General features: G+C 74.7%; 49 protein-coding genes and 1 riboswitch (2 of these 50 cut by a window edge). Of the genes, 27 read left to right on the forward strand and 22 right to left on the reverse strand.

Annotation, left to right across the window (positions count from 1 at the left end; genetic code table 11):
- Nucleotides 1-1,009, forward strand: partial view of an FAD-dependent monooxygenase gene (locus tag AB0F68_RS21820; RefSeq protein ID WP_357341332.1) — the 3' portion only. It extends 197 nt beyond the left edge of the window; 1,009 of the gene's 1,206 nt are visible here — the last part of the coding sequence; the start codon falls outside the window, past its left edge; its stop codon occupies nucleotides 1,007-1,009.
- A gap of 4 nt (nucleotides 1,010-1,013) precedes the next feature.
- Here AB0F68_RS21820 and AB0F68_RS21825 read toward each other — a convergent pair whose 3' ends face one another.
- Nucleotides 1,014-1,541, reverse strand: a complete 528-nt coding sequence (locus AB0F68_RS21825) for an SRPBCC family protein (RefSeq protein ID WP_357341337.1) — start codon at nucleotides 1,539-1,541, stop codon at nucleotides 1,014-1,016.
- Between the two features lie 2 nt (nucleotides 1,542-1,543).
- Entirely contained in the window at nucleotides 1,544-1,849 is a 306-nt protein-coding gene (locus tag AB0F68_RS21830) for a metalloregulator ArsR/SmtB family transcription factor (protein WP_357341339.1), read from the reverse strand.
- Nucleotides 1,850-1,936: 87 nt separating this feature from the next.
- Between AB0F68_RS21830 and AB0F68_RS21835 the strand changes: the two genes are divergently transcribed.
- A complete protein-coding gene (locus tag AB0F68_RS21835) occupies nucleotides 1,937-2,866 on the forward strand; it encodes an LLM class F420-dependent oxidoreductase (RefSeq protein ID WP_357341341.1) in 930 nt (309 codons plus the stop codon).
- Between the two features lie 72 nt (nucleotides 2,867-2,938).
- Here the strand turns inward: AB0F68_RS21835 and AB0F68_RS21840 are convergent, their stop codons facing one another.
- The gene (locus AB0F68_RS21840; RefSeq protein ID WP_357341343.1) at nucleotides 2,939-3,145 is read right to left on the reverse strand and encodes a hypothetical protein; all 207 of its coding nucleotides are present in this window, start codon (nucleotides 3,143-3,145) and stop codon (nucleotides 2,939-2,941) included.
- A gap of 97 nt (nucleotides 3,146-3,242) precedes the next feature.
- On the opposite strand from AB0F68_RS21840, the gene AB0F68_RS21845 reads away from it, so the two are divergent.
- On the forward strand, nucleotides 3,243-3,965 hold the full coding sequence (locus AB0F68_RS21845) for a hypothetical protein (RefSeq protein WP_357341346.1): 723 nt from the start codon (nucleotides 3,243-3,245) through the stop codon (nucleotides 3,963-3,965).
- On the forward strand, nucleotides 3,962-5,194 hold the full coding sequence (locus tag AB0F68_RS21850; RefSeq protein WP_357341349.1) for an FAD-binding protein: 1,233 nt from the start codon (nucleotides 3,962-3,964) through the stop codon (nucleotides 5,192-5,194). Before AB0F68_RS21845 ends, AB0F68_RS21850 begins: the two co-directional genes overlap by 4 nt.
- A gap of 29 nt (nucleotides 5,195-5,223) precedes the next feature.
- On the opposite strand, the gene AB0F68_RS21855 is transcribed toward AB0F68_RS21850, so the two are convergent.
- From AB0F68_RS21855 to AB0F68_RS21865, 3 genes are read right to left on the reverse strand one after another with little or no spacing between them, the layout of a single operon-like run.
- Complete coding sequence (locus tag AB0F68_RS21855) at nucleotides 5,224-6,366, reverse strand: site-2 protease family protein (protein ID WP_357341351.1); 1,143 nt, start codon at nucleotides 6,364-6,366, stop codon at nucleotides 5,224-5,226.
- A 51-nt stretch (nucleotides 6,367-6,417) separates the two neighbouring features.
- On the reverse strand, nucleotides 6,418-7,287 hold the full coding sequence (locus AB0F68_RS21860; protein WP_357341353.1) for an alpha/beta fold hydrolase: 870 nt from the start codon (nucleotides 7,285-7,287) through the stop codon (nucleotides 6,418-6,420).
- 39 nt (nucleotides 7,288-7,326) lie between these two features.
- The gene (locus AB0F68_RS21865) at nucleotides 7,327-8,067 is read right to left on the reverse strand and encodes a TetR/AcrR family transcriptional regulator C-terminal domain-containing protein (RefSeq protein WP_357341355.1); all 741 of its coding nucleotides are present in this window, start codon (nucleotides 8,065-8,067) and stop codon (nucleotides 7,327-7,329) included.
- 85 nt (nucleotides 8,068-8,152) lie between these two features.
- Between AB0F68_RS21865 and AB0F68_RS21870 the strand changes: the two genes are divergently transcribed.
- The 5 genes from AB0F68_RS21870 (at nucleotide 8,153) to AB0F68_RS21890 (ending at nucleotide 13,211) form a co-directional block, all read left to right on the forward strand.
- Nucleotides 8,153-9,604, forward strand: a complete 1,452-nt coding sequence (locus tag AB0F68_RS21870; protein WP_357341358.1) for an MFS transporter — start codon at nucleotides 8,153-8,155, stop codon at nucleotides 9,602-9,604.
- Between the two features lie 83 nt (nucleotides 9,605-9,687).
- Nucleotides 9,688-10,578, forward strand: coding sequence for an ABC transporter ATP-binding protein (locus tag AB0F68_RS21875; RefSeq protein WP_357341360.1), 891 nt, complete (start codon nucleotides 9,688-9,690; stop codon nucleotides 10,576-10,578).
- 30 nt (nucleotides 10,579-10,608) lie between these two features.
- On the forward strand, nucleotides 10,609-11,415 hold the full coding sequence (locus tag AB0F68_RS21880; protein WP_357341363.1) for an ABC transporter permease: 807 nt from the start codon (nucleotides 10,609-10,611) through the stop codon (nucleotides 11,413-11,415).
- 30 nt (nucleotides 11,416-11,445) lie between these two features.
- Nucleotides 11,446-12,591, forward strand: coding sequence for a sensor histidine kinase (locus AB0F68_RS21885; protein WP_357341376.1), 1,146 nt, complete (start codon nucleotides 11,446-11,448; stop codon nucleotides 12,589-12,591).
- The gene (locus tag AB0F68_RS21890) at nucleotides 12,588-13,211 is read left to right on the forward strand and encodes a response regulator transcription factor (RefSeq protein ID WP_357341378.1); all 624 of its coding nucleotides are present in this window, start codon (nucleotides 12,588-12,590) and stop codon (nucleotides 13,209-13,211) included. Before AB0F68_RS21885 ends, AB0F68_RS21890 begins: the two co-directional genes overlap by 4 nt.
- A gap of 6 nt (nucleotides 13,212-13,217) precedes the next feature.
- Here the strand turns inward: AB0F68_RS21890 and AB0F68_RS21895 are convergent, their stop codons facing one another.
- On the reverse strand, nucleotides 13,218-14,129 hold the full coding sequence (locus AB0F68_RS21895) for a L,D-transpeptidase family protein (protein ID WP_357341385.1): 912 nt from the start codon (nucleotides 14,127-14,129) through the stop codon (nucleotides 13,218-13,220).
- Nucleotides 14,130-14,211: 82 nt separating this feature from the next.
- On the reverse strand, nucleotides 14,212-15,657 hold the full coding sequence (locus AB0F68_RS21900; protein ID WP_357341387.1) for an alpha-amylase family protein: 1,446 nt from the start codon (nucleotides 15,655-15,657) through the stop codon (nucleotides 14,212-14,214).
- A 353-nt stretch (nucleotides 15,658-16,010) separates the two neighbouring features.
- On the opposite strand from AB0F68_RS21900, the gene AB0F68_RS21905 reads away from it, so the two are divergent.
- The 4 genes from AB0F68_RS21905 to AB0F68_RS21920 are packed head-to-tail and all read left to right on the forward strand — an operon-like array spanning nucleotide 16,011 to nucleotide 20,571.
- Nucleotides 16,011-17,579, forward strand: a complete 1,569-nt coding sequence (locus AB0F68_RS21905; protein ID WP_357341389.1) for a ferric reductase-like transmembrane domain-containing protein — start codon at nucleotides 16,011-16,013, stop codon at nucleotides 17,577-17,579.
- Nucleotides 17,576-19,042, forward strand: coding sequence for an NADH-ubiquinone oxidoreductase-F iron-sulfur binding region domain-containing protein (locus AB0F68_RS21910; protein ID WP_357341391.1), 1,467 nt, complete (start codon nucleotides 17,576-17,578; stop codon nucleotides 19,040-19,042). The genes AB0F68_RS21905 and AB0F68_RS21910 overlap by 4 nt, the downstream gene beginning before the upstream one ends.
- Nucleotides 19,043-19,063: 21 nt before the next feature.
- Nucleotides 19,064-19,654 (forward strand): redoxin domain-containing protein, encoded by a 591-nt coding sequence (locus AB0F68_RS21915; protein WP_357341393.1) that lies wholly within the window; start codon nucleotides 19,064-19,066, stop codon nucleotides 19,652-19,654.
- Complete coding sequence (locus AB0F68_RS21920; protein WP_357341395.1) at nucleotides 19,651-20,571, forward strand: cytochrome c biogenesis CcdA family protein; 921 nt, start codon at nucleotides 19,651-19,653, stop codon at nucleotides 20,569-20,571. The genes AB0F68_RS21915 and AB0F68_RS21920 overlap by 4 nt, the downstream gene beginning before the upstream one ends.
- On the opposite strand, the gene serS is transcribed toward AB0F68_RS21920, so the two are convergent.
- The 4 genes from serS to AB0F68_RS21940 form a co-directional block, all read right to left on the reverse strand.
- Entirely contained in the window at nucleotides 20,555-21,841 is a 1,287-nt protein-coding gene (serS, locus tag AB0F68_RS21925; RefSeq protein ID WP_357341398.1) for a serine--tRNA ligase, read from the reverse strand. The two genes, AB0F68_RS21920 and serS, sit on opposite strands and share 17 nt — an antisense overlap.
- A 93-nt stretch (nucleotides 21,842-21,934) precedes the next feature.
- Entirely contained in the window at nucleotides 21,935-23,005 is a 1,071-nt protein-coding gene (locus AB0F68_RS21930; protein ID WP_357341444.1) for a MerR family transcriptional regulator, read from the reverse strand.
- A gap of 47 nt (nucleotides 23,006-23,052) precedes the next feature.
- Nucleotides 23,053-24,228 carry a saccharopine dehydrogenase NADP-binding domain-containing protein gene (locus AB0F68_RS21935; protein ID WP_357341400.1) on the reverse strand — a complete coding sequence of 392 codons (1,176 nt, stop codon included), beginning with the start codon at nucleotides 24,226-24,228 and terminating at the stop codon, nucleotides 23,053-23,055.
- A 100-nt stretch (nucleotides 24,229-24,328) separates the two neighbouring features.
- Nucleotides 24,329-24,766, reverse strand: coding sequence for a hypothetical protein (locus AB0F68_RS21940; protein WP_357341402.1), 438 nt, complete (start codon nucleotides 24,764-24,766; stop codon nucleotides 24,329-24,331).
- Nucleotides 24,767-24,927: 161 nt separating this feature from the next.
- Between AB0F68_RS21940 and AB0F68_RS21945 the strand changes: the two genes are divergently transcribed.
- Nucleotides 24,928-27,864, forward strand: a complete 2,937-nt coding sequence (locus AB0F68_RS21945) for a LuxR C-terminal-related transcriptional regulator (RefSeq protein WP_357341404.1) — start codon at nucleotides 24,928-24,930, stop codon at nucleotides 27,862-27,864.
- A 7-nt stretch (nucleotides 27,865-27,871) separates the two neighbouring features.
- Here AB0F68_RS21945 and AB0F68_RS21950 read toward each other — a convergent pair whose 3' ends face one another.
- Nucleotides 27,872-28,423 (reverse strand): DsbA family protein, encoded by a 552-nt coding sequence (locus tag AB0F68_RS21950; RefSeq protein WP_357341405.1) that lies wholly within the window; start codon nucleotides 28,421-28,423, stop codon nucleotides 27,872-27,874.
- 149 nt (nucleotides 28,424-28,572) lie between these two features.
- On the reverse strand, nucleotides 28,573-29,250 hold the full coding sequence (locus AB0F68_RS21955; RefSeq protein ID WP_357341406.1) for a BON domain-containing protein: 678 nt from the start codon (nucleotides 29,248-29,250) through the stop codon (nucleotides 28,573-28,575).
- A gap of 315 nt (nucleotides 29,251-29,565) precedes the next feature.
- Between AB0F68_RS21955 and AB0F68_RS21960 the strand changes: the two genes are divergently transcribed.
- Nucleotides 29,566-32,277 carry a cellulose binding domain-containing protein gene (locus tag AB0F68_RS21960; RefSeq protein WP_357341407.1) on the forward strand — a complete coding sequence of 904 codons (2,712 nt, stop codon included), beginning with the start codon at nucleotides 29,566-29,568 and terminating at the stop codon, nucleotides 32,275-32,277.
- A 62-nt stretch (nucleotides 32,278-32,339) separates the two neighbouring features.
- Here AB0F68_RS21960 and AB0F68_RS21965 read toward each other — a convergent pair whose 3' ends face one another.
- Nucleotides 32,340-32,744, reverse strand: a complete 405-nt coding sequence (locus AB0F68_RS21965) for a hypothetical protein (RefSeq protein ID WP_357341408.1) — start codon at nucleotides 32,742-32,744, stop codon at nucleotides 32,340-32,342.
- Nucleotides 32,745-33,179: 435 nt separating this feature from the next.
- Between AB0F68_RS21965 and AB0F68_RS21970 the strand changes: the two genes are divergently transcribed.
- Both AB0F68_RS21970 and AB0F68_RS21975 read left to right on the forward strand, forming a co-directional pair.
- Nucleotides 33,180-33,539, forward strand: a complete 360-nt coding sequence (locus AB0F68_RS21970) for an STAS domain-containing protein (RefSeq protein ID WP_357341409.1) — start codon at nucleotides 33,180-33,182, stop codon at nucleotides 33,537-33,539.
- Nucleotides 33,540-33,718: 179 nt separating this feature from the next.
- A complete protein-coding gene (locus AB0F68_RS21975) occupies nucleotides 33,719-34,171 on the forward strand; it encodes an SRPBCC family protein (RefSeq protein WP_357341410.1) in 453 nt (150 codons plus the stop codon).
- 1 nt (nucleotide 34,172) lies between these two features.
- Here AB0F68_RS21975 and AB0F68_RS21980 read toward each other — a convergent pair whose 3' ends face one another.
- From AB0F68_RS21980 to AB0F68_RS22000, 5 genes are all read right to left on the reverse strand, one after another.
- Nucleotides 34,173-34,685, reverse strand: a complete 513-nt coding sequence (locus tag AB0F68_RS21980; RefSeq protein ID WP_357341411.1) for a hypothetical protein — start codon at nucleotides 34,683-34,685, stop codon at nucleotides 34,173-34,175.
- A 101-nt stretch (nucleotides 34,686-34,786) separates the two neighbouring features.
- Entirely contained in the window at nucleotides 34,787-35,854 is a 1,068-nt protein-coding gene (locus tag AB0F68_RS21985) for a hypothetical protein (RefSeq protein WP_357341412.1), read from the reverse strand.
- Between the two features lie 4 nt (nucleotides 35,855-35,858).
- A riboswitch (cyclic di-AMP (ydaO/yuaA leader) is annotated at nucleotides 35,859-35,989 on the reverse strand.
- A 143-nt stretch (nucleotides 35,990-36,132) separates the two neighbouring features.
- A complete protein-coding gene (locus tag AB0F68_RS21990) occupies nucleotides 36,133-37,047 on the reverse strand; it encodes a cation diffusion facilitator family transporter (protein WP_357341413.1) in 915 nt (304 codons plus the stop codon).
- Nucleotides 37,048-37,137: 90 nt separating this feature from the next.
- Entirely contained in the window at nucleotides 37,138-39,252 is a 2,115-nt protein-coding gene (locus AB0F68_RS21995) for an AAA family ATPase (protein WP_357341414.1), read from the reverse strand.
- 109 nt (nucleotides 39,253-39,361) lie between these two features.
- On the reverse strand, nucleotides 39,362-40,303 hold the full coding sequence (locus AB0F68_RS22000; protein ID WP_357341415.1) for an alpha/beta hydrolase: 942 nt from the start codon (nucleotides 40,301-40,303) through the stop codon (nucleotides 39,362-39,364).
- A 148-nt stretch (nucleotides 40,304-40,451) separates the two neighbouring features.
- Here AB0F68_RS22000 and AB0F68_RS22005 point away from each other — a divergent pair, with 148 nt between their 5' ends.
- On the forward strand, nucleotides 40,452-41,063 hold the full coding sequence (locus AB0F68_RS22005; RefSeq protein WP_357341416.1) for a carbonic anhydrase: 612 nt from the start codon (nucleotides 40,452-40,454) through the stop codon (nucleotides 41,061-41,063).
- A 64-nt stretch (nucleotides 41,064-41,127) separates the two neighbouring features.
- Here AB0F68_RS22005 and AB0F68_RS22010 read toward each other — a convergent pair whose 3' ends face one another.
- Complete coding sequence (locus AB0F68_RS22010) at nucleotides 41,128-41,457, reverse strand: hypothetical protein (protein ID WP_357341417.1); 330 nt, start codon at nucleotides 41,455-41,457, stop codon at nucleotides 41,128-41,130.
- 331 nt (nucleotides 41,458-41,788) lie between these two features.
- Between AB0F68_RS22010 and AB0F68_RS22015 the strand changes: the two genes are divergently transcribed.
- The 4 genes from AB0F68_RS22015 to AB0F68_RS22030 all read left to right on the forward strand — a co-directional run bounded on the left by AB0F68_RS22015 (nucleotide 41,789) and on the right by AB0F68_RS22030 (nucleotide 47,392).
- A complete protein-coding gene (locus tag AB0F68_RS22015; protein WP_357341418.1) occupies nucleotides 41,789-42,280 on the forward strand; it encodes a DUF3145 domain-containing protein in 492 nt (163 codons plus the stop codon).
- Between the two features lie 25 nt (nucleotides 42,281-42,305).
- Nucleotides 42,306-44,036 (forward strand): glycoside hydrolase family 3 protein, encoded by a 1,731-nt coding sequence (locus AB0F68_RS22020; RefSeq protein WP_357341419.1) that lies wholly within the window; start codon nucleotides 42,306-42,308, stop codon nucleotides 44,034-44,036.
- 96 nt (nucleotides 44,037-44,132) lie between these two features.
- Nucleotides 44,133-45,119, forward strand: coding sequence for a glycosyltransferase family 2 protein (locus AB0F68_RS22025; RefSeq protein WP_357341420.1), 987 nt, complete (start codon nucleotides 44,133-44,135; stop codon nucleotides 45,117-45,119).
- Complete coding sequence (locus AB0F68_RS22030) at nucleotides 45,116-47,392, forward strand: hypothetical protein (RefSeq protein WP_357341421.1); 2,277 nt, start codon at nucleotides 45,116-45,118, stop codon at nucleotides 47,390-47,392. The genes AB0F68_RS22025 and AB0F68_RS22030 overlap by 4 nt, the downstream gene beginning before the upstream one ends.
- A gap of 55 nt (nucleotides 47,393-47,447) precedes the next feature.
- On the opposite strand, the gene AB0F68_RS22035 is transcribed toward AB0F68_RS22030, so the two are convergent.
- On the reverse strand, nucleotides 47,448-50,144 hold the full coding sequence (locus AB0F68_RS22035) for a sugar-binding protein (protein ID WP_357341422.1): 2,697 nt from the start codon (nucleotides 50,142-50,144) through the stop codon (nucleotides 47,448-47,450).
- A gap of 419 nt (nucleotides 50,145-50,563) precedes the next feature.
- On the opposite strand from AB0F68_RS22035, the gene AB0F68_RS22040 reads away from it, so the two are divergent.
- From AB0F68_RS22040 to AB0F68_RS22060, 5 genes are all read left to right on the forward strand, one after another.
- On the forward strand, nucleotides 50,564-51,727 hold the full coding sequence (locus AB0F68_RS22040) for an ROK family protein (RefSeq protein WP_357341423.1): 1,164 nt from the start codon (nucleotides 50,564-50,566) through the stop codon (nucleotides 51,725-51,727).
- Between the two features lie 49 nt (nucleotides 51,728-51,776).
- On the forward strand, nucleotides 51,777-52,820 hold the full coding sequence (locus AB0F68_RS22045; protein ID WP_357341424.1) for an extracellular solute-binding protein: 1,044 nt from the start codon (nucleotides 51,777-51,779) through the stop codon (nucleotides 52,818-52,820).
- Between the two features lie 120 nt (nucleotides 52,821-52,940).
- Nucleotides 52,941-54,014, forward strand: a complete 1,074-nt coding sequence (locus AB0F68_RS22050) for an ABC transporter ATP-binding protein (RefSeq protein ID WP_357341425.1) — start codon at nucleotides 52,941-52,943, stop codon at nucleotides 54,012-54,014.
- Nucleotides 54,011-55,795, forward strand: a complete 1,785-nt coding sequence (locus AB0F68_RS22055) for an iron ABC transporter permease (protein ID WP_357341426.1) — start codon at nucleotides 54,011-54,013, stop codon at nucleotides 55,793-55,795. Before AB0F68_RS22050 ends, AB0F68_RS22055 begins: the two co-directional genes overlap by 4 nt.
- Nucleotides 55,792-56,567, forward strand: partial view of a creatininase family protein gene (locus AB0F68_RS22060; protein WP_357341427.1) — the 5' portion only. It continues 46 nt past the right edge of the window; the window shows 776 of its 822 coding nt (coding positions 1-776); its start codon is at nucleotides 55,792-55,794; the stop codon falls past the right edge of the window. Before AB0F68_RS22055 ends, AB0F68_RS22060 begins: the two co-directional genes overlap by 4 nt.

The following is a 56,567-nucleotide window of genomic DNA, read 5'->3' on the forward strand; positions in this document are numbered from 1 at the left end:
CACCGGGATGCGGCTGGCCCGCTTCGTGGACGCGTCCGGCGCGCAACTGGCCACCATGGACGCCGCGCTCTTCGGCGGCCGAGAGGGGGACGACGTCGAGCTGATGCGGGGCGACCTGGCCCGGCTGCTCGTCGACGCCACCGGCGACGTGGAATACCTCTTCGGCGACTCGATCGCCGCGCTGGAGCCGGCCACCGACGGGGTGGACGTGACCTTCGCCGGGGGCGGGCGCCGCCGCTTCGACCTGGTGATCGGCGCCGACGGGCTGCACTCGACGGTACGCCGGCTGGCGTTCGGCCCCGCCGCGACGCACCTGCGCCCGCTCGGGCACCACATCGCGATCTGCACCGTCCCGGCCGAGTTCGGCGAGGAGCGGGTCGAGCTGATGCACCCGGCGCCGGGCCGGACCGTCGGGGTCTACCGCACCGCCGGCGCGCCGCACGCCCGGGCGCTGTTCCTCTTCCCCTCGCCCGCCGAGGAGCCCGGCCACCGGGACCTGCCCGCCCAGCGGGCGGCGCTGGCCCGGGCGTTCGCCGGGGCCGGCTGGCGGGTGCCCGAGCTGCTCGCCGCCGCCGCCGACGCGCCGGACTTCTACTTCGCGCCGATGAGCCAGGCGCGGATGGACCACTGGTCCACCGGCCGCATCGGGCTCGTCGGCGACGCCGCCTACGGCCCCTCGCCGGCCTCCGGGCAGGGCACCAGCCTCGGGCTGGTCGGCGCGTACGTGCTGGCCGCCTCGCTGGCCGAGGCCGGCGGGGACCCGGTGGCCGGGTTCGCCGGGTACGAGCGGCGGATGCGCCCGTTCGTGACGGCGAACCAGCGGTTGGCCGAGGGCAATCTCAAGGGGATGGTGCTCTCCTCGACCGCGCAGATCCGCTTCCAGACGCTGATGCTGCGCCTCATGCCGCGCCTGCCCGGCCGGGAGCGGATGATCCGCCGGGTCACCGAGCCGATCCGGCGGGCGGCCACCGCGATCACCCTGCCGGACACCCCGGCGGCCGCGCGCTGACCCGTCAGTCCGTCAGGTGCTCGTCGTACGCGGCGCGCAGCTCGTCCCAGCCGAACTCCTTGGCCTCGGCGCCCCGGATCGGGCCGACCGGGTCGCCGTCGAGCAGGTGGCCGGCGACGTCGAGGCAGAGGTGCCAGCCGGCCGCCATGCTGGCGCCCAGCGCGCGGTCGTCGAAGCGGTGCCGCAGGGTCAGCCGGGTCCCGCTTTCCGTGCCGGCCAGCTCCCAGCGCAGCAGCCCGTCGCCCCAGGTGTATTCCAGCAGGGTGGGCGGCTCGGCGCGGCGCACGGTGGCCGGGGCCGGCCAGCTCCGGTCGCCGTCGATGGTGCTCAGCGTGACCGCCCCGGGCGTGCCCAGGTCGCGGTCGGCCAGGAAGGGGGCCCACTGGGCGAGCCGGTCCGGCTCGGTGAGCGCGGCCCACACCTTCGCCGGCGGATGCCGCAGGTCGCGGACGAAGACCAGGTCCCACCGGTCGCCGGCCGGTGCCCAGGCGACGTCGGCGAGCGGGCCGGGCCGGAAGCTGTCGCGGTCCATGATCACTCCTTGTCGAGGTGGCGTTCCAGGGCGTCGAGGTGGTCGGTCCACATCCGCCGGTACGGCCCGAGCCAGTCGTCCACGGCACGCAGCGGGCGGAGGTCGATCCGGTAGATCCGCTGCTGGGCGGCGGTGCGGCAGGTGACCAGGCCGGCCTCGCGCAGCACCTTGAGGTGCTTGGAGACGGCCGGTTGACTGAGGCCGAGCGCGTCCACGAGGTCGCCGACGCTGCTCTCCGCCCGGCGCAGCCGGTCGAGGATGCGGCGTCGGGTGGGCTCGGCCAGCACGGCGAAGGCGTCCCCGGACACACCTCGAATATGCCCCGCCGCGCATATGCCTGTCAAGGAATACGAGGCGCGGGCGCGGCGGGCCCGCCCGCTTCCTATGCTCGGTGCATGGAACTGCGGATCTTCACCGAACCTCAGCAGGGCGCCCGCTACGACCAGCTGCTCGCCGTGGCGCGCCGCGCGGAGGAGACGGGCTTCGGCGCCTTCTTCCGCTCCGACCACTACCTGAAGATGGGCTCGGTGAGCGGCGACCCGGGCCCGACCGACGCCTGGACCACCCTCGCCGGCCTGGCCCGGGACACCAAGACCATCCGGCTCGGCACCCTGATGACCGCGGCCACCTTCCGGCTCCCCGGGCCGCTCGCCATCACCGTCGCCCAGGTCGACCAGATGAGCGGCGGCCGGGTCGAGCTGGGCATCGGCGCCGGCTGGTACGCCGAGGAGCACACCGCGTACGGCGTCCCGTTCCCGCCGCTGGGGGAGCGGTTCGACCGGCTGGAGGAGCAGCTCGCGATCATCACTGGGCTCTGGGAGACGCCGGCCGGGTCGACCTTCGACTTCCCCGGCAAGTACTACCCGGTCAGCGACTCCCCGGCGCTGCCGAAGCCGGTCCAGCAGCCGCGCCCGCCGATCCTGCTCGGCGGCATGGGTCCGAAGCGGACGCCCCGCCTCGCGGCCCGCTACGCCGACGAGTTCAACCTGCCGTTCGCCTCGGTGGAGGACTCGGCGGCGCAGTTCCAGCGGGTGAAGGACGCCTGCACCGGGATCGACCGCGACCCGTCCACCATGACCTGGTCCAACGCGCTGGTGCTCTGCTGCGGCCGGGACGACGCCGAGGTGGCCCGGCGCGCCGCGGCGATCGGCCGGGAGCCCGCCGAGCTGCGGGAGAACGGCGCCGCCGGCACGCCCGCCGAGGTCGTCGACAAGCTCGGCCGGTACGCGGAGATCGGCAGCGAGCGGGTGTACCTCCAGCTGCTCGACCTGGCCGACCTGGACCACCTGGAGCTGGTCGCCGCCGAGGTGATGCGGCAGCTCTGAACGCGAGGACTCAGCGGGCCGGCCCGGGGCGCACCGTGTCCAGCCGGCCGTCCCGGTCGCTGTCCAGACAGGTCAGGTCCGGGACGCCGACCGGCCCCCGACGGTGCGGGGCGGCGGCCCCGGGTGGGGGATCGGGTCGGGCTCGGGCTCCGGGGTCGGCGGCGGCGCCGGGGCCGTGCCGTAGGCCCCGGTCGGCTCGGGACCCACGCCGGTCGGGTCGAGCTCCTCCTCCGACGGATGCACGTCGCCCCGGAGGGTCGGGTCGCGGTAGCTGCTCATGTCCACAGGGTGCCCTACCCGGTGGCGGGGCAACCACGACTTGCGCGATTGGCGGATGATGCACCCGGACACCGGCGCCGGGAACGGGGGGAACGACATGGAGCTGCACCGGAACCGAGGGGTCCTGCCGCTGGCCCTCGTCTGCGTGGCGGGCGGGGTGATGGTGCTCGCGGTCGCCGGTGACGGGCCGGTGCTGCGGATGCTGGTCGCCCTGGGGATCGTGGTGATCGGCGTCAAGGTGCTGGTCGGCGCGCTCCGGCCGTTCCGCTGCGTCCTCGGCCCCGAGGGGCTGGAGGTGCGCCGACCGGGCCTGCGCGGGACGTACCGCTGGGAGCAGTTCGCGGCGCTCGCCCTCGACGACGCGGGCCGGCTGGTCGGCGTGCCCGGGCCCGGGCTGCCGCTGGGCCTGCCGGTCACCGCCCGGCATCCGCGCGACGGCCGTCCCGCCGTGGAACTGCTCGACCTCACCCAGGTGCGGGAGAGCCCCGACGAGGTGACGGCGGCCCTGACCCGGTACGCGGGCGACCGGTTCACCGACGCCCGCAGCCGGCCGGCCGGCGCGGACCTCGACTTCACGATCGGGCTGCGCGGCTACGACGTCCCCGAGGTCGACCGGCTGGTGCACCGGGCCCGCGAGGCCCTCACCCGGGGCGGGACGGCGGAGCGGCGGGCCGCCCGGGCGGAGATCGAACAGGCCCGGGCCGCCGGACTGCCGGTGGCGCTGCGCGGGTACAACACCACGCAGGTGGAGGCGGCGCTGGACGCGCTCTGCGCCGCTCTCGCCGAGGACACCAGCACCGATCGGGAGGCCACCGCGTGACCGGCACCAACTGGGCGGGCAACGTCACCTGGTCGGCCCGGGCCCGGCACGAGCCGGCGACCGTGGACGAGCTGCGCCGGCTGGTGGCCGGCGCCGACCGGGTCCGGGCGGTGGGCACCGGACACTCGTTCAACCGGCTGGGCGACACCACCGGCGTACAGGTGTCGGTGGCCGGGCTCCCGCCGACCATCGCGCTCGACCGCGACCGCGACCGCGGCACCGTCACCGTCGCCGCCGGGCTGCGCTACGGCGACCTGGCCACCGCCCTGCACGCCGAGGGGTACGCGGTGGCGAACCTCGCCTCGCTGCCGCACATCTCGGTGGCCGGCGCGGTCGCCACCGCCACCCACGGTTCCGGACCGACCCACGGCAACCTGGCCACCGCCGTGGCCGCCCTGGAACTGGTCACCGCCGACGGTGACCTGCTGACCGTGGACCGGGCCGACCCCCGGTTCGCCGGGCTCGTGGTCCACCTCGGCGCGCTGGGCGTGGTCACCCGGCTCACCCTCGACGTGGTCCCCGCCTTCGAGGTGCGGCAGTACGTCCGGCTCGGCCTGCCCCGCGCGGCGCTGGACAGCGCCCTGGACGCGGCCTACAGCGTGAGCGTCTTCACCGGCTGGCGGTCGCCCCGCTTCGACCAGGTCTGGCTCAAGCAGCGGGCCGACCAGCCGCCGCCCCCGGCGGACTGGCTGGACACCCGCGCCTCCGACTCGCCCCGCCACCCGGTGCCCGGGATGCCGCCGGAGAACTGCACGGCCCAGCTCGGCGCGTCCGGGCCGTGGCACGAGCGGTTGCCGCACTTCCGGCTCGGCTTCACCCCGAGCAGCGGCGACGAACTCCAGTCCGAGTGGCACCTGGCCCGGTCCGACGCCGCTGCGGCGCTGGCCGCGCTCGACCCGGCGGCCGAGCGGATCGCCGCCGTGCTCCAGGTCTGCGAGCTGCGTACCGTGGCCGCCGACGGGTTGTGGCTGAGCCCGAACTACGAGCGGGACAGCCTGGCCGTCCACTTCACCTGGGTCGGCGACCCGGCGGCGGTGGCGCCGGTGCTGGCCGAGGTGGAGGAGCGGCTCGCCCCCTTCGACCCGCGCCCGCACTGGGGCAAGCTCTTCGCCCGTGACCCGGCCGCCGCCTACCCCCGCCACGACGACTTCCGCGCCCTGCTGCTTGAGTTCGACCCGGCCGGCAAGTTCCGCACCGCGCTCCTGGACCGCTACTTCCCCCGCCACTGACCTGCCGGCACTCCACCGCCGGGCGAGGGTCAGGAGCGCCCGGCGGTCGTCTGCTCGCGCATGCTGCCGCGCTGCACGGCGCGGCTGATGTCGCTGGGCGAGACGATCCCGACCAGCCGCTCGTCGGCCACCACGAGGGCTCGGCCGTCGGCGCACTGGCTGAGCCGGGGGAGCAGGTCGGTGAGCTGCTCGTCCGGGTTGGCGAGCACCAGCTCGTCGGCGCGGCAGGAGACCTCCGCGAGGGTGGTCGCCTCGCGCCGGTCGGCCGGGATGCCGCGGACCCGGTCGAGGGTCACCAGCCCGACCGGCCGCCCCTGGTCGGTCAGCGGCAGCGCCGAGTGCCGGTATGCGAAGAGGTAGTGGTCGACGAAGTCGGCGACGGTCATCTCCCCGGAGGCGGTCTGCGGCTGCGGGGTCATGACCTCGGAGACGCGGATGCCGCGCAGCGCGCTGCCCATCCGGGCCTGGCGCTCCTCCATGCCGGCGGCGCCGATCAGGAACCAGCCGATGAGCGCCAGCCAGAGCCCGCCCACGCCGCTGCCGGCCAGGAACTGCCAGAGCCCCAGCCCGATCAGCAGCGCGCCGAGGACCCAGCCGGCCCGGGCCGCCACGACGGAGGCCTTCGTCCGGTCCCCGGTGGCCTTCCACACCGCCGCCCGCAGCAGCCGGCCGCCGTCCAGCGGGGCGGCCGGCAGCACGTTGAAGATCGCCAGCAGCACGTTGATGCCGGCCAGCCAGGAGAGGGAGCCGAGCAGCAGGCCGTGCGCCCCGGCCAGGGCGAGCAGCACCGCTATCGCGCCGAAGAAGAGCCCGATGATCAGGCTGACCAGTGGTCCCACCCCGGCGATGCGCAGCTCGGCGCCCGGGTCGCGGGCCTCGCCCTTCAGCTCCGAGACGCCGCCGAAGAGCCAGAGCGTGATCCCCTCGACCTCGATGCCGTTGCGTTTGGCGACCACGGCGTGGGCCACCTCGTGGGCGAGGAGGCCGAGGAAGAAGACCACCGCCGCGGCCAGCCCGGCGGCGACATACGCCACGACCGAGTGGCCCGGATACGCGCGGGGGAACTGGCTGGCGGACAGCGCCCACGCGATCAGCAGGAAGATGACCAGGACGCTCCAGTTGACCCCGACGGGTACCCCCGCGATCCGGCCAAGCCGGAAGCTCGCCCTCATGGCCCCGTCATACCCCGCGCAGCCGGAGCCACACCAGGGCGGACCGCGCCGTCACTTGCCCTGCGTCGAGGGACCACGGCCGGGGGCCGTGCTGACGACGGTGGGCGAGTACTCGTTGGCCGCCTCCACGGCCCACTCCAGCGCGAAGTCCGCCTCCTCCTCCCAGCCGGGTTCGCCGCCCACGAAGTGGGACCGCCCCGGGAACTCCCGGTAGCTGGTGATCGCCGTCGAGCCCCGATAGAGGTTGGCGGTGGAGGACGCCAGCGAGGCCGGCACCACGTGGTCCTCGCCGCCGGCCGTCACCAGCAGCGGCGCCCGGTCGGACCGCTTGGTGTTCGCCGCAGTGGCCGAGGTCGGGTCCAGGTTGGCGAACGCCCCCTCGAAGAAGACGTGGCCCGCGGCGGGCACCGCGTACCGCTCCCAGGCGGCGTCCGACTCCTCGCGGCTGATCGTGTTGCCGAAGGTGTAGCGGAAGTCCTCGGGGGTGAACGGCACCGCGCGCTGCCGGTTCGCCGGGTTGCGCAGGATGGCGAACCCCGAGCGCAGGGTGCTGAGCGGGAGCTTCAGCACGCCCTTCACCGGCGCGGGGTGCAGGCCGACGACGGCGGCGCCGAGGCCCCGGTCCAGGAGCAGTTGGGCGATGAGGCCGCCGAACGAGTGACCCATGATGATCGGTGGCCGGGGCAGCTCGCGGATGATGGCCGTGTAGTGGTCGACGATGCCGGCGATCCGCTGCGCGGCGATCGGCGTCGTGTCCTCCCGGAGCCGCTCGACGTCGACGTCCATGCCCGGCCAGGCCGGCGTGAGCACCCGGAAGCCGCGCGCTTCGTACCGGTCGACCCAGTGCTCCCAGCTGCGTGACGTCATCCAGAGGCCGTGGATCAGCACGATCGTGTCGACCCGTCCCGTCGGTGCGCTCATGCCGTGACCTTCCGTGCCGCTACGAGTGAACGCGGCTGGTTACCCGGCGCGGCCGCCCTCACTCCCGGCCGGGACGTACGTGGCGACGCCCCGGATCAGCAGGTCGACGCCGAAGAGGAAGCGCTCGTCGCCGCCGCCCTCCATCAGGTCGTCGAGGTGCCCGGTGATGTTCGGGTACGTCCGGGCCGGCAGGTTCCCGTAGTAGGTGCGCAGCTGCTGGTCCAGCCCGGCCCACCAGGTCTCCCGGTCCTGCCCGGAGGCGCGCACCTTCTCCGCGTACAGGGCGCCCTCGTAGGCGTCGCCGGCGATGTAGAGGAAGAGCCGGTCGAGGAACCAGGCCGCCGGGCGGGGCGGCACCCCACCGGCGAGCAGGATGGCGAGCATGCCCTCGGTGACCCGCAGCGCGTTGGGGCCGGTCGGGATGGTGGCGAGCGAGGCGAGCGCCAGGTTGGTGTGGGTGGCGTAGACCCGGTAGGCCTGCTCGGCGACCTCCCGGATCTGCTCGGCCCACCGCGCCGGCTCCGGGTCCGGCACGACGATCTCGGCGCTCGCCCGGTCGACCAGCAGCTCGAGCAGCTCCTCCTTGCCGGAGACGTGGGCGTAGAGCGAGGCGGGGCCGGTGCCCAGCTCCTGGGCCACCCGCCGCATGCTCAGCGCGCCGAGCCCCTCGCGGTTGATCAGGGCGAGGGCGGCGTCGACCACGGCCTGCTGGCTCAGCGGTCGACGGGTCGCCCGGCTGCGCGGCCGGGTACGCCACGGGGGCGCGGGGGTTTCACTCACCCGAACATCGTACTTGCCGCGAACGCCGTTCGTTGATAGAACAGTGTTCGTCAACGAACAGTGTTCGCTCCGATCGGGGGACCGCATGACCACCGAACTCACCGCGCCGCACCCCGCGGCGCCGCCCGCCGCGGGTCACCGGTGGCGCTGGATCGCCCTCGCGGTGATCCTCGCCGCCGAGGTGATGGACCTGCTCGACGTGCTCGTCACCAACCTCGCCGGTCCGGCGATCCGGGCCGACCTCGGCGGCTCGCCGGCCGTCATCCAGTGGATCGGCGCCGGCTACACCCTCGCCATGGCCGTCGGCCTGGTCACCGGCGGCCGCCTCGGCGACCTGTACGGCCGGCGCCGGATGTTCCTGGTCGGGGTGCTCGGGTTCACCGCCGCCTCGGCGGCCTGCGCCGTCGCCGGCAGCCCCGGCACGCTGATCGCCGCCCGGGTGGCGCAGGGCCTGCTCGGCGCGCTGCTCCTCCCGCAGGGGCTCGGCCTGATCAAGGAGATGTTCCCGCCGGAGCAGCTCGCCGCCGCCTTCGGCGCGTTCGGCCCGGTGATGGGCATCTCCGCGGTCGGCGGGCCGATCCTGGCCGGCTGGCTGGTCGGCGCCGACCTCGCCGGCACCGGCTGGCGCGCGATCTTCCTGATCAACGTCCCGCTCGGCCTGCTCGCCGCCCTCGGCGCGGCCCGCTTCCTGCCCGCCTCCCGCCCCGGCCACGCCACCCGGCTCGACCTGCCCGGCGTCGCGCTCCTCTCGGTCGCGGTCTTCCTGCTGGTCCACCCGCTCGTGCAGGGCCGCGAGCTGGGCTGGCCGGCGTGGAGCTTCGCGATGCTCGCCGGCGCGGTCGTGGTGCTGGCGGTCTTCGCCCGCTACGAGCAGCGCCGGCAGCGGTCCGGCCGGGACCCGCTCGTGGTGCCCGCCCTGTTCCGCCGCCGCGCCTTCACCGGCGGGCTGGTCGCCGGGCTGGCCTTCTTCACCGCGCTGGCCGGCTTCTCGCTGGTCTTCAGCCTCTACCTCCAGCTCGGGCTCGGCTGGTCGCCGCTGCGCGCCGGGCTGGCCGGCGTGCCCCAGGCGCTCGGCATGGTGGCCGCCTTCGTGCTCGCCGGGGCCGGCCTGGCCCAGCGGCTCGGCCGGCGGCTCATCCACCTCGGACTCGGGGTGGTGCTGGCCGGTGTCGCCGGGATGCTGCTCACCCTCACCCTGGCCGGCGCCGACGTCACCCCGTGGCGGATGGCGCCCGCGCTGCTGGCGGTCGGCTTCGGCATGGGCCTGGTGATGGCGCCGTTCTTCGACATCGTGCTCTCCGGGGTCGAGGAGGCGGAGACCGGCTCGGCCTCCGGCACGCTCACCGGCGTGCAGCAGCTCGGCGGCGCGCTCGGTGTGGCGCTGCTCGGCACGGTCTTCTTCGACGGGCTGACCGACTCGGTGTCGCACGCCGTGCGGGTCACCCTCCTCGCCGAGCTGGGCCTGCTGCTGGTCACCGTGGCCGGCGCGTTCCTGCTGCCCCGCCGGGCCCGGGAGGGCGCGGGCGGTGGGCATTGAACGCCGTCCCCTGACAAATGTCACGGCCGGAAGATGACGCGCGCTCCGGGGACCGGACCACCGGTCCCCGGAGCATCGTTGTCATGACCGACATCCCACCGGCCGTCGAGCTGGCCGGACTCACCAAGACCTTCGGCCCGGTGACCGCCGTCGACGGGCTCGACCTCCGGATCTCCCCGGGCGAGGTGGTGGCCTTCCTCGGCCCCAACGGCGCCGGCAAGACCACCACCGTGGACATGCTGCTCGGGCTGGCCCGCCCGGACGCCGGCACCGTACGGCTCTTCGGCGGCACGCCCGCCGACGCCGTCCGCCTCGGCCGGGTCGCCGCCGTGATGCAGACCGGCGGCCTGCTCAAGGACCTCACCGTCGCCGAGACGGTACGGATGACCGCGCACTTCTACGGCCACACCCGCTCGGCGGTCGAGGTGCTGGAGCGGGCCGGCATCGCCGACATCGCCGACCGCCCGGTGGGCAAGTGCTCCGGCGGCCAGCAGCAGCGGCTGCGCTTCGCCCTGGCGCTGCTGCCCGACCCCGACCTCATGGTGCTGGACGAGCCGACCACCGGGATGGACGTCGAGGGGCGGCGGGACTTCTGGCAGGCCATCCGGGCCGACGCCCGCTCCGGCCGGACCGTCCTGTTCGCCACCCACTACCTGGACGAGGCCGACGCGTACGCCGACCGGATCGTGCTGGTCCGCCAGGGCCGGGTGGTCGCCGACGGCACCACCGCCGAGATCAAGAACCTGGCCGCCGGCCGGGTCGTCCGGGCCACCCTGCCCGGCGCCGATCAGGCCGTGCTGGCGGCGCTGCCCGGCGTGCGGTCGGTCGAGGTGCGCGGCGACGCCGTGCTGGTCCACACCGAGGACTCCGACGTCGTCGCCCGGCACCTGCTGACCCGGACCGCCGCCCGGGACCTGGAGATCACCTCGCGCAAGCTCGAGGACGCCTTCCTCGCCCTGACCACCTCCGCCTGACCGCGACCACGCCCAATCCCGGAGCCTGAGATGACCGTCACCGCCTCATCCGCCACCACCTCGTCCGACCGGGCCGCGAACCGCCGGCCCCCCGCCCTGGGCGGGTTCTCCGCCGCCGTGCTCGGCATCGAGATCCGCCGGGTGCTGCGCAACCGCCGCACGCTGGTGTTCATCCTGATCATGCCGGCGGTGTTCTTCCTGCTGTTCGGCCTGCCGCAGCGCGGGCAGAACCTGGACAACGGCCTGCCGATCACCGGCTGGATCATGATCAGCCTGGCCGTCTACGCGGCCATGGTCGCCACCACCAGCGCCGGCGCGGCCGTCGCGACCGAGCGGGCGCTGGGCTGGAGCCGGCAACTGCGGCTCACCCCGCTGCGCCCGGCCGCGTACGTGGCCACGAAGGTGGCCACCGCGATGGTGCTCGGCCTGCTCGGCGTGCTGGTCGAGTTCACCGTCGGCGCCGCCTCCGGGGTCCGGATGCCGGCGCACGTCTGGGTGGAGTCCGGCCTGACCGCCTGGATCGGTTCCCTGGTTTTCGCCGCCCTCGGCCTCTTCGTCGGCTACCTCGCCCCGGCCGAGAACGTCATGCAGTTCATGGGCCCGGCGCTGGCCATCCTGGCCATGCTCGGCGGGCTGTTCGTCCCGCTCGACGTGCTGCCCCACGCGATGCAGCAGATCGCCAAGTTCACCCCGGTGTACGGCGTCGGCCAGCTCGCCCGGGCGCCGCTGACCGGGGCCGGCGTGGACTGGGCGGCGGTCGGCAACGTGGCCGCCTGGACCGCCTTCTTCGGCCTCGGCGCGGCCCGGCTGTTCCGCCGCGACACCACCCGAGTCTGACCCGCGCCGACGGGGGCTAGCGTGTTCACGATGCACCTTCCGTGGGACCGGAGCTACCTGGCGACCCGCCACTGGCGGTTCACCGGCTGGCTGCTGGCCGCGGTCTGGCTCTTCTTCCTCAACATTCCGCTGCTCGCGGCCCTGCATCAGCCGGAGGTCTGGCGGCGGGTGGTGGGCGCGGGGACGCTGATCGCCTTCGGTGTCTGCTACGTGCTCGTCTTCCAGTGGGCCCGGGCCCGCCGGCTGCAGCACCGGGCCATCCCGCTCGTTCCGGCCTGGGCGGCCCTGACACTGCTGGTCGGGCTCGGCCTCGCCGGCATACCGGGCACCGGTGGCGACTGGCTGACCACGCTGGTCTTCGTCGCCGCGGCGGCGGTGTTCCTGCTTCCGGGCTGGCAGGCGCTGGTGGTGGTGGCGCTGGCCGCGCTGACCCCACCGGTGACGGCCGCGCTGGTCCCCGGCTGGGCGGCGGAGGGCACTGTGATCTTCGCCGTCCTGCTCGCCTCGTTCGCCATGTTCGGGGTGACCCGGCTGACCCAGCGCAACGCCGAACTCCAGGGCGCCCAGCAGGAGATCCGCCGGCTGGCGGTGGCCGAGGAGCGCGCCCGGACCGCGCGCGACCTGCACGACATCCTCGGGCACTCGCTGACCGTGGTGGCGGTCAAGGCGGAGCTGGCCGGTCGGCTGCTGGAGCTGGATCCGGCCCGGGCGGCCACCGAGGTCGCCGACATCGAGCGGCTCGCCCGGCAGGCCCTCGCCGACGTGCGGGGCACCGTCGGGGCGTACCGCGGGGTGAGCCTGGCGACGGAGCTGGCCGGCGCCCGATCGGCGCTGGCCGCCGCGGGCATCGTCGCGGACCTGCCGGAGTCGGTGCCGTCCCTGCCGGCCGAGCGGGACGAGCTGTTCGGCTGGACGGTCCGCGAGGGGGTGACCAACGTGGTCCGGCACAGCGGCGCCCGGGGCTGTGAGATCCGGGTCGACCCGGCGGCCGTGGAGATCCGCGACGACGGCCGGGGGACGGACGGCGAGCCGGAGGCGGCCGGCCACGGTCTGGTGGGGCTCCGCGAGCGGGCCCGGCGGCTGGACGCCGCGGTCACCGTCGGCCGGCCCCCCGGCGGGCGTGGCTTCCTGCTCCGGGTGAGCCTGGCCGACACCGGACGGGGGAGCACCGGATGACCGCGCAGATCAGGCTGCTGCTCGCCGACGACCAGGCGTTGGTCCGGGGCGCGCTCGCCGCGCTGCTGTCGCTGGAGCCGGACCTCACCGTGGTGGCCGAGGTGGGGCGGGGCGACGAGGTGGTGCCGGAGGCGCTGCGCACCCGGCCCGACGTGGCCCTGCTCGACGTGGAGATGCCCGGCCTGGACGGGGTGGCGGCGGCCGCGGCGCTCCGGGCCGCGCTGCCCGGGTGCCGGGTGCTGGTGGTGACCACCTTCGGCCGACCCGGCTACCTGCGCCGGGCCATGGAGGCGGGTGCGAACGGCTTCGTGGTCAAGGACACCCCGGCCCGGCAGCTCGCCGACGCGGTCCGCCGCGTGCACGCCGGGCTGCGGGTGGTCGACCCGACGCTCGCCGCGGAGACCCTGGCCACCGGGCCGAGCCCGCTCACCGAACGGGAGACCGAGGTGCTGCGAACCGCCCGGGGCGGCGGCACGGTGGCCGAGCTGGCGACGACGCTGCACCTCTCCGAGGGAACGGTGCGCAACCACCTCTCCGCCGCGATCGGCAAGACCGGCGCCCGCAACCGGGCCGACGCGGTGCGGGTGGCCGAGGAGAACGGCTGGCTGCTCGGCGACTGAGCCGGCTCAGGCGGTGGCCGGTGAGGCGGGGAGCTGGTCCACCACCACGACCGAGGTGCCCGGGCGCAGCTCGGCGAGGAGCTGCCGCTGCCCGCTGCGGGTGAGTCGGATGCAGCCGTTGGTGACGTTCTTGCCGATCGTGGCGTCGGTGTACCAGCTGTGCAGTCCGATGTGCGCTCCGCGCAGCCCGGTCGGCACCGCGCCCGGGTCGTCGGGGATCGCGCCGAGGGCGAAGATGTCCACCCCGCCGTAGACGTCCTGCGGAGGTGGGGTGCGGCCCAGGACGAAGGTGCGGCCCAGCGGGGTGGACTGGCCCGGCATGCCCAGGCTGACCTCCCAGGAGCGCACCGCCCGGCCGTCCCGGTACCAGGTGAGCCGGTGCGGGCGGCGTTCGACCACGATCTGGTCGGGCAGCGCGACGGTGCGCCAGTTGCCGGCCGGCAGCCAGGCGATCCGGCGGTTGGCCGAAGGGAGCAGGACCGCGGTCCAGCCGACCCGCCGCTCGACGATCGGCACGGTCAGCTCGACGCCGCTGATGGTGGGGGCCAGGAAGGCAAGCGGCCGGCCGCCCGGCCCGTCGTACGCGGCCACGGTGCGGGTCGGCGTGAGCCCCTCGGCCAGCGGCCGGGTGTCGGCCGGGCCCGGGTCGGCCGGGAACCCGCCGGGCGCCGGATCGTAGGTGACCACCGGCAGGTCGTCCGGGGCGGGCGCGGCGGCCGGCACGGACTCCGCGGGGGACGGGGTCGGCTCGTCGGGAGCCGGTGGCAGCGCCGCGGTGGGCGCCGCGACCACCGGCGCGGGGGACGCCCCGCCGGTCAGGCTCCGCCCGACCAGGGCGGCCCCCAGCAGCAGCGGTACGCCGAACGCGGCGAGCAGCCAGCCGAGCGTCCAGCGCGAGAACAATCGGTCAAACAGCACGATCGGTACTCTAACCGGACAGAGGCCCCCCGGGACCGCGAACGGCCGTGCGGGGGACCTCCGGTTCAGCGATCCGCCGCCGTCAGGGCAGCTTCGCGCCGAGGTGGATGGCGACCGCGTCGTGCGCGTTGACGGTCGCGGCGAACCAGCCGTTCGAGTCCACGGTGATCACCGGACCGCTGCACGAGCCGTTGCCGAAGTCGCCGTGGATGACGTCGCAGTAGCGGCCGGCCGGCAGGCCGGTGTAGTAGGACCGGCCGGTGATCGCGAAGTCCTCGTCGTTGATGGTGAGGTAGCCCTTGCCGGCCCGGCTGAACGCGATGTGCTGCCAGCCGTTGTCGTACCAGTTGGCGACGCCGGCGCCCTGGGTGGCGTTGGCGAAGCCGACCATGTTGGCGATCACCCGCCAGCGGTGCTCGCACTCCCAGCCGGAGTAGCAGGTGGTGTTCGACGTCTTGTTGCTGGCGTCCGAGGGCGGGCCCTGGTCCTTGTTGCTGAACGTGTAGCTCGACATCACCGCCGGGGTGCCGTACGGCCAGGCGAGCATGAAGGCGTTCGCGAGGGCGTACTCGCCCCGGTCGCGGTAGGTCAGCACGCCGCCGTCGCGCTGGGTGTCGTGGTTGTCGGTGAAGACCACCGCGGAGCCGCCGGGCAGGTAGCCCCAGGACTCGCCGAAGTTCCTCAGGTACGCCAGCCGCTCGCTGTTGAACATCCGGGCCAGGTCCTTGCCGTACCGGAACTCGTGCACGTCGCCGTTGCCGGTGTACTCGGTCGGCTGGATCGGCTCGCCGGCGCCGTAGATGACCTCCTGCACCAGGTAGGCCGAGCGGGACAGCTTGCCCTTGACGGCGGCGATGTCCGCGGCCGGCATGTGCTTGCTGGCGTCCAGCCGGAAGCCGTCGACGCCGAGCGACAGCAGGTCGTTGAGGTACGTGGCGAGCCGGGTGCGCACGTAGTCCGACTCGGTCTTCAGGTCGGCGAGGTTGACCAGCTCGCAGTTCTGCACCTCGTACCGGTCGCCGTAGTTGACGATGTCGTTGTTGCCGTTGCGGCCGCAGTAGTGGAAGTCCTGCGACGAGTAGGTGCCCGGGTAGTCGTAGTGGCCGTAGCCGCTGCCGGCCCAGCCGGTGCCGCCGTTGTCCTGGCCGGACATGTGGTTGACCACGGCGTCGACGATGACCTTCACGCCGGCGTTGTGGCAGGTGTTCACCATCGCCTGGAACTGGGCCCGGGTGCCCTTGCGGGACTCGATCCGGTAGCTGACCGGCTGGTAGGCCACCCACCACTGGTTGCCCCGGACGTGCTCCTGGGGCGGGGACACCTGGACGTAGCCGTAGCCCTTCGGGCCGAGGGTGGTGGTGCACTCGCCGGCCACCGAGGCCCAGTTCCACTCGAAGAGCTGGACGATGACCTTCTTGCTGCCGGGGGTGGCCGCGGCGGCCGGGGGAGCCGCCACGGTGGTGGGGACGAGCAGGCTGGCGGCCAGGCCCAGGGTGAGGGCGGCCGCGAGCCGTCGACGTCGATGCATCGGGACTCCTGAGGGGGTGCGGCGCGGGGGAAGGCTCCAGTGTCGGCTTTTTGCAAACCGGCCTGAAATTTGCGGCAAGGTTACAAGCGTGTTGCAAGAGCTGTCAACGGATGGAAATACGTCGTTGCGTCAGGCGCTACACGCGGCCCGGGGGCGGGACGGTTCGACGACGGGCCGAGAAATTCACCACCGGAGGTGATCCGCCCGTGCCGTCCGTCCGTACTGGAGGACGGAGCAGGGTCGGCCGGTGGGGGTGCCGCCGCGAGACGATCGAGGAGCAGATGGCCCGGGCAGAGCAGAACGAGAAGGCGACGACCGTCCGGACCGCCAGCAGCAGCCGAGGTGCCCGGACGATGTCGAAGTCCGCGATGGTGGCGCTCGCCGCGTCGGCCCTCGCCGTCGCGTGGGCCGGCCTCGAACTGGCCGGCGCCGGCACCGTCATGTACTCGTACGGCTTCTTCTTCACCGAGTTCTTCGCCGGGGTGGTCGCCCTGGTCTCGCTCAGCCTCACCGTGATGCTGGGGCTGCTCGCCACCGACCGGCTGGTGCTGCTCATCCGGCACCGGGTGCTGCTCCAGTCCGCGCACCGGGCCACCGGCATCCTCGGCGTGGCCGGGCTGGTCTGCCACGTGATCACCAAGATCTCGATCGGCCGGGCCGGGCCGACCGACGCGGTGGTGCCGTTCCTCGCCGGCCGGGGCCTCTACGTCGGGCTGGGCACCGTCGCCGCGCTGCTGATGGTCGGCGTGCTCTGGACCGGTCTCATCCGGGTCCGGTTCGCCGGCGTCGGTCCGAGGTGGTTCTGGCGCGCGCTGCACTCCATGGCGTACGTCTCCTGGCCGTTCGCGCTGCTGCACGGGCTCAACGCCGGCCGGGCGGCGAAGACCTGGGTGGTGGTGAGCTACCTGGCCTGCGTGCTGCTGGTGGTGATGGCGCTGCTGGTCCGCCTCTCCGTCCACCTCGGCAAGCGCAGCCGGGAGCAGCACCAGGCCGCCGCGCTGAACCAGGCGATGGTCGGCAAGGGGGAGGAGCGCACGGGCCTGTTCGCCGGGCTGACCCGGCGCCGGGCAGCCGGCCGGGACGAGAGCCGCCGGAGCCGCGAGGGCGGCTGGGCGGAGGCCACCGCGACCTGGACCGCGCCCGCCGGCACCGCCCGGCGGCGCGATCCCGAGCGGTTCGCCGTACCCGTGGTGCCGGAGCCCGGGACGCTGCGCGAGCCGGTCCGCGCGGCGGCCGCCCGGCGGCGCGCCGAGGCTCCGGTCTCCCCGGCCCGCCGGCGGGACGCGGAGCCGGCGCCGGCCGCCCGGCGACGCGCAGAGCGCGAGCGGGTGGCCCGCCGTGAGGAGCGCGAGGCGGTGGCCCGGCGCCGCGACGACGAGCGGGTCGGCCGCCGCTACCGGGACGAGGAGGAGCGGACCGCCCGTCGGTCCCGGGTCGACGAGGATGCCGTCGCCCGCTACTCGGCGCCGCCGGAGAGCGGCGGCCGGCACTCGGCCCCGCCGGACACCGGCAGCCGCTACGTGACCCCGGCGGAGGTCGCCCGCTACTCGGCTCCGCCGCGCCGGACGGACGAGCCGGAGGAGCCGTGGGACAGCCCGCGCCGCTGGGAGGGCGAGCCGGTCTCCGGCGAGCCGATCTCGGCCGGCCCGATCTCGGGCAGCCCGATCTCGTCGGCGCCGCGCAGCGGCAGTGGCCGGCACAGCGTCGAGGAGGACGTGCCGGAGGAGCCGGACTACTGGCGCCCGCCGGCCCGCTACGCCCCCGACGACGCCTTCGTCGACGACACCCCGACCCTGGTCGACCTCGCCTCCCGGCGGGCCATGAAGGCCTCCGGCGAGAGCCGGTCGAGCCGGCGCAAGCGGGCCAACGCGGACGCCGTGGACGGGGCGTACTGGGCCGGGCTGCGGGGTGAGGCGAAGTGATGCGGACGACGGTGCCGCCGGTGGCCTGCGTCGGCGAGCCCCGGCTCACTGCGGGCTTCGCCGAGTTCGGCCGGCTCGACCTGCTGGCCCACGAGGAGGTGCACGGCCCGATTGGGCCGGTGGAGCCGGCCGCCCTGCTCCGGCTCGCCGAGGCGATCGACCTCAAGGGCAAGGGCGGGGCCGGCTTCCCGTTCGCCCGCAAGCTGCGCACGGTGCTGGAGTCCTGCGAGCGGCAGGGCCTCGCCGCCGTCGTGGTGGTCAACGCCACCGAGGGCGAGCCGGCGAGCTGGAAGGACAAGGTGCTGCTCACCCGGGCCCCGCACCTCGTCCTGGACGGCGCCGCGCTGGCCGCGTACGCGCTCGACGCCGAGGAGATCGTGATCGGGGTGGCCGACGACGACGTGGGCCGGCCCTCGCTCACCGAGGCGTTGCAGGAGCGGCGGATGCCGGTGCCGACCACCATGGTCACGGTGCCGCACCGGTTCATCTCCGGCGAGGGCGGCGCCCTGGTCAACGGGATCAACGGCCTGCCGCACATCCCGCCGGGCACCAAGAAGCGGTCCAGCGACTCCGGGGTGAGCGGCCTGCCCACCCTGCTCTCCAACGCCGAGACGTACGCCCAGCTCGCGATCGCCGCCCGGATCGGCCCGTACGAGTACGCCGCGCTCGGCACCGACGACGAGCCGGGGACCGTGCTGCTCACCGTCACCGGGGCGGCCAAGCGGCCCGCCGTGGTGGAGTGCGCGGCCGGCACCCCGCTGCGGGAGATCCTGGAACTCTGCGAGGTGCCCGACGGGCCGGGCATCCTCATGGGCGGCTACCACGGCAAGTGGATCACCCCGGAGGCGGCGGACCGGGCCGAGGTCTCCCGCAAGGGGCTCGCCGCGGTCGGCGGCACCCTGGGCGCCGGCATCGTCGTCCCGCTGCCCCGCGACACCTGCCCGCTCGGCGAGGCCGCCCAGGTGGTCCGCTACCTGGCCGGCGAGTCCGCCGGGCAGTGCGGCCCGTGCAAGATGGGCCTGCCCGACCTGGCCCGCGCCGTCGACCTGGCGGTCTCCGGCAGCGCCCCGATCGAGGTGGTCCGGGCCGCGGCCGGCGACGTGAAGGGGCGCGGTGCGTGCAGCCACCCCGACGGCACGGCCCGGTTCGCGCTCTCCGCCATGGAGGTGTTCGCCGAGGACCTGCGCCTGCACGCCACCGGCGAGGGCTGCGGCAAGCGGGTCAAGGGCGTGATGGGGCTGCCCGGCGCGCCCGACGGCAACCCGCAGAAGCTCACCCTCGACTGGTCCCGCTGCGACGGGCACGGGCTCTGCGCCCACGTGGTGCCGGACTTCATCCGGCTCGACGGCAACGGTTACCCCGCCTTCCCCGCCACCCCCGTGCCGACCTGGCTGCGGCAGGGCGCGCTCAAGGCGGTCAAGGTCTGTCCCGAACTCGCGCTCCGGCTGGTCAAGGCGGAGTAGCCGGACCCAGAGGAGACGCGGATGCCCCCACGTACCGCCCGCCGGCTGGTCACCGCCGCCGTGCTGGCCGCCACGCTGCCCGGCGCGGTGTCCTGCGCGGTCCGGCCGGAGCGGGCCACCCCGGTCGGCGCGGTGGCCGCCGCGTCGCCCGCCGCCGCCCCGGCCGGGTCCGCGTCGCCGGCCCCGCCGGTGGTCCCGGCCCGCGTGCCGGAGACGCTGTCGTTCACCGCGAAGACCCTCGACGGTACGGCGTTCTCCGCCGCCGCCCTGGCCGGGAAGCCGGTGGTGCTCTGGTTCTGGGCGCCCTGGTGCGCCACCTGCGCCAGCCAGGCGTGGACGGTCGCCGAGATCGCCCCGAAGTACCGGGACGCCGTGCCGATCGTCGGCGTCGCCGGGCTGGGCGAGCAGCGGGCCATGAAGGAGTTCGTCACCGAGTTCGACCTGAGGGGCACCCCGCAGCTCGACGACCGCTCCGGCGCGCTGTGGCGCCGGTTCGAGGTGGTCGAGCAGAGCACCTTCGTGATCGTGGACCGGGACGGCCGGGTGATCCACCAGGGCTTCCTGGACGGGGAGTCGCTGACCCGGCAGGTCGACGCGCTGGCCCGGGGATGACCGGCGGGCTGCTGCTCGCGCTGACCGCCGGCATGCTCGCCGCGGTCAACCCGTGCGGCTTCGCCATGCTGCCCGCGTACCTGTCGTTGCTGGTCGCCGGCCCCGCCGACGGCCGCGGCGCGGTCGGTCGCGCGCTCACCGCCACGGCCGGGCTGACCGTCGGGTACGCGCTGGTCTTCGGCGCCCTCGGGCTGGCCCTGGCGCCGCTGGCGGACTGGCTGCGTCCCCGGCTGCCCTGGCTGACCGTGACCCTCGGCGTGCTGCTGGCGCTGGCGGGCTGCTGGCTGCTCGCCGGCCGGCGGCTGCCCGCCCCGCGCCCGTTCGCCCGGGCGCCCCGGCTCACCCGCACCTGGCCGTCGATGGCCCTGTTCGGGGTGGCGTACGCGCTGACCTCGCTGACCTGCTCCATCGCGCCGTTCCTGGCGATCGTGGTGACCAGCCTGCGGGCCGGTTCGGCGCTGCGCGGGCTGGTGCTCTTCGGCGCGTACGGCATCGGGATGGGTCTGGTGGTCGGGGTGGCCGCGCTCGGCGTGGCGCTGCTGCGCGGCCGGTTGGTGGCCCGGCTGCGTGGCGCCGGCGCGTGGGCGCCCCGGCTGAGCGGTCTGGCGCTGCTGATCGCCGGTGGCTACGTCGCCTGGTACGGCTGGTACGAGGTGCGCCTCGCCCAGGGCCGCCACGACGCCTTCGGCGACCCGGTCGTGCGGGCCGCCGCCCGCGCACAGCAGACCCTGGTCGGCGCCGTGGACACGGCCGGTCCAGCCCTCCTCACGGCTCTGCTGGCCGGGCTACTGCTTCTGGCCCGCCTGCGCCGCCGCCGCGATCTTGCACTCGTGGCCCCGGCAGAAGCCGCAAACCGGACTCCTGGCGGGCCACAAGTGCAAGATCGCGGGGCGGATCCCGTCAGCGGAGCGGGGTGAGGCGGTCGGTGCCCAGCTTGTCGCGGAGGACCTCGGGGACCACGACCGAGCCGTCGGGCTGCTGGAACTGCTCCAGGATGGCCGGGAAGAGCCGGCTGGTGGCCAGCGCCGACCCGTTGAGGGTGTGCACGAACCGGGTCTGCTTGCCGCCCGGCTCGCGGTAGCGGATGGCGGCCCGGCGGGCCTGGTAGTCGCCGCCCCAGGAGACCGACGACACCTCCTTGTACTTGCCGGTGCTCGGCATCCAGACCTCGACGTCGAGGGTCTTCTTCATCGCCGCGCTGGAGTCGCCGGCCGCGAGCAGGCTGGTCTGGAAGTGCAGGCCCAGCTTCTCGACCAGGCCCTCGACGTGGCCGACCATGGCCTCCAGCGCCGCGCCCGCCTGCTCCGGCAGGGTGAACTGGAAGATCTCCACCTTGTTGAACTGGTGGCCGCGCACCGTGCCCCGCTCGTCGGAGTGCGAGCCGGCCGCCTCCCGCCGGTAGCACGGCGTGTAGGCGAACGCCTTCAGCGGCAGCTTCCCGGTCTCCAGGATCTCGTCCTGGAACGCGCCGAGGATCGCCGTCTCGGCGGTGGGCAGCAGGAACTGGCCGCGCGGGGCGGACTGCTTGTCCAGGTGGTAGACGTCCTCGTAGAACTTCGGGAACTGGCCGGCCGCGAAGCCGGCGCTGTCCAGCAGCAGGTGCGGCGGGAGCAGGAACTCGTAGCCGGCCTGGATGTTCTGCTCGATCAGCCAGTTGACCAGCGCCCACTCCAGCCGGGCGCCCAGGCCGGTGTACATCCAGAAGCCGGAGCCGCCGAGCTTCACCCCGCGCTCGTGGTCGACCAGGCCGAGCGCCCTGCTCAGCTCCACGTGGTCGCGGACCTTCTCGACGGCCGGCGGCCCGCCGAAGGTGCGCACCACCCGGTTGGCCTCCTTGCCGCCGGCGATCACGTCGTCGGCGGGCAGGTTGGGCAGCTCGCTCATGGTGCCGCGCAGCCGGGACTGCACCTCGTCCAGCTGGGACTCCAGCTCGGCGAGCTGCTTGCGCTCGGCCTCCGGCGCGACCGGCTCCGGCGTGGCGCCGGACCGCTTCGCCTCCGCGTACGCCCGCGCCTCGGCCTTGCGGCGCTGCCGCTCGGCGTCGATCTCCGTGATCAGGGCGCGGCGTTCCTGGTCGAGCCGCTGGATCTCGTCCAGCGCCCGGTTGACCTCGGCGGGATCCAGACGCTTCGCCAGCGCGGTCGCCACCGCCTCGCGATCCTTCCGGATCAACTCCATGTCGAGCATGCTGCTCCGTACGCCTCCGTCCAGGCAGTCAGGTGGGACCCCCAGATGCTACCGTCGCGACCCGTTCCGCCCGCCCCGCACCCGGACGACCGGTCAGAGGCGGACCGGCATGAGGATGGAGAAGACGTCCTCGTCGTCCGGACGGCGCACGGCCAGCGGGGCGATCGCCCCGTCCAGCTCCAGCACGAGCTGGCCCCGGCCGCCGGCGTCCAGGGCGTCGAGCAGGTACTCCCGGTTCACCCCGACCCGCAGGCCGTCCGGGGTGTCGGGCCCGACCACGCTCAGGCCGCCCCGCCCGTCCAGGCCGAGCACGACCACCTCGTGGTCGACCCCCGCGTACTCGCGGAGCAGCACCGGGGCGCCCTCGGCGGTGACCGCCCGCCGCAGCGCCGCCACGTCGACCGGGATCCGGTGGGCGGGCGCGTCGCCGACCTGCCCGTGCAGCAGCCGGCGATAGTCCGGGAAGTCGTACGGGAGCGCGGCGGCGGTCACCGGCCGGCCGGCCACCGTCACCTCAACCCGGTCCGGGGTCACGGTGAGATACGCCTCCGGGGTGATCCCGGCGCCGGTGTCGAGCAGGGCACGCAGCTCGTCCACCGCGTCCGCCGGGAGCAGCGCGCGCACGGGTGGACCGTCGACCTTCCCGCCCGCGCGGGCCACGGCCAGCCGGTGCCGGTCGGTGGCGACCAGCCGTACGCCGTCCGGCTCGACCTCCAGCAGCACGGCGGAGAGCACCGGCAGTTCCGGGTCGGCGCCGACGGCGAACCGGACGGCGTCGACGGCGGCGGCCAGGTCGGCGCGGGACAGGACCAGTCGGGCGGTCATGGGGGTCTCCTCCGGATCGATCAGGGTGCGGATCCGGGAGAGCTCACGGCGGGCGTCGGCGAGGCCGTCCTCCAGGCGGCGCAGGTGCGCGTCCAGCAGCCGGTGCACGACCGCCGGCCGATGCCGGTGCCGCAGCGCCTCGGCGATCCCGGCCAGCGGCATGCCGACCCGGCGCAGCCCGGCGACGAGCCGGGCCGGGTCGACCTGGTCGTCGGTGTACCAGCGGTAGCCGGTCGCCGGGTCCACCAGCGCCGGCTCCAGCACGCCGGAGCGGTCGTAGAACCGCAGCGCACTCACCGTCAGCCCGCTGGCCCGGGCCAGCTCGCCGATGCTGCGCAGTTCGCTCTCCACGACGCCGGATCCTGGGCCCTCAACCCGGTCGAGGGTCAAGCGCCCAGCACCCGGAACGTGATCCCGGCCCCGACCAGCCGGTCGAGCAGGGCGTCGCCCATGGCGGTCACCGGGGTCACCTGCCCGGCGGTCGCGGGCAGGTCGTCCAGGGCCAGGCAGAGCGCGGACTCGGCGAGCATCTTGGCGGTCTCGTCGTAGCCGGGGTCGCCGCCGGCCACCTCGGTGCGCACGGTCCGGCCGCCGCCGGCGCCGACGAACCGGACCCGGAACCAGGACTTCGCCCGCTGCGCGGCGCTCGGCCCCTGCCCGGAGGAGAGCCGGCCGAGCAGCCAGCGCCGGGTCGGCGGCAGCTTGACCAGCCCGACCACGCCGGCCAGGCCCACCCCGGCGGCCAGCACGGTGGGCAGCCGCTTCACCGCGGCGAAGTGGCGGTAGCGGAAGTCCGGGCCGTACTCCGGGCGCGCCGCCGCCGACCGGCGGACCACCTGCGGGTCGATGGTGGGCAGCGGCACCGCCCACAGCCCGAACTCCTTCACCCGGCCGACCCTGCCGGGCACCGCCCGGACCCGGCGGCCCTCCGGCCGCGGCTCGACCGCCTTACGCGCCTTCGCCGCCCGGCTCATCTCCCCGGTCCGGGAGAACGCGGTCAGCGCCGAGTGGTACGTCCCGGCCGAGAACCGCCCGCCGGCCCGGACGTAACCGTCCACGGTGACCGGCCCGTCCGTGGGCAGCTGCTTGACCGTGAACCACGCGCCCAGGTCGTGCGGAATCGAGTCGAAGCCGCAGGCGTGCACCAGCCGCGCCCCGGTGCGCACCGCCTCGGCGTGGTGCCGCACGTACATGAGGTCGACGAACTCCGGCTCGCCGGTGATGTCCAGGTAGTCGGTGCCGGCGGCGGCGCACGCCGCGACCAGCGGCTCGCCGTGATGGATGTACGGGCCGACGGTGCTGGCGACCACCCGGGCGCTCTCCGCCACAGCGCGCAGCGACGCCGGGTCGGTGACGTCGGCCGTGAGCAGTGGCAGCTCGGCCAGGCCCGGGTCGATCGCGGCCAGCCGGTCCCGCACCCCGGCCAGCTTGCCCGGGTTGCGCCCGGCCAGCGCCCAGCGCAGCCCGCCCGGGGCGTGCCGGGCCAGGTACTCGGCGGTCAGGCCGCCGGTGAACCCGGTGGCGCCGAAGAGGACGAGGTCGTACGGGCGGTCGTCGCGCATCCGCCGAGTGTGCCATCCCCGGCCGTTCGGATCACCGGGCAAGGAGCGGCGGATTCCGGCCGTCGGCCCGCTCGCGGGGACGGCGCGGGGTCGAGCGCCCTCAGCCGGCCGCGCCGGGCAGGTCCAGCCGCGAGCGGTCCGCCCGCAGCACCTCCCCGGTCTCCACCAGCTGCTTCGCCTCCCGCAGCAGCTGGCGCAGGAACCGGCCGGGATCGTCGCCGAGCAGGTGGGCGGCCAGGCCCGGCAGCGTCGCCTCGCCGCCGAGCAGGCGGAGCGCCAGCTCGGTGCCGCGCCCGCCGGGGGCGGGGCGGGCGGCCAGCTCCACCGCGCCGTCGAGCGGGCGCAGCGGTTCCGGCGAGCGCCCGCGCGGCAGCACCTCCTCGGGCCGGCCGGCCACGGTCACCACCTGCCAGCGTCCGGGCCGTGGGCCGGGTGCGGCCCCGGGCGGCCGGCGCCCGTGCCGGCGTACGAGGACCGGTGCCCCGCCCGCCGCCACGAGGGCGAGGCCGGCGGCGACCAGCCGTCCCATCCGTGCCACCTGCCCCTCCCGTTCGTCGGGGGCTTCCGGGCGGCCGGATATCGCCGGCCGCCCGCGTGTCTCCAGCGTGCGGCCGGGGCGGGTGACCCCGGTTCGCCCCGAAGGGGTGAACCCGTCCCGGCCGGGTAACCGCTGCCCGCACCGACCGGGGGAGGGGCCGCATGCCGGAGGAGGCTGACCGCGTCGAGGTCGCCGCGACGCCGACCGACATCAGCGCGGCGACGGACGCCGCCGGCACGCCGGACCTCGCCCCGGGCGGCGCGGGTGCGGCGGTCGGCGGGCCGCCGGGCGGGGGCGGGTCGGCGGGTGGCCTCGGGGTGGTCGGCGCGCCGCTGCTGGCGTCCCGGCTGGCGCCGGCCGCGCTGCCCGAGCCGGTCCTGGTCCGGCCGCGGCTGCTGGAGCGGCTCGACCGGGGCGCCGCCGGGCCGGTGACCCTGGTCCTCGCGCCCGCCGGCTGGGGCAAGACCACGCTGCTCGCCGGCTGGGCCCGGGCCGTGCGGGCCGAGCCGCCGCCGGCCTGGCTGACCGTGGAGGAGGGCGACACCGGGGAGCGGCTCTGGGCCTACCTGGCGGCGGCGCTGCGGGCCGCCGCGGAGGGGGTGCCGGACGAGGGCCCTCAGCCGCCGGTGCCGGACGGCCCGCCCCGGCCGGACCAGCTCGAACTGCTCGCCGCGGCGCTCGCCGCCCGGGAGCGGCCGGTGCTGCTGGTCCTCGACGACCTGCACCGGGCGACCGACCCGGCCGCGCTGGCCGGGCTGGAGTTCCTGCTCCGGCACACCGAGGGGCGGCTGCGGCTGGTGGCCGGAGCGCGGACCGACCCGCCGCTGGCCCTGCACCGGTGGCGGCTGGCCGGCGAGCTGACCGAGGTCGGCCCGGCGGAGCTGGCGTTCACCCCCGACGAGGTGGCCGACCTGCTGGTCGCGCACGGGGTGCCGCTGCCGGCCGCGGCGGTGCCCCGGCTGGCCGACCGGACCGGTGGCTGGCCCGCCGGCCTGCGCTTCGCCGCGCTGGCGCTGCGCGCCCAGGCCGACCCGGCCCGCGCGGTCGACCGGTTCGCCGGCGACCAGCCGGACGTCGCCGGGTACCTGCGTGACGAGGTGCTCGCGCCGCTGGACCCGGCCGCCCGGGACGTGCTCCGCCGCAGCGCGGTGGCCGCCGCGGTCTGCGCCGACCTGGCCGACGCGGTGACCGGGCGGGCCGACGCCGGCCAGGTGCTGGCCGACCTGGCACGGGAGGGCGGCTTCGTCCAGCAGGACGGGGGCAGCCCGCCCTGGTACCGGTGCCATCCGCTCCTGGCCGACCTGCTCCGCGACGAGCTGGACCGGCTCCCCGCCGACGAGCTGGGCGAGCTTCACCGGCGCGCCGCCGGCTGGTACGCGGGCCACGACCGGCCGGCCGAGGCGCTGCGGCACGCGCTGGCCGGGGGCGAGTGGGACAGCGCCACCGAGCTGCTGATCTCCCGCTGGCCCGAGCTGGCGCCGTACGAGCGGGACCGTCCTGCCGCCCCGCCCCCGCCCCAACCGCCGGTCGAGGCGGTGCGCCGGGATCCCGAGCTGGCGCTGGCCGGCGCGGCCGAGCGGGCGTACGCCGGGGACGCCGAGGCGGCCACGGGACAGCTACGGCGGGCCGTCGAGCAGGCCCGCGACCTGCCCGCCCCGCGCCGGGACCGGTTCCGGCGGCTGGCCCTGGCGGTGGAGCTGACCCTGGCCCGGCTCGCCGGGGACCACGACGAGGTACGCCGGGCGGCCGAGCGGCTGCTCGCCACCGCCGCCCCGGCCGGCCCGAATGACGATCCGCGCGCCGGGGCGGCGGAGGACGCCGACGTGCGGGCGGTCGCAGGCACCGCGCTCGGGCTGGTGGCGCTGGCCGAGGGGGAGCTGTCCGCGGCCGGCGCCCACTTCACCGAGGCGCTGGCGGCGGCACGCCGGGCGGGCCGGCCCCGCACCGAGCTGGTCTGTGCCAGCCGGTCGGCGCTGCTGGACGCGGCGCACGGCGCGCTGCGGGCCGCCGAACGCACCGCCCGGGAGGCGCTGGCCATGTCGCCCTGCGAGGGCTGGTCCTCGCGGCTGGACTGCGGGTACGCGTACCTCGCGCTCGCCCTGGTGGCCTGGGACCGGGACGAGCCGGCGGAGGCCGCGGCGAACCTGACTCTGGCCGGGCCGGCCACCGCGGAGCCGGGCGGGGCGGCGCTGGCCGCGCTCTGCCGGGCCGGGCTGCTGGCTGCCGGCGGAGAGCCCGCCGCGGCGCTGCGCGCGCTGGCGGCGGCCCGGGAGGCGGCACCCGGCCCGGAGCTGGTTGCCCGGCTGGTCGCCGACGAGGCCCAGCTGCGTGCCGCCGTCGGCGACCTGGAGAGCGCCCGCGCCCTGCTCGTCGACGCGGGGGCCGGCGCGCCGGACGCCAGGACCACCGCGTCGGACCTGCCGCCCCGCCCGGTCGGCCCGCCGACGGCCGGCGCGGGGCCGGCCGACCGGGAGCCGGGCGGGGCGCGGGAGGCCGGGACCGGCCCGGCGGCCGCCCTGGACGTGGCCCTGGCCCGGGTGCGGCTGCGGGCCGGCGACCCGCGCGCAGCCGGGCGGGCGCTGCCCGACTGGACCGGGCCGGACGCGGATGCCTGGCCGCTGCCGGTCCGGCTCGCCGCCGGGCTGCTCGACGCGGCGCTGACCGGCGCGGCCGGTGACGACCGCCGGGCCGGGCGGATCCTGGAGCAGGTGCTGGACCTGGCCGAACCGGAGGGCTACCGGCGGGTCTTCACCCGCGCCGAGCCGGGGGTGCGCGACCTGCTCGCCGTGCACCTGGACTCCGGCACCGCCCACTGGCCGATGGTGAGCGACCTGGTCCGCGGGGCCGACGAGCGGCGGGCCGACGAGCCGCCGGAGCGCCCGGCCGGCCCGGAGCGGACGCTGGACGAGCCGCTCACCGAGCGGGAGCTGACCATCCTGCGCTACCTGCAGAGCATCCTGTCCAACGTGGAGATCGCCAGCGAGCTGTCGCTGTCGGTCAACACGGTGAAGACCCACGTGCGCAACATCTACCGCAAGCTCGACGCGACCCGCCGGCGGGAAGCCGTCCGGCGGGCGCGCGAGCTGCGGCTGATCTGACGGCGGCCTAGGCGGTCGCCGCGGCGTCCACGACGGCCAGCAGCTCCGCCAGGTCGTAGCCGCCGTCGTGGCGCACCTCGTTGACGAAGAGCGTCGGGGTCCCGTTGACCCCGCTGCGAATACCGCCGACGAAGTCCCGCCGGACCCGGTCGGCGTGGGCCTGCCCCGCCACCTCCGCGCCGACCTCCTCGGGCGGCAGCCCGAGCTGTTCGACGCCGAGCGACAGGTGCACCGGGTCGAGCTGGTCCTGGTGCTCGTAGAGCCAGTCGTGCATCTCCCAGAACCGCCCCCGCCGGCCGGCCGCCTCGGCGGCCTCCGCCGCGCTCTCCGCGTAGGGGTGGACGTTGACGATGGGGAAGTGCCGGTAGACCAGCCGGACGGTGTCGGCGCGCTGGCGCAGCACCTCGGCCAGGTTGCGGTACGCGGCCCCGCAGAACCGGCACTGGAAGTCGCCGTACTCCACAAGGGTGACCGGCGCGTCGGCCGGCCCGCGGGCGTGGTCCGTCGCGGTCACCGGAAGACTCAGCCGGGCGGTGGTGACCTGCAGTTGCGTGGTCATCAGGCCACCACCCGCCCATCGGGCGTGGCCGGCAGGGCGAACCCGGGCGCGGGGCGCCCGGGGGTGATCAGCCAGTTCGGATCACTCATGGTTCCCACCCTCGCCCGCGGCGGGGTGAGCCGGGATCACCCGGCCCGGGTGGTCCGGTTTCACCGCCCCACGGTCACGTGGTTGTGCACCTCCCGGATGCCGGGCGCGCTCCACACCACCCGCTCGATCTCCTCGCGCTCGCCGGCCGAGTGGACCAGCCCCTCCAGCAGCACGGTGTCGCCGTGCACCCGGACGCTGATCCCCTCCGCCTCGGTGGCGCGGTTGCGGGCCAGCGCGTCCACGATCCGCTCGGCCAGGTCGCGCCCGTCGGCCCGGGCGCTGGGCCGCACGGTGATGCCGTTGCTCACCCCGCGTACGCCCTTGAGCCGGGCGACCGAGCGCTCGGCGGCGCGGCGCTGGTACTCCCACTCCACCTCGCCGTGCAGGGTGACCCAGCCGTCGGCGACGGTCACGTTGAGGGCCTCGATCGGCACGAACGCGTCCCACTCCAGGGCGCGGCTCGCCGCGGTGGCGATCTCCGGGTCGCTCTTCTCGGCCGAGGTGGCGATCCGGACGGCGAGGTCGTTGGCGACCGCCCGGACCCGGGGCACCCGGTGGGCGGCGCGTTCGGCGGCCCACTTCTTGGCGTAGCTGTCCACCCCGCCGGTCAGCGTCACCACCCCCTCGGTGACGGTCACCCCGATCTCGTTGGGGCGTACCCGGGGTTCCCAGGTCAGCTCGTCCAGGACGGCCGACTGGATCTCCTGGTCGGTACGGGTGGTCGTCGCGGTGGCCATGCTGGCCTCCCCTCCCGGGATCGGTTCGCGGTCCGCCGGGCTCCGCGGCCGGCACGGAGTCCCGCAACTCCGATCCTGTGCGTGTCCCGGGTGACCTGTCCTCACCCGATCCGGGTGGACGACGTTCTTGGGAGCGCTTCCAAAGCGCGCAGACAACGGTTAAGGTGAATGTCCCTCGGCTGTGGGAGCCAAGCACGCCGACGGGAGCCCTGGGCAGCTCCCCGAGATCCCCCGACGTCGTCAGGGCGCGGTCGTCCGCCGACCGCCACCGCGTCGCTCCCGTTCCACCACCCCGGCAACCGAGAGGAACCGCCCATGCGCAGAAGTCTCGCCGGTGTGGCCGCCGCCGCGCTGGCCGCCACCGCGGCGGCCGTCGTGCAGCTCGCCGCCGCACCCGCCACCCCGGCCGCCGCCGCGGCGGCCGAGCCGTACGGCTGGAAGAACGTCCGGATCGACGGCGGCGGCTTCGTCCCCGGCATCATCTTCAACCAGACCGAGAAGAACCTGGTCTACGCCCGCACCGACATCGGCGGGGCGTACCGCTGGGAGCAGTCGACCCAGTCCTGGACGCCGCTGCTGGACTGGGTCGGCGCCGACAGGTGGGGCTGGAACGGCGTGGTCAGCCTCGCCACCGACCCGGTGCAGACCAACCGGGTGTACGCCGCGGTCGGCATGTACACCAACGACTGGGACCCGAACAACGGGGCGATCCTGCGCTCCACCGACAAGGGCGCCACCTGGCAGGCCACCGCGCTGCCGTTCAAGAACGGCGGCAACATGCCCGGCCGCGGCATGGGAGAGCGCCTCGCCGTGGACCCGAACCGGAACAGCATCGTCTACTACGGGGCCGAGGGCGGCAACGGCCTGTGGCGCAGCACCGACTACGGCGCCACCTGGGCCCGGGTGGCCAGCTTCCCGAACGTCGGCAACTACCGGGCCGACCCGAACGACAGCTCCGGCTACCAGAGCCAGAACCAGGGCCTGACCTGGGTCAGCTTCGACAAGAGCACGGGTACGGCCGGCACCGCCACGAAGACCGTCTACGTGGGCGTGGCCGACAAGCAGAATCCGGTCTACCGGAGCACCGACGGCGGCGCCACCTGGGAGCGGATCCCCGGCCAGCCCACCGGCTACCTTGCCCACAAGGGCGTGGTCGACCCCGTCGGCGGCTACCTCTACATCGCCACCAGCGACACCGGCGGCCCGTACGACGGTGGCAAGGGCGACGTGTGGAAGTTCAACCGGGCCACCGGCGCCTGGACGCAGATCAGCCCGGTCCCGTCGTCCAGCGCCGACGCCTACTTCGGCTACTCCGGGCTGACCATCGACCTGCAGCACCCGAACACCCTGATGGTCGCCACCCAGGTCTCCTGGTGGCCGGACGCCATCTTCTGGCGCAGCACCGACGGCGGCGCCACCTGGACCCGGATCTGGGACTTCGCCGGCTATCCCAACCGCGCGAAGAAGTACACGATGGACATCTCCGCGGTGCCCTGGCTGACCTTCGGCACCAACCCGTCCCCGCCGGAGGAGAGCCCGAAACTGGGCTGGATGAACGAGTCGCTGGAGATCGACCCGTTCGACAGCAACCGGATGATGTACGGCACCGGCGCCACCGTCTACGGCACCACCGACCTGACGAAGTGGGACACCGGCGGCCAGGTCACCATCCGGCCGATGGTCAAGGGGCTGGAGGAGACGGCGGTGCTCGACCTGGTCAGCCCGCCCTCGGGCGCGCCGCTGGTCAGCGCGCTCGGTGACATCGGCGGCTTCCGCCACACGGACCTGGCAGCGGTGCCGCCGATGATCTTCACCCAGCCGGTCTTCACGAGCACCACCAGCCTCGACTACGCCGAGACCAAGCCGGCGGTACTGGTGCGGGCCGGCAACTTCACCGACGCGGACCGCCCCAACGACAGCCACGTCGCGTTCTCCATCGACGGCGGCGCGAACTGGTTCCAGGGCACCGAGCCGTCCGGGATCAACAGCGGCGGCACGGTGGCCGCGTCCGCCGACGGCAGCCAGTTCGTCTGGGCGCCGGGCGACCCGGGTCAGCCGGTGGTCCGCTCGGTCGGCTTCGGGACCTCGTGGACCGCCGCGACCGGCATCCCTGCCAACGCGGTCGTCGAGTCCGACCGGGTCGACCCGAACCGGTTCTACGGCGTCAGCGGCGGGCGGTTCTACCTCAGCACCAACGGCGGCGCCAGCTTCACCGCCACCGCGGCGACCGGGCTGCCCAGCACCGGGGTCAAGTTCAAGGCCGTGCCCGGCCGGGAGGGCGACCTGTGGCTGGCCGGCGAGGGCGGGCTGTGGCACTCGACCGACTCCGGCGCGAGCTTCACGAAGCTCGCCGGCGTCACCTCGGCCGTCAACGTGGGCTTCGGCAGGGCCGCCCCCGGGCAGACCTACCCCGCGCTGTTCACCGTGGGCACCATCGACGGCACGCACGGCGTGTACCGCTCGGACAACGCCGGCGCGGCCTGGGTGCGGATCAACGACGACCAGCACCAGTACGGCAACGCGGGCGAGGCGCTCACCGGGGACCCGCGGGTCTACGGCCGGGTCTACCTGGGCACCAACGGCCGGGGCGTCCTGGTCGCGGACCGGCTCGGCGGCACGCCCGGCCCGACGCCCACCTCGGCGAGCCCGACGCCCACGTCGCCCAGCCCGTCGCCGACGTCCCCGAGCCCGTCGCCCACCTCGCCCAGCCCGTCGCCGACCGGCGGCGGCTGCGCGGCCACCTACGCGGTGACGAACTCGTGGCCGGGCGGCTTCCAGGGCGAGGTGACGGTGCGCAACTCCGGCACCGCCCCGATCGCCGGGTGGACCGTCGCCTGGACCTTCCCGGACGGCCAGAAGATCACCCAGCTCTGGAACGGGTCGTACACGCAGACCGGGTCGGCCGTGACGGTCCGGGACGCCGGCTGGAACGGCAACCTCGGCGTCGGTGGGGTCACCACCGTGGGCTTCACCGGCACCTACCCGGGCGCCAACCGCGCGTCGACGCTCTCCTGCACCGCCCACTGACGACTCCGCACACACCACGGTGGCCGTCCCCGACGTCGGGGACGGCCACCGTGGTGTCCGGCTCAGCCGTCCAGGCCGGCGGGGGAGTTGGGGCGGTCGACGTCGACGAACTCGATCTCGTCGACGTCCCGCTCCCGGCTGCCGGCGGCCCGCGCGGCGGTGCCGGCGGCCCAGCCGATCGCCGCGCCAGCCAGCGCCGCGGCGATCAGCAGCGTCCAGGGCAGCGCCGGCCGGCGGCCGGCTAGCGCGTCGAAGGCGAGGCTGGCCCGGCGGCGGGCCTCCTCGGCGGCGGACCCGACCAGGTCGGTCGCGTCGTCGGCGAGGCCGGAGGAGTTGCGGCGGGCCGAGCGGGCGGCGTCCCGCACGCTGTCACCGGCGGAGCCGACGGTGGAGAGCAGGTGCTGCCACGCCTGGTCGGCGACCCGCTCGGGCTTGCTGCGGCGGTCCAGCAGAGTGGATCCGAACATCGTGTTACCTCCTCGGGGGGCCGAAGTCCGGCGGCCAGTTCGGACTTCGGGTCATCCGGCGCGTGACGGTTCGCTCACCGGGGCCAGTGCCCCGGCCGGACCCGGCGCAAACACCCCGGACCGCGCGGGTCGCGGCCGAGCAGGGCGCTCACCGGACGAACCACCCGAACGCGCCGGGGCGGGTGCCACCCGGGCATGCGCCGGCCCGCTACCCTGGGTCGGCGGATCGGGCGGCCTCGTGACCGGTCGACCGACCGGTTGGGACCCGCGCCGCGGGGAAAAAGGGAGACCGAAGGTCCGGATTGGGATGCCCAGGTGTGCCCAGTCCGCGAATTGCTCATCCCGAGGGGTGGCGACCGAGGCCGTCGGAGGAATACTCTCGGTCGCGGCCCGCGTACTGATGAGGCGCCCAGATGGGCGAGTGGAGGTGCTCGCGTGAGCCTGTCGATCGTGAAGTCGGTGCTGTCGGGTGGTGTGGTCCAGATCGCCCCGCGTGGGGAGATCGACGTCGACACCGCGTACGAGGTGCGGGAAGCGATTGCCGAGGTGCTCGCCAAGGGCCGCCCCTCCCGGATCGAGCTCAACATGCGGCTCGTCACCTTCATCGACTCGGTCGGCATCAGCGCCATGGTCGCCGGCTTCCAGACCTGCGAGGTCAGCGGCGTCAAGCTGGTGGTCACCGAGCCGAGCCGGTTCGTGCACCGCCAGCTCTGGGTGACCGGCCTGCTCGGCCTCTTCGGCGCGCCCGAGCCCTGGTTCGCCGACAGCACCCCCGAGGTGCTCCCGGGCGCCTGAGCGTCCGCTGTTGATCGACTCCAGCTCGCCGCCCTGACGGCGCCGGGGCCGCGCGTGCTCCGCCGGCTCGCCGGTCCGGTGCGGCGCGCCCGGCACGCGGCCTGGGACTTCCGACCCGTTGCCAGCCCGGCTCCGGTACGGGACGATCGTGCGGACCCACGACGGCGAGGGGGTACCGCTTGCTCAGCAGCGACAGCTTCAGCTACACCGTGCAGGCCCGGTGCACCCGGGCGGACGCGGTGGCCCTGCTCGGCGACCTGAGCCGGCAGGGCGAGCTGCATCCGCTGATCGTCCGGGTCCGGCAACTGCCGCCCCGGCCGGGCGCGCTGGCCAGTTACGCGATCACCGACCGGCTCGCGCTCGGCCCGCTGCACTTCCCGGTCACCTACCAGGCCGACGTGCTGATCGCCAACGAGGACGAGGTGGTCACCGTGGCCCGGCAGCAGCCGGCCACCACGGTGCGCAACCACACCCGGCTGCGCGACGAGCCCGACGGGGTGGTGCGGATCGACGTGGAGATCACCCTCTCCGCCCCGGCGCCGCTGTTCGGCTACGCCTTCCGGCAGGCCCGGGCGGCCCACCTCGGGCTGGCCAGCCGGCTCGGCGCCACCCTGGAGGGGTCGGCGGCCTGACTCAGCCGGCGCGTCCGGCGGGCACCGGTCGCCGGGCCGCCGGTCGGGCCGGCCGCAGCCGCCCCCACGGCTTGTACGTGGACAGCACCGTGACGACGAGCAGCAGCGTGCTGGAGACGGTCGGCGCGACCACCAGGTCGACGCGCAGATGGGCGTCGGCCGCCCCGGCCAGCTCACCGAGGTGCCGGACCCGCGGGGTGAGCAGGAGCAGCACGAGCGTGAGCACCACCGTGGTGACGGCGAACTTCACCAGCACCCAGCGCCAGCGCAGCAGTCCCCACGGGGTGAGCAGCGCACTGGCCAGCCCGAACAGCCAGACCACCACGCTCAGCGGGGCGAACAGCCAGGTGACCAGGAGCGCGGCCGCCGGATAGACCACGTCGGGGTCGGCCCCGCGCAGCCCGGCCACGCCGAGGCTGAGCAGCACCAGGTCGGCGCCGAGCCAGCCCAGCGAGGTGACCAGGTGCAGGGTGAGCAGGGCCTTGCGTCCGGCGGGGGAGAGTCGTCTACTCATGCCCCCGATGCTCGGCCGCCGCGGGCGCCGCGTCGTGGGCCGCCCGGCGACACCCGGGGTACGCCGTGGGGCGTAGGCCGGGTGTCGCCGGGGCGGAGCGGTCAGTACACCGACAGGTGCACGTGGTTGGTGTGGTCGCTGGACGGGTCGCCGTTGCCGCCGCTGTACGCCTTCCAGCCGCTGCTGGGCAGCCAGATCTGCTTGTACCAGATCACGTAGAGCACGGCGAGCGCGTCGGCGTTGCGGATGAAGTAGGCGGCCAGGTTGTTGCCGTAGGTCTTGTCGCCGCCGGTGGCCACGCCGCCGAAGCCGTCCTTCTGCGCGGCGAAGTCGCAGGCCCGCCCCTTCGGGTGCTCGCCCGAGCCGCTGGGCCGGTGGCAGGAGACGTACCGGGTGAAGCCGGCCGCCTTGGCCTGCTGGAGCGCGTGCAGCGTACGCGGGGTGATGCAGCCGTCGGCCGGCGTCGGGTCGTTGACGCTGCACGACTCCGGCGGCCAGGAGCCGTCGGCGTTGCGCGGGGCCGGCTTGGCGTTCGCCGACGAGGTGCCCTGGACGCTGCCGCCGCCGCTGCTTGACGCCCGCTTGTTCGCCACCTCCAGGGCGCGCTCGGCCTGCTGCTTGCGCTTGGCCATCACCGCGACCTGCTTGCGCTGCTCCTGGATCTCGCCGGTGAGCGCATCCTGGGTGCGGGTGGCCTCGTCCCGGGTCTCGATCAGGTCGCGCAGGGCCCGGTCCTCGTGCGCGGCCACCTGCTCCAGCGCCGCGGCGCGGTCCATGAAGCCCTGCGGGCTGCTGCTGTCGAGCAGCGCCGCGGCCGTGCCCATCCGCCCGGCCCGGTACGCCACCCCGGCGATCTCGCCGACCTTGGCGTCCCGGACGGTCAACTCGGCGTTGACCGTCTTGAGCTGGGCGGTGAGTTGCTGCTGCCGGGTGACCGAGCGGTTCAGCGCGGTCCGCGCCTCCAGCCAGCCCTTGCTGGCCGCGTCGAGTTGGGCGCGCAGCGCCGGCGTGCCGCCCTCGTCGTCGCCGGGTGCGGCGGCGAGCAGACCGGTCGGGGGAGCCGCCGAGGCGGGGGAGACCGGCGCGGTCACGACGCCGAGGGCGAGCGTCGCGACGAGCAGGGCCGCCAACCGGGCGACCGTCCGTCGTACAGGTGCCACTGGGGGCATTCACGTGTCCTTCCGTCAACCGCCGACCGGGTTAGCTGACGGGTTCGGGACGGAAGATCCCTACCGCTGACGCGGATGCACCCCACGAACGTGGTTCCCCGGCTCGCCCTGCGGGCGATTAGGCGACGGCCACCGCAGGCGCCGGTGGGCGCCGCCCGGCGGAGGCCGCGACCGAGCCTACCGGCGCTGGCCCGGGACGGCTCCGCTGGTGGGAGCACGTGCCCCGGTCAAAACCGGCATAAGTGTACAATAGCCACTTGAATTTAAGATTGTCCTAATTACCACTCGACCGCGCCGCAGGCCCCGGGCGACGCTCCGGGTTCGATCTGCAACGTGGCGTGGTCGATCGAGAAGTCCTCGTGCAGCGCGGCCCGGGCGGCGGCCAGCACCTCGCCGACCTCGGCGCCCGGGGCCATGGTGAGGTGCGCCGAGGCCACCTCCATGCCCGAGGTGAGCGTCCAGACGTGCAGGTCGTGCACCTCGGCGACGCCGGGCACCGCGGCCAGCCGGTCGTGCACCGCGGTCACCTGGAGGTGTTCCGGGGCGGCCTGCACCAGGATGCGGACCGCGGCCCGGCCGAGCCGCCAGGTGCGGGGCAGGATGAACAGCCCGATCGCCACGGCGACCAGCGGGTCGGCCCACCACCAGTCGGTGACCGCGATGACCACGGCGGCGCCGATCACCCCGAGCGAGCCGAGCAGGTCGCCCAGCACCTCCAGGTACGCCCCGCGCAGGTTGATGCTCTCCTCCGCGCCGGGGCGCAGCAGCGCGAACGCGGCGATGTTGGCGAGCAGGCCGAGCACCGCCACGGCGAGCATCGGCCCGGCGAGCACCTCCGGCGGCTCGCCGAACCGGCGTACCGCCTCGACCAGGACGTAGACGGCCACGGCGCCGAGCAGCACCGCGTTGGCCAGCGCGGCCAGCACCTCGAGGCGGTAGAGCCCGAAGGTGCGCTGCGGGTCGGTGTCCGCGTGCCGGGTGGCGGTGATCGCGGCGAGGGCCATGCCGATGCCGAGGACGTCGGTGAACATGTGGCCGGCGTCGGAGAGCAGGGCCAGCGAGCCGGTGGCGAACGCGGCCACCGCCTCGACCACCATCAGGGCGGTGAGCAGCGCGAAGGCGCCCCAGAGTCGACCCCGGTGGCGGTGCGCGGCGTTGACCACCGCGCCGCTGTGGTCATGACCTGCGCCCACGCCCACACCCTCTCGTCCGTCGCACCGGCCGGGCTCAATCTATGCTCACATCGCTATATGTGCAAGTGAACGCCGCGGCTGGAGCCGTCGTCAGCCGACCGGGTCGAGCGTGGTCAGGCGCTGGGTGGCCCGGGAGAGCGCCACGTAGAGGGTGCGGACGCCCGACCCGGGATCGGCCCGGATCTCGCTCGGTGCGACCAGCACCACCCCGTCGTACTCCATCCCCTTGGCCTGGAGGCTGGTCACCACCTGGAGCCGGCCACCGAGGTCGCCCAGCCAGCCGGCCACCTCGTCGCGGCGTGGCACCGGCGTGATCACGCCCACCGTGCCCTCGACCTCGGCCAGCAGCGTGCGGGCCGCCGCCGCGGTGGCGGCCGGCAGTTCGACGGCGGGCACGGTCAGCTCGACCGGCGCCACGCCGGTGGAGCGGACCGCGGTGGGCAGCGCGAGATCCGGGTGGACGCGGTGGATCTCCGCGGCCGCCACCGCGAAGATCTCCGCCGAGTTGCGGTAGTTGGTGGTCAGCTCGTAGCGGTACCGGCGGCGCCGGCCCAGCGCCTGGTCCCGGGCCCGGGCGAGCTCCTGCGGGTCGCCGGTCCAGGCCGTCTGCGCCGGGTCGCCCACCACCGTCCAGGAGGCCAGCCGGCCGCGCCGGCCGATCATCCGCCACTGCATCGGCGAGACGTCCTGCGACTCGTCGACCACCACGTGGGCGTAGTCGCGGTAGTCCTCCGGACGCTCCCGGGCCGCGGCCCGGGCGGCGCGCTGCCGGTCGGCGAGCGTGCTCAACTCGCGGACGCCGCCGGCCAGCTGGAACGGGTCCCGCTTCGGCTTCGCCCGCTGCACCGGCCGGCCGAGCAGCGCGTCCAGCTCGTCCGCCAGCGCCACGTCGGCGATGGTCAGCCCCTCGGCGTCCAGGCTCCGGTACGCGCCGGTCAGCAGCCGGATCTCCGCGCCGGAGAGGACGCCGCCGGCGTACCGGCGCAGCCGCTCCGGACGGGCCAGCCAGGCCAGCACGTGACGCGGGTGCAGCCGGGGCCACCAGGCCTTGAGGAAGTCGCGGAACTCCGGCCGCTCGATGATCTCGTCCTCGAACGCGGGCTGCTCCGGCAGCCGGCCGATCCGCAGCGCGCGGGCCTGCGCCCAGAGCGCGGCGAGGACCGCGTCGAAGGCGGCCCGGCGCACCTCGTTGCGGCGCGCGCCGCGGGACAGCGTCCGATCCCGGATCGCGTCCAGCTCGGCGCGCTCCAGCCGGAGCAGCTCGCCCCGGTAGAGCAGGCGCAGCTCGGCGGGGGAGTCGGGCACCGCGTCCCGGACCGCGCGCTCCAGCACCCGGCGCATCCGCAGCGACCCCTTGACCGCCGCCACCTCGGGCGGATCGGTGCGGGTCACGGACAGGCCGGGGAAGAGCGAGCCGAGCGAGTGCAGGGTGGCCGTCTCCTCGCCGAGCGAGGGGAGCACCGAGGCGATGTACTGGACGAACACGCTCGACGGGCCGACCACCAGGATGCCGCCGCCGGCGTACCGGGCGCGGTCGGAGTAGAGCAGGTACGCGGCCCGGTGCAGCGCCACCGCGGTCTTGCCGGTGCCCGGGCCGCCGGAGACGATCGTGACGCTGTTGCCGGGGGAGCGGATCGCCTCGTCCTGCTCACGCTGGATGGTGGCCACGATGTCCCGCATGCCCCGGCCGGTGGCCCGGGACAGGGTGGCCAGCAGTGCGCCGTCGCCGACCACCGCCATCTCCGGCGGCGCCGACTCCGGGTCCAGCAGGTCGTCCTCGATCCGGGTGACCTGCTCCGCCGACGACTGGATCGTGCGCCGCCGCACCACGCCGCGCGGCTCGGCCGGGGTGGCCTGGTAGAACGCGGCGGCGGCCGGCGCGCGCCAGTCCACCACGAGGGTCTCGGCGTTCTCCCCGCGCACGCCGAGCCGCCCCACGTGCAGCACCTGCCCGGTGCGCAGGTCCAGCCGGCCGAAGACCAGCCCCTCGTGCTCCGCGTCCAGCACGTGCCGGCGCTGCGCCGCGTGGAAGACCATCGCGTCCCGCTCGACCAGCGCGCCGAAGTTGCCGACCCGGGCCAACCGGTAGCCCTCCCGCTCGGCGTCGGCGGCCGACCGACGCAGTTCGGCCAGCCGGGCGTACACCCGGTCGAGATGCCGCTGTTCGACGGCGATCTCCCGTTCCAGGGTGGTCTGGTCGCTCAATGCGGGGGCTCCTGTGGTCAGACGGCGGGCTGAATGAGGGTACGGGCCGCCCGCCCCGCCATTGTCGGGGCCATGCCGCTGCCGCCTGCCCGCCGGTGCGGGTTGCCCGTTATCCGGGCGTTCCCACCCGCTCCCCGGACGTTCCCGCGTCCCGCCCCGTGAGCACCTGGTGCAGCACCCCGGCCACGGCGGTGTTCACCTCGTCGGGGCGCTCCATCATCAGCATGTGGCCGGCGCCCGGGCAGACGGTCAGTTCGGTGGTGGGCAGCGCCGCGGCGATCGACTCGGCGCAGGGCGGCGGGGTGAGCCGGTCCCGGTCGCCGACCAGCGCGGCGGCCGGCAGCCGGCCCAGGGCCGCGAGGGTGTCCAGCCGGTGCTGGGCCCCGATCGAGGCGCGGAACCCGCCGATCGAGCGCAGCGAGGCGTGCGCCACCGCCGAGGTGACCAGCCGGATGTCGGCCGGTTCGCAGCGGTCGCCGAAGAGCATCCAGCGGATGCTCGGGCGCAGCGCGCGCAGCAGCGCGTGCGGCGGGCGCCAGGCGCCGCAGCGGGCCAGCACCCCGGCCCCGGTGGTCTCGGCGAGCCGGATCAGCCGGGCGATCCGGGGGGAGAGCCCGTAGGCGGTGTGGGTGTGGCCCTCGGCGGTGGTCGAGACGAAGACCAGGCCGGCGGTGCGGGCGGCGAAGTGGTCGGGGTGGCGGTGGGCGTACTCCATCACGGTCATCCCGCCCATCGAGTGCCCCACCAGCACGATCTTTCCGGACGGGACGATCTGGTCGACCACCGCGGCCAGGTCGTCGCCGAGCTGGGCCACGGTGGCCGTGCGCAGCGCCATGCAGCTCGACCGGCCGTGCCCGCGGGCGTCGTAGGTCACCACCCGGACCCGGTCGCCGAAGCGGGCGCGCAGGTCGGCGAGCTGGCGGTGCCAGCTGCGCCCGTCCAGCGTCCAGCCGTGCAGCAGGATCACGGTGACCTCGGCGTCGACCGGCCCGGTCGTCGCCACGTGTAGGCGTACGCCGTCAGGAAGCCGCACCTCCAGGTGCTGGGGCATGGGTCCACCTCCCCCGGGCCGACCGGTGTCTGCACCGGAGTGACCCGGCGGTGACACCGGCGTACCCGTCATGACAGCACGGCAACCGGGGTGGTGAGAAGATTCGCAACCGGCTTCGCGACGTCGGGTCGGTGGCCAGGCTGTAGGCATGCCGCCCGCCCCCGCCGCCCGGAAGCCCCGGGCCGCCCTGGCCGAGCTGCTCGCCGGCAACCGCCGCTTCGTCAGCGGGCAGCCGGTGCACGGCCACGACGTCACGGCCGCCGCGGCGGTGGCCTCCGGCGATCAGCAGCCGTACGCGGTGGTGCTGGGCTGCATCGACTCGCGGGTGCCGCTGGAGGCGATCTTCGACCAGACGTTCGGCTCGATCTGCGTGATTCGTACCGGCGCGCACGTGCTCGACCGGGCGGTCTGCGGCTCCATCGAGTACGTGGTGGGGCAGCTCGGCGTGCGGCTGGTGATGGTGCTCGGGCACGAGCGCTGCGGCGCGGTGGGCTCGGCGGTCGAGGCCCTGCGCACCGGGCGGCGGCCGGGCGGCGCGCTGGGCTACGTGGTGGACCGGATCGCTCCGGCGGTGTACGAGGTCGGCGCGGACGATCCGGACGCCCACCGGCTCGCCATCCGCCGGCACGTCCGGCGCACGGTCGGCACCCTGCGCGCCGACGACCTGCTGGCCCGCCCGGTGGCGGCCGGGGAGGTCGCCGTGGTCGGCGCCCTCTACGACCTGGCCACCGGCGAGGTGGCGCTGCTGCCGGAGGACTGAGAAACGCAGAACCGCCCGCCGGGGTGACCCGGCGGGCGGTTCGTGGTGTCGCGGGTGAGGGCGCTCAGCCCTCGAAGACGCCGGCCTCGACGAGACGCTTCTCGGTCTTGTCCCAGCCGTGGTCCGGGTGGGTGGCGGCCAGCGCGTTGAGCTCGGCGCGGACCTTGGCGGCGTGGCCGGCGGCGGCCAGCACCCGGATCTCCTCGACGAAGGCCTCGGAGTCGGTGCGCAGGTGCGCGGTCTTGCCGTTGGTCAGGTTGCGCACGTAGGCGTGCTTGCCGCCGTTCAGCGGGATCACGTACTTGAACTCGCCCAGCACGCTGAGGGCGCCACCCTGGCCAGCCTGGCCGGCCCGGACTGACGCGCGCGCGGTCTTAGAGGTGTTGCTCGCCACGGAGGTACTCCTTGCAGACGTACGGGAGGACGGAAAACGTCCGGGGGCTGTATGTGCGGTTTGACGCCCGGGGTGAGCGTCAGCCCGCGAAGACGTGCGGCGGCACAGAACCGCCCAGAGAACTGTACACGACCACGACGCCTGGCTGGTCGTCGCGCCGTCAGGGAGCACAACCGGGTCAGCCGCCCGGGTATTTCCCGGCCCCGGGCACCGGCGAATTTTCCGATTCGCTGGCGCACCATCCGTCACTCAGGTCATCATGTGTTGCAGAGGCCACTCGCGTGGACGAGGTCGTAGGGGAAGACGCACCTCGGCTCACCGGGAGGTCACCGTGCCAACGCGTGGCGTCGTATACGTCCACTCGACCCCGCTCGCCGTGTGCTCGCACGTCGAGTGGGCGATCGCGCGCGTCCTCGCCGCGCCGGTCAACCTGCACTGGACGGCCCAGCCCGTCGATCCCGGGGCGCGGCGCGCCGAGTGCGGGTGGACCGGCAGCCCGGGGACGGGCGCCGAACTGGCTGCTGCCCTCCGGCAGTGGCCCATGATCCGTTTCGAGGTGACCGAGGAGCCCAGCCCGGGGGCCGACGGCGAGCGCTTCATGTACGTCCCGGGGCGCGGCCTGTTCCGGGCCACCGTCGGCGCGGCCGGTGACATCCAGCTCGGCGAGGACCGGCTGCGCAGCATCATGGCGTCCGCCCGGGCCCCGGAGGCGCTCGCGCACGCCCTCGACAAGGCGCTCGGCACCGCCTGGGACGCCGAACTGGAGCCCTACCGGTACGCCGGTGACGGCGCGCCGGTGACGCTGCTCACCCGGGTGGGGTGACGGAAGACCAAGTTGCCCCGATACGGTGGGGCCCGTGTCGATTTCCCCGCGCCGCGCCGGCGTCGCGCTCGCCGCACTGACCGCGCTGCTCGTCTCCGGGTGCTCGGGTGAGCCCGAACGGCCCCGAGCGACCCCGTCGAGCCCGGCGCCGGCCCCGTCGTCGGCCGCCCCCGCCCCGACCGGCGCCGACCCGGCCGCCCGGGCGGCCGCCCTGGTGGCGACGCTCTCCGACGAGGACCTGGTCGGCCAGGTGCTGATGCCGTACGCGTACGGCAGCTCGGCGACGAAGGTCTCGCCCGGCTCGGCGGCCGGCAACCGGGCGCTGGCCGGGGTGGACACCCCCGCGGAGATGGTCGCGAAATACCGCCTCGGCGGGCTGATCCTCGTCGGGTTCAGCGCCGACGACCCCACCTCGGGCAACCAGGCCACCACCAACGTCGACAACCCGAAGCAGGTCCGCGCGCTGACCGACGGCCTGCGCGCGGCCGCCGGCCGGCTGCCCGCCGGCCCCGCCCCCTTCCTGATCGGCACCGACCAGGAGTACGGCGTGGTCACCCGGATCACCGACGGGGTGACCCTGCTGCCCAGCCCGCTGGCCGCCGGGGCCGCCGGCAACCCGGCGCTCACCGAGGCCGCCTGGCGGGCCGCCGGCGCCGAGCTGGCCGCCATGGGCGTCAACCTGGACTTCGCCCCGGTCGCCGACGTGCTGGCCACCCGCAGCACGGTGATCGGCTCCCGCTCCTTCGGCGCCGACCCGGCGACCGCGTCGGCCCAGGTCGCCGGCGCGGTCCGCGGGTTGCAGGCCGAGGGGGTCGGCGCCGCCGTCAAGCACTTCCCCGGGCACGGCCTGACCGCCGCCGACTCGCACACCGACCTGCCGGTCGTCAGTCAGTCCCGGGCCGTGCTCGACCGCACCGCGTTCCCGCCGTTCCACGCCGGGATCGACGCCGGCGCCATGGCGGTGATGTCCGCCCACCTGGACGTCAAGGCGATCGACCCGGGCACCCCGGCCACCTTCTCCCGCAAGCTGCTCACCGACGTGCTCCGCGGGCAGCTCGGCTTCCAGGGCGTGGTGATCACCGACGGGATGAACATGGCGCCGGCCAAGCGGTGGTCGCCGGGGGAGGCCGCGGTCCGGGCGCTGAACGCCGGAAACGACCTCATCCTGATGACCCCGAACGTGGGCCAGGCGTACGACGGCCTGCGGGCCGCGCTCAAGGACGGCTCACTGCCCCGGACCCGGCTGGTCGAGGCGGTCACCCGGGTGCTGACCATGAAGTTCAAGCTGGCCGACCGTCCGGCGCCGGCGCTGTCGACGCTGGACAGCGCCGCGCACCGCAAGGCCGCCGCCGACCTCGCCGCCGCCGCGGTCACCATGCTGCGCGGCCGCTGCGGCAGCCCGGTGGCCGGCCCGGTCACCGTCACCTCCTCCGCCGGGCGGGACCGCACCCGGGCCGCGCTCACCGAGGCGCTCACCGCCGCCGGCGTGAAGGTGGTGCCGAGCGGCGGCACCGTGGTGCACCTCGTCGGGTACGGCGACGGGAGCAAGGACCTGCGCGCCGACGCCGCCGTGACGGTGGCCATGGACACCCCGTACGTGCTGGCCGGGGCGAAGTCGCCGAACCTGCTGGCCACCTACTCGTCCACCCGGGCGTCGATGACCGCGCTGGCCGCGGTGCTCGCCGGCAAGGCCCGCCCGACCGGCCGCTCGCCGGTGCGGGTGTCCGGCCTGCCGGCCACCACCTGCGGCACCTGACCGGGGTGGGCCCGGGCGACGGGCCCGGCCCCGGCCTGCCCGACTGGTAGCGTCGGCCGCGTCCGCCGCCGCCAGCGAAACGGAGGGTCGAGTGCCGTGACCGCGCCGCAGCCGGCCCTCTCCGTGGTGGTGCCGATCTTCAACGAGGAGGCCGTCCTCCCGCTGCTCGCCGTCCGGCTGCGTGGCGTGCTGGACGGGCTCGGCGAGGCGTACGAGGTGGTGGCCGTCGACGACGGCAGCACCGACGGCACCCCGGTGGCGCTGGCCGCGCTCCGGGTCGGCTGGCCCGAGCTGCGGGTGCTCCGGCTGCGCCGCAACAGCGGGCACCAGGCCGCCCTGCACGCCGGCCTGCTCCGCGCCCGCGGCGGACACGTGGTCAGCATCGACGCCGACCTCCAGGACCCCCCCGAGGTGATCGTCGAACTGCTCCGCCGGGCCCGCGCCGACGACCTGGACGTGGTCTACGCCGTGCGGGCCGACCGCAGCCGGGACACCCGGTTCAAACGGTGGACCGCGGGCGGCTACTACCGCCTGGTCCGGCGGCTGGTCGGCGAGCAGGTCCCCGCCCAGGCCGGCGACTTCCGGCTGCTCAGCCGGGCCGTGGTCGAGGCGCTGCGGGAGCTGCCCGAGCGCAGCCCGGTGCTCCGGCTGGTGGTGCCCTGGCTCGGCTTCCCCAGCGCCGAGGTGACCTACGAGCGGCAGGAACGCGCCGCCGGCCGGACGAAGTACCCGCTGTCCCGGATGGCCGGGCTGGCCGCCGAGAGCGTCACCAGCTTCTCCGCCGCCCCGCTGCGGGTGGCCACCTGGCTGGGCCTGGTCGGCGTGGCGGTCTGCGGGGTGCTGGTGGTGGTGGCGGTGCTGGCCTGGTTCGCCGGCGCCACGGTCAGCGGCTGGCCCTCGCTCTACGTGGCGATCCTCTTCCTCGGCGCGGTGCAGCTGCTCTGCCTCGGCCTGCTCGGCGAGTACGTGGCCCGGATCTACACCGCCGTCCAGGGCCGGCCCGCGTACGTGGTCGCCGGGGACAGCGCCGCCGGCGGGCCGGCCCGCCCGGACACCGCCGAGCTGGCCGACAGCCTGCGGTGACCGCGCTCGCCACCGGCGCCGCCCCGGCGGGCGTCGGCCCGCGCCGCCGTCCGGCCGCCCTGCGCTGGGCGCCGGCCGTCGCCGGGTACGCCGCCGTGGTGGCCGTGCTGCTCGCCGCCGGCACCCCGGCCGGCGCGATCGCCCGCTGGACCGCGTATGCGTCGCTGGCCGTGCTGCTCCCCGGCACCCTGGTGTTCCGCGCGCTGCGGCGCCGGCCGCACACCCTGGTCGAGGACCTGGCCATGGGCGCGGCCGTCGGCCTGGTGCTGGAACTGGTCGCCTGGGCCGGGTTCACCGCCGTCGGGCTGCCCGGCTGGCTGCGGCTCTGGCCGCTGGCCGTGGTGGTGCCGTTCGCCGTGGTGCCCCGGCTGCGCCGGCACTGGCGGGTCCGCCACCCCACCGTGGTCCCGGCGGGCTGGGCCTGGTCGCTGGCCGGGGTGGTGGCCGGCTTCACCCTCTACCTGTACGGCTCGTTCCTCGCCGTCAACCCGGTGCTCCCCACCGACGAGGGGCAGGCCCAGTACATCGACCTGGCCTTCCAGCTCTCCATCGCCGGGGCGGCCACCCACCAGGTGCCGCCGGAGGTGCCGCAGGTCGCCGGGGAGCCGCTGCACTACCACTGGTTCGGCTTCGCCCACCTGGCCGCCACCAGCCTGGTCAGCGGGGTCGACCTGCCCACGGTGCTGTTCCGGCTCGCCGTCCCCGCGCTCTGCGCGCTCGCCGCCGTGCTGATGGCCGTGGTCGGCTGGCGGATCAGCGGCCGGCCGTACGCCGGGGTGGTGGCCGCCGCGCTGCTGTTCACCGTGGGCGAGTTCGGCTTCGAGAACGGCTGGCGGCAGCTCTTCGGCAGCCAGGCCACCTTCATCGTCTGGGGCAGCCCGTCGATGACGTACAGCTGGCTGCTGCTGCTGCCGCTGATCGCCGCGCTCGGCGAGATCGCCGGCCGGGCCCGCGGGGTGACCGTGCCCGCGCTGGGCCGCGGCGCCTGGGCGCTGGCGGCGCTCTTCCTGGTCGCGTCGACCGGCGCGAAGGCCAGCTCGCTGCCGGTGGTGCTGGCCGCGCTCGGGCTCACCGCCGCGGTGACCCTGGTGGTCCGTCGCCGGCTGCCCCGGCGCCTGCTGGTCGCCACCGGGCTGGCGGTGGCCGCGCAGTTCTTCGCCACCGCGGTGCTGTTCGCCTTCGAGAGCCACGGGGTGGTCCTCGACCCGCTCTCCGGGCTGCGCCCGTACGTGCCGACCGACCGTCCGGCCGGGGTGACCACGCTCTTCTGGGTGCTGGTCGCGCTGGCGTTCCTGCTCAACCTCCAGCTCCGGGTGGCCGGCGCCCTGGCCCTGCTGCGGCTGCGCCGGTGGCGGCCCGAGCCGGTGCAGGTGTTCCTGCTCGGCGGCGCGCTCGCCGGCCCGGCGATCTACCTGCTCGTCGGGCATCCCGGCAGCAGCAACCAGTACTTCACCCGGACCGGGTTCGCCTTCGGCGTGCTGCTCTCCGCCTGGGGCTGGGCCGAGGTGGCCGAGCGGGCCGCCCTCTCCGCCCGGGGCCGGTGGCTGCTGGGCGCGGGCACCGCCGGGTTCGCCGTGCTGCTCACCGCGGTGCAGCTCGACTCCGCGGTCAGCACGCCGGCCGTTCCCGCGTACGCCCCGGTGCTGCCGCTGCTGCGCTGGGCCGCCGTGCTGGCCGTGCCGGTGGTGCTGGCGGCCCTGTGCTGGCCGGCCCTGGTGGGGCGCTGGCCCGGGCTGGCCGGCCGGGGCGGGCTGCTGCTGCTCACCGCCGTGCTGGCCGCCGGGGCGCCGGGGCTGGTGCTGGACGCCGCGGCGACCCGGGTCCACCCGAACGGCGGGGCGTACCCGGTGGTGGCGATGCCCGCCTCCCGGGTCGAGGCGGCCCGCTGGGTGCGGGCGCACAGCGCCCCGGACGACGTGCTCGCCACCAACGCGCACTGCCGGGAGGTGGTGGACGGCTGGTGCGACGCCCGCTCGTTCTGGCTCAGCGGCTACGCCGAGCGGTCGGTGCTGGTCGAGGGGTGGGCGTTCGCGCCCCGGATGGTCGGCCGGCCGGACGGCCCGTACGCGCCGTTCTGGGACGCCGACCGGCAACGCGCCAACGACAGGGCCTTCACCGCACCGACCGCCGCGGGACTCGCCGCCCTGCGCGACCGGTACGGGGTGCGCTGGCTGGTGGTGGACCGCCAGGTCGGTACCGAGTCACCGGCGCTGCGCACGCTCGCCGACCTGCGCTTCGAGAACTCCCGGACGGCCGTCTACCGGCTGCGCTGACAGGAAGGGCCCCTTGTTGACAGACGTCTGGTGACAAGGGGCCCTTCCTTCGGCCTCAGCGGAGGGGGAGCTGGCGGGCCAGCGCCGCGCCGTCCGCCTCGTATGCGGCCAGCAGCGACGTCGGGGTACCGGCGGTCACCGGCACCACCACGGTCACCGGCGAGCCGGCGGTCAGGGGCACCGTGCGGTCGCCCGTGGGCCGGTCACCGTCCCAGCCGTACAGGTAAGCGGTGCCGGCCCGGTCCGCCTCTAGAGTGACCGAGACGCCGCCGGTGACCGTACGGGCGCCGGTAAGCCGCAGCGCCGTCGCCGGCAACCGCGGCACGGCCGCCGGGGCCACTCCGTCCCTCGCCGACTGGGCGATGGTCTGCGGGCTGTGCACGCTTCGCGCGGCGGTGTCGGGGAAGACCGGCGCGCTCGGCTGGCGGGCCGCCGGCGCGTACCCGGGCAGGGTGACCAGGCCGTACCGGTACGGATCGGCCCGTACGCCGGTGAAGGTGGACCAGCCCAGCCGGGACTGGGAGGTCAGGTCCTGGGTGTCCGAGTCGTAGACCAGCACGTTGAAGCCCATCCGGGCCGGGTCGACCGCGTCCGGCAGCACCGCGAACGGAATACTCGCCTCGATGGTGTAGCCGGTGTACGGCGCACTGACCTTGCTGACCACGGTCATCCCCGGCGCGGTCGCCGCGCCCGGCCCCTGGCGGTTGTCGGCGTCCCGCTGCCAGCAGGGCGGGTCGCCCTTGGTCGGGTCGTCGGTGACCGGGAAGATGCCCGCCTTGAACACGGTGGAGGTGTCCGCCGAGTTTCCCTTCGGGTCGACGATGATCTCCACGCTGTCGGTGCGGCGCTGCCGCTTGCAGTCCTGCGGCACCACCTTCGTGCCGAGCACGTCGTCGGTGACCTGTACGAGGACCTTCAGGGCGTCCTCCGTCCAGGCGATCCGGCCGGTCGCCGAGGCGTCCTGCGGCGTGGTGGCCTCGCCCTCCCAGATCCGGGAGAGGTCCAGCTCCGGGCCGGGGTACTCGCCGGGAGTGGCCACCCCGTCCACCGCATGGCCGGTCCCGGCGTGCGGCACCTCGCTGGTGGGTACGAGCTCCAGGGCGCCGGTCTCGACGGTGCTGCCGACGGCGCTGGTGGTGGTGATGGTGATCCCGTAGTCGCCGTCCGTGCCACCGGAGTTGGCGGTGGGCAGGGTGGCGTCGGTGTTGGTGACGGTGAAGTTCACCGCGCCGGTCGCACCGGGGGCCAGGTCGGGGTAGCTCTTCGTGGCCGCGTCAGCGGCGAACCCCTTCGGCAGGCCGAGGCTGACCTCGCCGTGCTGCGCGGTCTCGCCGTGGTTGCGCAGGTCCACCCGGACCGTACGGCTCTGCGCGGAGCCGAGGCTGAGGACCGGCTTGATCAGAGTGTCCAGCTGCGGGTAACCGCTCGCGCCGGCCCAGTCCCGGAAGATACCCACCTCGGGCAGCGGTTCCAGGGTGCCCCGCACGTCGGCGACCACCCGGACCGCCCGGTCGGTACGCCCGGCGCCCTGCGCGGTGGTCAGGGTCGCGCCGACCAGCCGCTGCTGGTTGGTGTCGGCGTTGGCCGGCACGGTGACGGTGAAGGTGGCGGTCCGCTGCCCGCCCGCCGGCACCGCGCCGCCCAGGGAGCCGGAGTCGGTGGCGGTCCAGCCCTGCGGCAGCCGCAACGCGAGCCGGGGCGAGGTCAGGGCCTGGTTCCGGGGTGCCCGGATGTGCGCGGTCACCTCGACGGTCTCGCCCGGGGCGAGGTCGAACCGGTCGGTGGTCAGGTACAGCTCGGTGCCCCGGGGCAGCTCGCCGGCCGCGGCCGGCAGCACCGAGCCGCGCAGGACCGCCTCCGGGGAGGTGTCCGCCGGGTCGTACGGGATCCGGCTGTCGACCAGGGTGTAGAAGTCGCAGCGGATCTTCGCGGGGTCGGTCGGGGCGGCGGCGCTGCCGGCCCAGCCCTGGGTGGCGTAGTCGCGGCGGGCGTCCACCTCGATCTCCGCCCAGCTCTTCCCGGTGCTGCTCGGGGTGCCCTCCCAGACGCCGAAGACCTGGTCGGTCGGCACCGTGGGGACGAAGCTCGACGCGCACGCCGGGCCGGCGGATGAGGTGCCGGTGCCACCCGTACGCAGGAACTTCGCCGGGCGGAACGGCCGCAGGCCCTCCTTGGCGAGCTGCTCCGGGAAGGCCGTCGGGTCGGCGGCGGCGTAGAACGCCTCGGCGGCGAACCGGGCGGCTTGCTGGTGGTTGCCGTGGTTGCCCGGGGTCGGTGACGGGTTCATCGTCATCACGATCTCCGGCCGGGTCTGCCGAATCACCCGCACGATCTGGGCGAGCGTGTCGTCGTGCCCCCAGATCCGCTCCGAGAGCGGAGCGGAGGCGGTGTACCAGAAGTCGACCCGGTCCAAGTTGTACAGGTTCTCCACCCCGGCCTTGCCGATCGCGGTGCGCTCCTCGCGCTCCCGGATGATGCCGAGTGGTGGGCCCTCCTCGAGACCGACGGCGTTGCCGCCGCCCTCGCCCCGGGTGATGGTGACGACGCCGGCCTTCGCGCCGTATCGCTCCTTCCACTGGCCCAGGGTCGCGAGGCTGCCCGCCTCGTCGTCGGGGTGGGCGCTGACGAAGAGCACGTCGAGGTCGACGGCGTCGGCGGGGCGGCTGGCCGTGGGGGCGGCGAGAGCCGGGCCCGGGACCCCGGAGAGGGCCAGGGCGAGTGCCGTGGGTAGCAGGAACGCCTTGATTCGCATGCGGATCCTTCCGGCTGTGGCGAGGTCCGGACAGCGGCCATCGCCGTCGGACGCGCACTGCGTCGACGTGGCGGTCGTGTTCGGACAGTCGGGTGGGTGGGCGGCGGGACGGCGGGCGCCCACCGGCGCCCGGGGTCACCGGGTACGCAGCGGCACGGGACTCCGTACACACTGGAAGGCCTTCGCCGGTGACGCTAGGGACCAGCGCGGCGAACCGTCAATGCTGTGGAAGCTTTTTTCTTAATTTGCGGAAGAAACTAAGTGGTCGTCAATGGGCGCTTCTGGACCCGGCTCGGCGACGGACCGCTGTCTCACGGCAGTCGACCCGTGGACATTTCCGCAGCTCATCACCGCCTCCTGCTGCGGCCGAGACGTTTTCGTTACTTGACTAGATACTTCGTTCGCCGTAGGAAGGAACTGTGACTGACGTGGTGACGCCACCGATGAGCCCGGTGAGCCGGGAGCGGTCGAAGGAGATCAAGCGGCTCTCCGTGATCTCCGCCGCCCGCCAGGTGCGGGTGCTCTCCCGTGCCGAGCTGACCGAACTCACCGGGTTGAGCCCGGCCACGCTCACCCCCTTGGTTCGCGATTTGATCGCCGAGGGCTACCTGATCGAGCGCGGACCCGGCGCGTCCCGGGCCGGACGGCCACGGGCGATGCTGGAGTTCAACCCGCGCGCCGAACTGGTCGCCGCCGTCTCGCTGGAGCCGTCCCGGATCAGCTGCGAGATCGCCGACAGCGACGGCGCGGTGGTCGCCCACCGCACGGTCCGGCTCACCGGCGGCATCGTCGACCTGATCTGCAAGGCGGTGCCCGAGCTGGCCGGCGACGGGCTGCCAGCGCTGCGCGGGGTGGCCATCGCCGCCCCCGGCGTCTCCTCCGGTGGCGCGGTCCGGCTCGCCCCGTCGGTCGGCCTGGTCGAGGGGCAACCGATAGGGGAGTCGGTCCAGCGGCGGCTCGGCGTGCCGGTGGTGGTGGACAACGACGTGAACCTGATGGCCGCCGGCGAGCACGCCGCCGGTGCCGGCGTGGACGTCGCCGACCTCCTCCTGCTGCACGTGGCCGACGGCATCGGCGCCGGCCTGGTGTTGGACGGACAGGTCCGTCGTGGTGCCGGCGGGGCGGCCGGCGAGGTGGGCTTCCTGCCGCTGGATCCGGCCGACCGGGGGCACGACGGGATCGGCCCGTTCGAGGCCCGCTGGTCGGAGAGCGCCATCGCCGAGCAGGTGGTGGCCCTGGCCCCGGGTCGCCGTCCCGAGTCGTCCGTCCGGGCGCTGGTGGACCTGGCCGCCGCCGACGACCGGGCTGCTGCCTACCTGGACCAGGTGCTCGCTGCCTGGTCCCGGCTCATCGTCTCCTGCGCCTGCGTGGTCGACCCCGGCCGGGTCCTGCTCAGCGGAGCTGCCGCCGAGCTGGACGACGCCGCAGTGGACCGGCTCCAGGCCCTGGTCTCCGCCGCCGCGCCGAGCCCGACCGAGGTACGCCGGGCGGTCCTCGGCGACCGGGCGGTGCTGCACGGCGCGGTCAGCTACGCGCTCTCCGCCGCCGCCGCGGGACTGTCCACCCTGCCGCCGGTCCCCTGACCTTCCCCTCAGAACAACGCATTTCCCCCACACCCCTCGGAGGTACCACATGAGACGTCGACTCCTTCTCGCCGGAGCGCTCGCCGCCGTCCTCGCCGCCGGCACGGCCTGCGGTGGCGGCTCGAACGACAACGCCGCCGGCGGCACCGAGAAGCTGACGATCTACACGGCCCGCGACAAGAAGGTCGCCACCTTCGTCGTCGACAAGTTCACCGCCAAGTACCCCGAGTACAAGGGCAAGGTCGAGGTGCTCAACCTCGGCGCGCAGGAGATCCTGGAGCGGGTCCGGGCCGAGAAGGCCAACCCGCAGGCCGACGTCTGGTGGGGCGGCACCCAGCAGGGGCTGGCCGCCGGGGCCACCGAGGACCTGCTCGCCCCCTGGCAGCCCTCCTTCGCCGGCAAGATGGACGCCAAGTTCAAGGACCCCGAGGGCCGCTGGTTCGGCGAGATTCTGCTGCCCGAGGTCATCATGTACAACAACAAGGCCCTTACCCCGGAGCAGGCCCCAAAGGACTGGGACGACCTGCTGAAGCCGGAGTGGAAGGACAAGATCATCATCCGTGACGTGGCGGCCTCCGGCACGATGCGCTCGATCTACGCCTCGATGATCCAGCGGCAGTCGCCGGACGGCAGCAACCCGCAGCCCGGCTACGACTGGCTGAAGAAGCTCGACGCCAACACCGGCGCGTACGCGGCCAACCCGACCGACCTCTACCTGAAGATGTCCCGCCAGCAGGGCGTCCTCAGCGCCTGGAACCTGCAGGACATCCTGCTCCAGGCCAACCAGTCCAACATGCCGTTCGGGTACGTGATGCCGGCCTCCGGCGCTCCGGTCCTGGTCGATGGCCTGGCCGCGGTCAAGGGCGGCAACACCACCGGCGCGCAGAAGTTCATCGAGTTCCTGTTCGACGACTCGCTCCGCGCCGACCTGGCCAAGGACTACTACCAGATCCCGGCGGTGGACATCGCCGAGAAGCCGGAGTGGCTGAACCAGCTCAACCTCAAGCCGCTGGATGTCAACTGGGACGTGGTCGGCAAGAACGAGACCGAGTGGATCAACCACTGGAACAGCCAGATCAAGAACAAGGGCTGACCTCCGGGGTGCCGGGTCGCGTGACCGCACCCGGCACCCCGCCTCTCGTACGCACCGCCAGACCGGGTCTGGCCCACCCACCACCGGTCGGACCCGGTACCGCATGCAAGGAGAGACATCATGATCGATGTCACGCTGGAGTCGGTGAGCAAGAGCTTCGCGCGCGCCGGCGACACCGCGGCCGTCGACGACGTCGACATCAGGATCGCCGCCGGGGAGTTCTTCACCCTGCTCGGCCCGAGCGGCTGCGGCAAGACCACCACCTTGCGCATGGTGGCCGGCTTCTACTTCCCCACCTCTGGCCGGATCCGGTTCGGCGAGGAGGACGTCACCCACCGGCCGCCGAACAAGCGCGACACCGGCATGGTGTTCCAGAACTACGCGCTCTTCCCGCACATGACCGTGGCGCAGAACGTCGCGTACGGCCTGAAGATCCGCAAGGTCGGCCGGGCCGAGTCGAAGCGGCGGGTCGAGGAGGCGCTGGGCCAGGTGCACCTGGCCGGCTACGGCGACCGCCGGATCGACCAGCTCTCCGGCGGCCAGCAGCAGCGCGTCGCGCTGGCCCGGGCCCTGGTCATCCGGCCCCGCACCCTGCTGCTCGACGAGCCGCTGTCCAACCTCGACGCCAAGCTGCGCGAGGAGACCCGGGTCGAGATCCGCCGGATCCAGAAGGAGAGCGGCACCACCGCCATCTACGTCACGCACGACCAGGCCGAGGCGATGGCGATGTCCGACCGGATCGCCGTCATGGAGTCCGGCCGGGTCCAGCAGATCGGCGCGCCGCAGGAGATCTACCACCGGCCGACGAACGCGTTCGTCGCCCGGTTCATCGGCCGGAGCAACGTGCTCGGCCTGCCGGTGGCCGCCGCCGGCCCGCAGACCGTCACCGTGGCGCTGCCCGGCGGCGAGCAGGTGACCGTGGCCGCGCCTGCCGACCACGGGCTGCGCGAGAACGGGACGGCGCTGGTCTCCGTCCGGCCCGAGCACATCGGGCTCACCTCGCCCACCGAGGCGGGCGCGCTCACCGGGCGGGTGACCGAGCTGGAGTTCACCGGCATGTCCACCAACCTGATGGTCGACGTGGCCGGCGAGCCGGTGCAGGTCACCGCCATCGACGTGCCCGTCGGGCTGGCAGCGGGCGATCAGGTCGGGCTGCGCCTGCCGCAGGAGCGGATGTGGGTGGTGCGGCCGTGAGCACCATCCCGGTAACCCCGAGTGCGGCCACCGTCCCGCCGGTCACCGAGGATCCGACGCCGCCCCGCGCCCGCCGGCCCGCCCGGCTCGCCGGCGGCGCCAACTCCCGCTGGTTCCCGTACCTGCTGGTCTTCCCGCTGGCCCTGATCCTCTTCGGGTACGTGGTGCAGCCGATGTTCGCCACCTTCGCGGAGAGCGTCGGGGCGGACGGCCTGGCGAACTACACCGTCTTCCTCAGCGGCGACGGGGTGGCCCGCTCCTCGCTGGTCACCTCGCTGGGGATCTCCGCGGCCAGCGTGGTGCTCTGTGGCATCGTCGGGGTGGCGATGGCGTTCCTGCTCAAGCGCTTCTCGTTCCCGGGCCGCCGGCTGATCGAGGCCATCATCCTGGTGCCGGCGGCGCTGCCGCCGCTGATCGGGGCGATCTCGTTCCAACTGCTCTACAGCGAGACCGGCATCCTGCCGCGCGGCCTTCAGCACCTGTTCGGCACGGAGAACCCGGTGCTGCCGTTCAGCGGTGTCGCGGGAGTGCTGGTGGTGCACACGTTCACCATGTATCCGTTCTTCTACCTGGCGACCTCGGCCGCGCTGGTCGGCATGGACCCGTCGGTGGAGGAGGCGGCGTACAACCTGGGTGCCGGCCGGGTCCGGGTCTGGCGCACGGTGCTGTTGCCGATGCTCACCCCCGCGCTGGTCTCCGCCTCGCTGCTGGTCTTCATGACGTCGCTGGCGTCGTACACCGCCCCGCTGCTGTTCGGGGTGGACCAGACGATGACCATGCAGATCTACATCAACCGCACCAACGGCGACCTGCCCATGGCCTCCACGTACGCCGCCGTGCTGGGCGTGGTGTCGGTGCTCTTCCTGCTCGGCATGCGCTGGTACGAGGGACGGCGCAGCTACCGGTCCCAGTCCAAGGGCGTCGCCTCGCACCGCCGGGAGATCACCAACCCGATCGGCCGATGGCTGGCCCTGCTCGCCTCGGTGCTCGCCACCGTGGTGCTGCTCGCCCCGGTGGGCACGATCGCCCTGGTGGCGTTCTCGCAGGACGGCTCGTGGACGACCGAGGTGATCCCCGCGGCGTACACCACGCAGAACTTCGTCACGATCTTCTCCGACCCGGAGGCGTACCGTCCGATCGTCAACTCGCTGCAGATGAGCCTGATCGCCACCGTCGGCTGCGTCGTGATCGGCGTGCTCGTCGCGTACGCGGTGCGCCGGCTGGACTTCCGCGGTCGCGGCCTCCTCGACGTGGCGGTCATGCTGGCCTGGGCGCTGCCCGGCACGGTGGTGGCGATCAACCTGATCTCGGCGTTCAGCACCGGCAACGCGTTCAGCTTCGGGCAGGTGCTGATCGGCACCTTCTGGATCATGCCGCTGGCGTACTTCGTGCGGTTCCTGCCGCTGGTGTTCCGCTCCAGTTCGGCGACGCTGGCCCAGCTCGACCCGTCGCTCGAGGAGGCCGCCCGCAACCTCGGCGCGCCCTGGTGGCGGGCGTTCGGCACAGTCACCCTGCGGCTGATGCTGCCGGGCGTGCTCGCTGGCGCGCTGCTTGCCTTCGTGCACGGCGTCGGCGAGTTCGTCGCCTCGGTGCTCATCTACACCTCGCAGACCGCACCGATCTCCGTCGAGATCAACAACCGTATGTACTCGTTCGAGGTGGGCACCGCCGCCGCGTACGGCATGCTCCAGATCGCCCTGATCTTCGTGGTGATGGTGGTCTCCGGGCGGCTGGAGAGCGGCCGGAAGGCCAGCCGGGAGGCGGCGCAGTGGACGGCGTGACGGACCGTTGGCCGGCGGGCGGCGGGCTGCTACCCGCCGCCCGGATCCCCGGCGGGGAGCTCGCCGCGGTCGCCGCGGCGGCGGACTTCGCGGTGCTCCCGGTGGGCGCGGTCGAGTGGCACGGCCCGCACCTGCCGCTCGGCACCGACCTGATCCTCGCCGAGGGCTTCGCCGGGGAGAGCGCCGCGGCCGGCCCAGGGCCGCGCGGCGTGCTCTTCCCCGCCGTCGCGTACGCGGCCTGCCCGGGGCAGACCCGGCCCTGGCCGGGGACGGTCGCGATCCGGCCGGAGATCGCGGTCGGCTACCTCGCCGACGTGATCGAGGGCATCGTCACGGCCGGCTTTCCCCGGCTGCTGGTCGTCAACGGCCACGACGCCAACATGTCCACGGTCCGGGCCGCGATGGAGTGGGTCTCCGGCCGGTGTACCGCCAGCCTGCTCCTGGTCAACTGGTTCCAGCTCGTCACCCCGGCGGAGACGACGGAGATCTACGGTGCGGCGCCGGCCCGGGGACACGGGGGGGCGTACGAGACCTCCGGGGTGCTCGGGTTCGACCCCGGCGCGGTACGCCTCGACGCCGCCACCGACCTGCCGCCGAAGCCCAAGCTGCCGGTGACCCATCCGTACGTGCTGGTCGAGTCCCGCCCCGATCCCTGGCAGGGCTGGTCGGGGCACGTCTCGCTGGCCAGCGAGGAGGCCGGCCGGACGGTACGGGCGCTCGCCGCCGAGCGGCTGCGGGAGACAGTGGCCGCCTGGGTGGCCGCCCCACCGCC

Source organism: Micromonospora sp. NPDC023966 (genome assembly GCF_040639095.1).
Classification (GTDB): Bacteria; Actinomycetota; Actinomycetes; order Mycobacteriales; family Micromonosporaceae; genus Micromonospora.

Excerpts from the sequence above, each read along its gene's own strand:
- AB0F68_RS21825 (WP_357341337.1), bottom strand. The coding sequence starts at position 1,541 with ATGGACCGCGACAGCTTCCGGCCCGGCCCGCTCGCCGACGTCGCCTGG.
- AB0F68_RS21835 (WP_357341341.1), top strand. The coding sequence starts at position 1,937 with ATGGAACTGCGGATCTTCACCGAACCTCAGCAGGGCGCCCGCTACGAC.
- AB0F68_RS21840 (WP_357341343.1), bottom strand. The coding sequence starts at position 3,145 with ATGAGCAGCTACCGCGACCCGACCCTCCGGGGCGACGTGCATCCGTCG.
- AB0F68_RS21845 (WP_357341346.1), top strand. The coding sequence starts at position 3,243 with ATGGAGCTGCACCGGAACCGAGGGGTCCTGCCGCTGGCCCTCGTCTGC.
- AB0F68_RS21855 (WP_357341351.1), bottom strand. The coding sequence starts at position 6,366 with ATGAGGGCGAGCTTCCGGCTTGGCCGGATCGCGGGGGTACCCGTCGGG.
- AB0F68_RS21860 (WP_357341353.1), bottom strand. The coding sequence starts at position 7,287 with ATGAGCGCACCGACGGGACGGGTCGACACGATCGTGCTGATCCACGGC.
- AB0F68_RS21870 (WP_357341358.1), top strand. The coding sequence starts at position 8,153 with ATGACCACCGAACTCACCGCGCCGCACCCCGCGGCGCCGCCCGCCGCG.
- AB0F68_RS21875 (WP_357341360.1), top strand. The coding sequence starts at position 9,688 with ATGACCGACATCCCACCGGCCGTCGAGCTGGCCGGACTCACCAAGACC.
- AB0F68_RS21880 (WP_357341363.1), top strand. The coding sequence starts at position 10,609 with ATGACCGTCACCGCCTCATCCGCCACCACCTCGTCCGACCGGGCCGCG.
- AB0F68_RS21885 (WP_357341376.1), top strand. The coding sequence starts at position 11,446 with ATGCACCTTCCGTGGGACCGGAGCTACCTGGCGACCCGCCACTGGCGG.
- AB0F68_RS21890 (WP_357341378.1), top strand. The coding sequence starts at position 12,588 with ATGACCGCGCAGATCAGGCTGCTGCTCGCCGACGACCAGGCGTTGGTC.
- AB0F68_RS21900 (WP_357341387.1), bottom strand. The coding sequence starts at position 15,657 with ATGCATCGACGTCGACGGCTCGCGGCCGCCCTCACCCTGGGCCTGGCC.
- AB0F68_RS21905 (WP_357341389.1), top strand. The coding sequence starts at position 16,011 with ATGTCGAAGTCCGCGATGGTGGCGCTCGCCGCGTCGGCCCTCGCCGTC.
- AB0F68_RS21915 (WP_357341393.1), top strand. The coding sequence starts at position 19,064 with ATGCCCCCACGTACCGCCCGCCGGCTGGTCACCGCCGCCGTGCTGGCC.
- AB0F68_RS21920 (WP_357341395.1), top strand. The coding sequence starts at position 19,651 with ATGACCGGCGGGCTGCTGCTCGCGCTGACCGCCGGCATGCTCGCCGCG.
- serS (WP_357341398.1), bottom strand. The coding sequence starts at position 21,841 with ATGCTCGACATGGAGTTGATCCGGAAGGATCGCGAGGCGGTGGCGACC.
- AB0F68_RS21935 (WP_357341400.1), bottom strand. The coding sequence starts at position 24,228 with ATGCGCGACGACCGCCCGTACGACCTCGTCCTCTTCGGCGCCACCGGG.
- AB0F68_RS21945 (WP_357341404.1), top strand. The coding sequence starts at position 24,928 with ATGCCGGAGGAGGCTGACCGCGTCGAGGTCGCCGCGACGCCGACCGAC.
- AB0F68_RS21950 (WP_357341405.1), bottom strand. The coding sequence starts at position 28,423 with ATGACCACGCAACTGCAGGTCACCACCGCCCGGCTGAGTCTTCCGGTG.
- AB0F68_RS21955 (WP_357341406.1), bottom strand. The coding sequence starts at position 29,250 with ATGGCCACCGCGACGACCACCCGTACCGACCAGGAGATCCAGTCGGCC.
- AB0F68_RS21960 (WP_357341407.1), top strand. The coding sequence starts at position 29,566 with ATGCGCAGAAGTCTCGCCGGTGTGGCCGCCGCCGCGCTGGCCGCCACC.
- AB0F68_RS21965 (WP_357341408.1), bottom strand. The coding sequence starts at position 32,744 with ATGTTCGGATCCACTCTGCTGGACCGCCGCAGCAAGCCCGAGCGGGTC.
- AB0F68_RS21980 (WP_357341411.1), bottom strand. The coding sequence starts at position 34,685 with ATGAGTAGACGACTCTCCCCCGCCGGACGCAAGGCCCTGCTCACCCTG.
- AB0F68_RS21985 (WP_357341412.1), bottom strand. The coding sequence starts at position 35,854 with ATGCCCCCAGTGGCACCTGTACGACGGACGGTCGCCCGGTTGGCGGCC.
- AB0F68_RS22000 (WP_357341415.1), bottom strand. The coding sequence starts at position 40,303 with ATGCCCCAGCACCTGGAGGTGCGGCTTCCTGACGGCGTACGCCTACAC.
- AB0F68_RS22005 (WP_357341416.1), top strand. The coding sequence starts at position 40,452 with ATGCCGCCCGCCCCCGCCGCCCGGAAGCCCCGGGCCGCCCTGGCCGAG.
- AB0F68_RS22035 (WP_357341422.1), bottom strand. The coding sequence starts at position 50,144 with ATGCGAATCAAGGCGTTCCTGCTACCCACGGCACTCGCCCTGGCCCTC.
- AB0F68_RS22045 (WP_357341424.1), top strand. The coding sequence starts at position 51,777 with ATGAGACGTCGACTCCTTCTCGCCGGAGCGCTCGCCGCCGTCCTCGCC.
- AB0F68_RS22050 (WP_357341425.1), top strand. The coding sequence starts at position 52,941 with ATGATCGATGTCACGCTGGAGTCGGTGAGCAAGAGCTTCGCGCGCGCC.